Source organism: Kitasatospora sp. NPDC001547 (genome assembly GCF_042894165.1).
Classification (GTDB): Bacteria; Actinomycetota; Actinomycetes; order Streptomycetales; family Streptomycetaceae; genus Kitasatospora.
The window spans coordinates 1-56,843 of the sequence record NZ_JBIAVL010000017.1 but is presented as its reverse complement, the minus strand read 5'-3'; the positions used below and the strand labels follow the sequence as shown (position 1 = coordinate 56,843).

The window sequence follows — 56,843 nt, the reverse complement described above, 5'->3', positions numbered from 1 at the left end:
CTCCGCCGCCAGGGCCGTGCCCCGCACCCGGGCCGCGATCTTGGCGAAGGCGGTGTCGCGCGAGGTCGAGGCGTCGTCGGCGAACGGCGAGAACCCGCAGTCGTCGGTGGTGCCGAGCTGGTCGACCGGGATGTACCGGGCCGCGGCCAGCACCCGGTCGCGCACCTCCTCCGGGCTCTCCACCCGGGGGTCGATCGGGTCGGTCACGCCGACGAACACCCGGATCCCCGGGCGCAGTTGATCCGCGATGACGGCGAGGACGCGCTCGGGGTCGGCCTCGCTCGCCAGCTGCACGTAGAAGTTGCCGACCTTGAGCCGGAAGAGCCTGGGCAGCAGCTCCGCGTAGTCGACGTCCAGGCTGTGGGTGGAGTCCTGGTCCCCGCCCGGGCAGGTGTGCACGCCGAGACGGGCCCGCTCCTCCTCGGTGAACCGCTCCAGCACCTGGTTGTTGAGGGCCACGAAGTCCTCCAGCAGGCCACCCGACGGGTCCAGCTTGAGTGACAACCGCCCCTCGGTGAAGTCGAGTTGGACGACGTGGGCGCCCGCGTCCAGGCAGCCGCGGATGTCGGCCTCGGCCTCGGCGGTGAGGTCCCGCAGGAACTCCTCGCGCGAGTACCCGTCGATGCCGTCGGCCGGGTAGAGCAGGCTGAGCGCCGAGGGCGCGATCACGGCCTGCTTGACGGGCCGCGCGGTGTGGCGGCGGGCGTCGCGCAGATAGCTCTCGGCCCGGACCTGGTACCGGAAGGGGCCGGCGGTCAGCCGCGGCAGCTGCCGGGTGTGCCCGTCGGCGAAGGGGATGACGGCGCCGTCCCCGGCGAGGGAGGCCAGCCCGGCGAGGGGGTAGGTGACGAAGCTCGGCTTGGCCTGCTCGCCGTCCACCAGGACGGGGCACCCCAGCTCCTCCAGCTTGGCCAGCGTGTCGGCGGTGGCCTCGTCCTGCAGCTTCTTCAGATCGGTGTCGGAGAGCCGCCCTTCGGCGTGCTCGGCGAGGGCGTCCAGCAGGATGCGCGGCCGCGGGATGCTGCCGATGGGCTCCGTGATGATGGTCATGAGTGGACGTTAGAAAGGGTGGTGCCGGGTCCACAATGGGGCGCGCGGCGCACTCCCCCCGGCCCATCACACCTTGCGCGCCCCCACGCCCCCGGTTCACGCCCCCGTCGCAGCACTAGCGTTCGGCCCACTCCCGCAGCCTGGCGAAGTCCTTGGCCAGCAGCCCGATCCGGGGGTTGACGTGCAGGGCGAGCGCCGGCCCGGGGTGGTGGGCGGTGATCCACTCCTGGTCCCGCGGGCCGAGTTCGTCGTCCACCCAGACGAACGGGCGCCCGGCGGCCCAGGCGACCACGTCCCTGGTCTTCCAGTGCAGTCCGTCCGGGTTCACGCCGAACAGGTCGGTCCAGCGGATGTACGGCAGTTCGGGCAGGCCGATGTGCGGCCCTATCAGGGTGTTCGCCTCGCCCATCCACCCGGTGGCCCACACCAGTTCGTACGGCAGCGCCAGCAGCTCCTCGCCGTGCGACGGGTTCAGCCAGACCCGCAGCGGCTTGACCCGGACGGCGGGCGGCTTGGCGTGCCTGGCGCGCGTCGCCTGCCGCGCCTGGACCGCCGCCAGGTGCTCCTGCTTCGCCACCCACCAGGACGGGCGCAGCCGGTGGGTGGCGTAGCCCTCGGGCTTCCGCTTCGGCGCGGCGTAGGGGTTGAGCGGTCCGTCCACGTCGAGGAGGAGCAGGGGCTGCTGGGTCATGCCTTGAATTCTCGGCCCGGCGGAGACGCTTGACCAGCGGTTCGCGGGTCACGATCGGGCCCCGTACCGGGCACCGGGGAACGCCCGCAGGCCCCGTCCCGGGTCGGGAGGGGGCCTGCGGCGTGCTGCGGGTGCACCGCGGTGCGGTGCGGGTGCCGGGTGCGGCGGTGGATCAGACCTGGCCGGCCTTCTCCAGGGCCTCGCAGCAGGTGTTGATCAGGAGGCGGGTGACGACGTAGGGGTCGACGTTGGCGTTCGGGCGGCGGTCCTCGATGTAGCCCTTCTTCTCCACCTCGACCTGCCACGGGATGCGCACGGAGGCGCCGCGGTCCGAGACGCCGTAGCTGTAGACGTTCCACGGGGCGGTCTCGTGCTTGCCGGTCAGGCGGGACTGGATGTCGTCGCCGTACTGGCTGACGTGCTCCAGCACCTTCTCCTGGGAGGCGCCGAGCGACTCGCAGGCGGTGATGATGGCGTCGTAGCCCTCGCGCATCGCCTTGGTGGAGAAGTTGGTGTGGGCACCCGCGCCGTTCCAGTCGCCGCGGGCCGGCTTGGCGTCGAGGGTGGCGTCGATGCCGAACTCCTCGGCGGTGCGGTAGAGCAGGTACCGGGCGATCCACATGTCGTCCGAGACGCTCAGCGCGTCGACCGGGCCGATCTGGAACTCCCACTGGCCGGGCATGACCTCGGCGTTGATGCCGCAGATGGCCAGGCCGGCGTCGATGCAGCGGTCCAGGTGCAGCTCGACGATCTCGCGGCCGAAGACCTCCTCGGCGCCGACGCCGCAGTAGTAGCCGCCCTGCGGGGCCGGGAAGCCGCCCTCCGGGAAGCCGAGCGGGCGGGAGCCCTTGAAGAAGGTGTACTCCTGCTCGATGCCGAAGATCGCCTCCTGGGAGGCGTACTTCTCGGCGACCTCGCGCAGCAGGGCGCGGGTGTTGGAGACGTGCGGGGTGCCGTCCGTCTCCAGGACCTCGCAGAGCACCAGGATGTGGTCGCCGCCGCGGATCGGGTCCGGCACCACCTTCACCGGGTCCAGCACGCGGTCCGAGGCGTGGCCCTCGGCCTGGCTGGTCGAGGAACCGTCGAAGCCCCAGGTCGGGATCTTGTCGGCGTTGGGCAGGACGCGAGTCTTGGAACGGAGCTTCGCGGTCGGCTTCGTGCCGTCGATCCAGATGTACTCGGCCTTGATTGCCACGGCGTGTCCCTCGCATTGCTGGGTGGTGGGTGCCCGCGTAGCGTCGCAAGCCGCCGTTTCCCGGTTGTTCCTCTCATGTAACACGCAGGTGAACCAACCGTCCGCATTGGCACGGTCACGGTGCGGGAGTGCCGGGGGCGGCACTCCCGCCGCTCCGGGTGCCGCCGGTGACGGCACCGGCGTGGTCAGTGACGACGGGCGTGCGCGGCGCGACGGCGCCGGGTGGCCCACAGCGCGGCCGCTCCGCCCGCGACCAGGGCACCGGCCCCCGCGGCGAGCGGCCCGGTGGCGCTGCTGCCGCCGGTGGCGGCCAGCTTCTCCGCCTTCTCCACCGCGGCCTGCGGGACGGCGGTGCGCGAGGCGGTGGTGTCGGCGACGGGCTGGGCGGCGGCCGCGCTGGTGGGGGCGGCGCCCGGGGTGGCCGGGCCGGACGGGGCGGCCGCCGGCGCGGAGGGCTTCTCGCAGCTCACCGAGGCGACGGTGATCTTCCCGGTGACCTTGGCGACGTTCAGGTTGAGCGGGTTCACCTCCACCTGCACCTCCAGGGCCGAGGCGGCGGCGGTGGTCGTGGTGACGGTCTTCTTGGAGAACTCCACCGAGACGCTGCCGATCAGCGGCACGTCCACCTTGGTCGGCCCGTACAGCCCGACGGTGACCGGCTTGCCGAGCACGCTGAGCCTGACCGGCGCGAGGACGTCGGCGGTCGGCCGCCCGTCCACCGGGCAGGTCGCCTCGGCGCTCATCGCCTCCAGGCCGAGCAGCGCGGTGGCGGGCAGTCCGGGGGCGTGCACGTCGGCGTTGACCAGCTTGACGGAGGCGGTGGCGCCCTTGGCGTCGACGCGGGTCACCGACTTCCCGACGTCGGCCTTGACGAGCTCGACCGGACCGGTCTGGTCGACCCCGGCCACCGTGGCCGTCAGGACGGAACTGTCGCGTTGGGCCGGCGACTCCACCTTGTTCAGCGCGATGTTCACCGGGACGTCCACCGCCTTGTTCAACAAGCTGACGTCCAGGTCGAGTTCGGCGGTGACGGCGCGCGCCTTACCGGGCGACGGGGCGGGCTCGGCGGCGTGGACCGGAGCGGCGGTGAGCAGTGTGCTCGCCGCCACGGCGGTGGCCGCGGCGGCGGAAACGATTCGGCGAGAAGACATGGCGATACCCCCACACAGATGAAACGATGAGCCGCCAGTCTTCTCGAACAATCCGTCACATGAGTAACACAGAAAGTCATTTCACCCGTTGGAGTGAGATTGGCGTTCTGCGCTTACGCACCTCTGCTACGGCAGCCGCCAGTCCACCGGCTGCGCCCCCTGCCGCACCAGCAGCTCGTTGGCCCGGCTGAACGGCCGCGAGCCGAAGAAGCCGCGGTCGGCCGACATCGGGCTGGGGTGGACCGACTCCACCGACGGGACGCTGCCCAGCAGCGGGCGCAGGTTGCGGGCGTCGCTGCCCCACAGGATCGCCACCAGCGGCCCGCCGCGCGCCACCAGCGCCCGGATCGCCTGCTCGGTGACCGCCTCCCAGCCCTTGCCCCGGTGCCCGCCGCTCTTGCGCGGCTGGACGGTGAGCACCCGGTTGAGCAGCAGCACGCCCTGGTTCGTCCACGGGGTGAGGTCCCCGTTGGAGGGCTGCGGCAGGCCGAGGTCGGTACCGTACTCCCGGTAGATGTTGATCAGGCTCGCCGGGATCGGCCGCACCTCCGGCGCCACCGAGAAGCTGAGCCCGACGGCGTGGCCGGGGGTGGGGTACGGGTCCTGCCCGACGATCAGCACCCGCACGTCGGCGAAGGGCTGCTGGAAGGCGCGCAGCACGTTCGGGCCGGAGGGCAGGTAGGTACGGCCTGCGGCCAGTTCGTTGCGCAGGAAGTCGCCCATCGCGGCGACCCGTCCGGCGACGGGTTCCAGGGCGGCGGCCCAGCCGGGCTCGACGATCTCGTTCAGTGGACGCGGTGCCATGGTCGCCACCCTATCGGCCTACACCGACAGGGCTTTCAGCGGATGATCATGCGATCGACGCCGGTCGGGAGGGGTCCGCGGCCGTCCGGCCGGCCCCCGCGGCGACCCGGCCGGCCGCTCCCGCGACCCCCGGCGCGGCTACCCGACCGGCCGCCCCCGCAGCACCACCAGCCGCGGGTCCGCGAGCACCCGGACGTCCGCCCGGGGGTCCTGGGCGTACACCACGAAGTCGGCCGGCGCGCCCTCCTCCAGCCCCGGCCGCCCCAGCCACGCGCGCGCCCCCCAGCTCGCCGCCGACAGCGCCTCGGCCGGGCTCAGCCCCGCCCTGACCAGCTCCGCCACCTCGTCCGCGACCAGCCCGTGCGCCAGCGAGCCGCCCGCGTCGGTGCCGACGAACACCGGGATGCCGGCGTCGTGCGCGGCGCCCACGGTGTCGTACCGGCGCTCGTGCAGCCGCCGCATGTGCGCCGACCAGGCCGGGAACTTGGCCTCGCCGCCGGCCGCGAGGTCCGGGAAGGTGGCGATGTTGACCAGGGTCGGCACGATCGCCACCCCGCGCTCGGCGAAGGCCGGGATCAGCTCCTCGGTCAGCCCGGTGGCGTGCTCGACGCAGTCGATCCCGGCCGCCAGCAGGTCCGGCAGCGACTCGGCGGAGAAGCAGTGCGCGGTGACCCGGGCGCCCTCCTCGTGCGCGGCCGCGATCGCCTCGGCCAGCGCGTCCCCGGGCCAGCAGGCGGCGAGGTCGCCGCGCTCGCGGTCGATCCAGTCGCCGACCAGCTTCACCCAGCCGTCGCCGCGCCGGGCCTCGGCCCGGACGTAGGCGGCCAGGTCCCCGGGCTCGATCTCGTGCGCGTAGTTGCGGATGTAGCGGCGGGTGCGGGCGATGTGCCGCCCGGCCCGGATGATCCGGGGCAGGTCCTCGCGCTCGTCGATCCACCGGGTGTCGGCGGCCGAGCCGGCGTCGCGGATCAGCAGGGTGCCGGCGTCCCGGTCGGTGAGCGCCTGCTTCTCGCTGGTCTCGGCGTCCACCGCGCCGTGGGCGTCCAGGCCGACGTGGCAGTGCGCGTCCACCAGACCGGGCAGCACCCAGCCGGTCACCGTCCGCACGTCCCCGGCGGTCGGCGGGCGGGTGAAGCTCACCCGGCCGTCCACCACCCAGAGTTCGTCCCGGACGTCCTGCGGACCGACCAGCACCCGACCCCGCACGTGCAGCACCGCGCCATCGTTCATGGCCGCACTCTACCGACGGGCGGGTGCCGTGTAAGCAGTCACGATGCGGCAGACTCGTTTCCGCACCCCACCCCGCGAAAGGCGATCAAGACGTGAGTCCCTTCCTCGACCTGCCCCCGCTCAGCGCCGCCGAGTTCGCGGCGATCGAGGACCGGGTGGCCGCGCTGCTGCACACCGGGGCCGACGTGATCGTCACCCAGGGGGAGGCGCTCCTGCCCCTGGAGGCCGCCATCCGCGGCGCCGCGCACCCCGGCTCGACCGCCCTCAACATCGTCACCGGCCCGTACGGCCAGACCTTCGGCAACTGGCTGCGCTCCTGCGGGGCGGAGGTCGTCGAACTCGCCGTGCCCTTCGACGGCGCGGTGAGCGCCGAACAGGTGGCCGAGGCCCTGGACGCCCACCCGGAGATCGACTTCGTCTCCCTGGTGCACGCCGAGGCCGCCACCGGCAACACCAACCCGGTCGCCGGGATCGGTGCCGCGGTCCGCGAGCACGGCGCGCTGCTGATGCTCGACGCGGTGGCCTCCGTCGCCGCCGAGCCGCTGCTCACCGACGAGTGGGGCGTCGACCTGTGCGTCATCGGCGGCCAGAAGGCGATGGGCGGCCCGGCCGGGGTCTCCGCCGTCTCCGTCTCCGAGCGCGCCTGGGAGCGGATCGCCGCCAACCCGGCCGCCCCGCGCCGCTCCTACCTCTCGCTGCTGGACTGGAAGGAGCGCTGGACCGACGCCGGCCGCGCCGTCCTGCCGCACGCCCCGGCCCAGTTGGAGATGCTCGCGCTCGGCGCCTGCCTGGACCGGATCGCCGCCGACGGCCTGCCGGCCGTGATCGCCCGCCACCGCGCCGCCTCCGCCGCCACCCGGGCCGGCGTCCGCGCGCTCGGCACCCTGGCCCCGTACGTCGTCGAGGACGCCCACGCGGCGCCGGTCGCCACCACCGTGCGCACCCCGGACGGCGTGGACGCGACCGCCCTCGCCGCGCGCCTCGACCCGGCCCTGCCGGTCCAGCCGGGCGGCGGCGCGCTGGCCGGCTCGATGCTGCGGGTCAACCACTACGGGCGGGCGGCCGCGCTGGACACCGTCCGCGCCTGCCTCACCGGCCTCGCCGCCGCCACCTCGGCCGACCCGGCGCCCGCCCTGGCCGCCGCCGAGGCCGCCTGGAGCGCGACCGTCCGGGCCTGAGCCGGGGCACGGCGGTCCGGGCCGGGCCGGCGCGCGACCGTTCGGGCCCGGGCCGGAACGCGACCGTTCGGGCCCGGCGGCCCGGGGCAGCCGGCACCACGCGCGGCAGCGGCCCTCGGAGGACGTCCTCCGAGGGCCGCTGCCGTGTCCGGGTGTCAGTGCCCGTTGACGCCCACCACCTCGACGCCGCGGATGTTCCGCTCGATCTCCTCCGCCGGCAGCGCGATCGCCAGCGCCCAGTAGTAGACGACCAGCGAGAACACCACCACGACGACGATGTCCCACCAGAGCGGCAGGTTCCCGCGCGCGCCCACGCCGAAGGTGCCCTGCCAGGAGATCAGGCCCATCCCGATCAGGTAGACCGGCAGCCACTGCCCGGCCCGGAAGTCCATCCGGGGCGCGTTCGGCACCCCCTTGGAGCGCGCGTACCAGGAGTACCCGCCGAGCAGCAGGTAGCCGATCACGATCGCCAGGCCCAGCCGCCACAGGGTGTCCCAGCCGGACCAGTAGATGACCAGGCTGGCCACCGCGAAGGCCAGCGGCGAGATCACCGCGCCGCCGGGCAGGTGGTACGAGCGCTCCATCTTCGGCAGCCGCTTGCGCAGCACCCCGAAGGCCAGCGGGGCGCCCGCGTACATCAGCACCACCGCCGAGGTGATGAAGCCGACCAGCCGCTGCCAGCTCGGGAAGGGCAGGAAGCAGATCACCCCGGCCGCCCAGGCGATGAGCAGGCCGAGCCAGGGCACCGCGCGCCTGTCGGTGGACTGCAGCGCCTGCGGCGCGTAGCCGTTGCGGCTCAGGCCGTAGGTGACCCGCGAGCTGGAGGTGATGTAGACCAGCCCGGTGCCGGCCGGCGAGACGACCGCGTCGATGAACAGCACGGTGGCCAGCCAGCCCAGGCCGATCAGGGTCGCCAGGCCGGCGAACGGCCCGCTGATCCCGGGGTAGTCGAGCGCGCTCCAGCCCTGGGCGAAGGTCTCCGGCGGCAGCGCGCCGATGAACACCACCTGGAGCATCACGTAGACGATCGTGCCGATCACCACCGAGCCGAGCACCGCGCGCGGGATGTCCCGGCGCGGGTTGCGGCTCTCCCCCGCCCACTGGATGGCCTGCTCGAAGCCGAGCAGCGCGAAGATCACCCCGCTGCTGCTGATCGCGGTGAGCACGCCCTTGGCGCCGTCCGGCGCGAAGCCGTGCACGTCGAAGTTGGAGCCGTGGAACTCGGTGAGGCCGAGCGCGAAGATGGCCAGCACCGGGACGGCGACCTTCCACACGGTGGCCGCGCTGTTGGTGTGCGCGAGCAGCCGCACGCCGAGGAAGTTGATGGCGACGAACAGCCCGAGCAGCACGGCGGCGACCACGAAGCCGGTCCCGGTGAGGGTCAGGTCGTCGTGCAGCAGGCCGCGCGCCCAGGTCCAGTGCCGGGCGTAGTTGATCATCGCCTGCACCTCGATCGGCGCGATGGTCGCGGCCTGCAGCCAGGTGAACCAGCCGAAGGACATCCCGGCGAACCCGCCGAAGGCGTAGTGCGGGTAGCGGGCCGTGCCGCCGGCCACCGGGAACAGCCCGCCCAGCTCGGCGTGCACCAGCGCCAGCAGGATGATCGCCACCGCGCCGATGCCCCAGGACAACAGCGCGGCCGGCCCGGCCGCCACCGCCGCCTTCTGCGCCCCGAACAGCCAGCCGGAGCCGATGATCGCGCCGACCGAGGCCCAGAGCAGTCCGATGACACCGACCTCGCGCCGCAGCGCGGTGTGCCCCGAGCCGGGCGGATTGGATGAGGAATGGGCCATGGCCGATCGCCTCTCGAAGCAGGAGGAAGTCCTCCGACAGTGCCGCAGCGCCACCGCCGCCCCGCCCCGAAACGCCCCGCGTCCCGCGCCCCTCACTCGAACAGCCGGTCGCAGGCGCCCGCCGGCACAGTTCCCGAAGCGTTCACCCGTCCGGCACGTGGAACTCACCGGAGGCAGGCAGGCTCCCGGATAGAGCCCGAAGTTGGCTATACAACTTCAGGCCTTACGACAGCCGCAGTGCCGCCGAGGAGGAGACCGTGACCGAGCTGCCGCCGTACTGGCTGCGCGACAACTGCCCGTGCCCCGAGTGCCGGGACCCGCGCAACGGGCAGAAGCTGTTCCGGATCGGCGACCTGCCGGACGGCCTGGCGGTCGCCGGGAGCACGGAGGCCGACGGGCACCTGGAGGTGCGCTGGTCGGACGGGCACCGCTCCCGCTACCCGCTGGAGTGGCTCGACCGGGCGGACGGCGACGACGGACGCACCGAGCACGGCAAGCGGCTCTGGACGGCCGCGGACTTCGCGGCCGGCCTCCCCGGGGCGCGGTGGGAGGCCTACCTGGACGACCCGGCCGAGCGGGCCGCGGTGCTGGCCGCCGTACGGCGCGACGGCTTCGCCGTGCTGCGCGGGGTGCCGGCCGTGGAGCGGCAGGTGCTGCGGGTCGCGGAGAGCTTCGGGTACGTCCGGGTCACCAACTACGGGGAGCTGTTCGACGTCCGGGTCGAGCCGGACCCGAACAACCTCGCCTTCACCAGCGCCGCCATCGCCCCGCACACCGACAACCCGTACCGGGACCCGGTGCCGACCCTCCAGCTGCTGCACTGCCTGGAGAACTCGGCGACCGGCGGCGACTCCGGGCTGGTGGACGGGTTCCGGGCCGCGGCGGTCCTCCGGGAGGAGGCGCCGGACGCGTTCGAGGTCCTCACCCGCACGCCCGTCCCGTTCGTCTTCCGCGACCGCCGCACCGAGCTGCGCGCCGACCGGCCGCTGATCGAGGTGGACCCGCGGGGCCGGATCCGCGAGGTCAGGTTCAACGACCGCTCGATCGGCACCGTCCGGGGGATCGGCCCGGACGACCTGGACGCCTTCTACGCCGCCTACCGCCGCTTCGCCGCGATCACCCTGCGCCCCGGCCTCCGGCTCGCCTTCCGCCTCGGCCCCGGTGACTGCCTGGTCTTCGACAACACCCGTCTGCTGCACGCCCGCACGGCGTTCCAGCAGGACGGCCACCGGCACCTCCAGGGCTGCTACGCCGACCTCGACGCGCTGAACAGCACCCTCGCCGTGTTGCACCGCCGCGCCGCCGCCCTGGACACCATCGCCGAGCTGTTCGCCGGCGAGGGCGCCGGGGAGTACCTGGGCGAGGAGGTCACCATGGCCGAGCACATGCTCCAGGCCGCCGCTGCCGCCGAGGCCGCCGGGGCGCCGGCGCACCTGGTCGCCGCCGCACTGCTGCACGACGTCGGGCACTTCCACGGCGCCCTGCGCGGCCGGGACCTGATGGACGGCCGGGACAACCGCCACAGCGACTCGGGGGCCGACTGGCTGGCCCAGTGGTTCGGCCCGGAGGTCACCGAGCCGGTCCGGCTGCACGTGGCCGCCAAGCGCTACCTGTGCGCGGTCGAGCCCGGGTACCGGGAGCGGCTCTCCGCGGCCTCCGCGTACACGCTGGAGGTCCAGGGCGGCCCGATGGACGAGCGGCGGGCCGCCGCCTTCGCCGAACTCCCGGGCGCCCGGGACGCGGTGGCGGTACGGCGCTGGGACGAGCGGGCGAAGGTGGCCGGCGCCCCGGTGCCGGGCTTCGAGCACTACCGCCCGCTGCTCGCCGCGCTCATGCGGTGAGGACGCCGGCGCGGCGCGGGGGCCGGCTCAGTCCAGCTCCCGCGCGTGCCGCGAAAGGGCCGAAGTGGCAAGGGAGTTGTGCACGCTGAACGCCACCGTCCCGGGCAGGTAGCGGTCCTGGGACCACTCCACCGGCGTGCCCGTCGGGTCGGTCGTGCGGCGCCGCTCGCGCAGCAGCGGACCGCCCCGGCGGCAGCCGAGCAGCCGGGCGTCCTCGGCGTTGGCCGGGACGATGTCGATGGTGTGGTCGGCGTCGGTGAACAGGATGCCGTGCTCGCGCAGCACCTCGGTGTGCGAGACCACGTCCGGCGGCAGCTCGGCGACGATCTCGCCCACCCGCGGCGGGTAGACGGTGCGTTCGACCATCACCGGCGTGCCGGACAGCGTGCGCAGCCGGACGATGACGTACACCTCGGCGCCCGGTTCCAGGCGCAGTTGCTCGCGCTCGGCGGCGTCGGCCGGGCGGCGCACCAGCGAGTCCAGGATGCCGCCGGGCTCCTCGCCCATCGAGTACGCCCAGTGCGTGAAGCTGAGCAGTTCGGAGAAGCTCTGCACCCGGGCGCCGCCGAGCACCACCCGGCGGGTGCCGCGGCGGGAGGTGACCAGCCCGTCGGAGCGCAGCACGGCGAGCGCCTGGCGGACGGTGCCCCGGGAGACGCCGTACTGCTCGGCCAGCGCGCCCTCGGCGGGCAGCCGGCCGGCCTCGCCGAACGCGCCGGTGGTGATCGCCTCGCGCAGGTCGGCGGCCACCTTCCGGTACAGCGCGCCGGGGCGCTCGGCCGGGCTCTCCCCGGCGGCCGAGGGGCCCCCGGCTGCCGGGCGCCCCTCGGCCTCGGGGCGCTGGGGCTCAGTTGCCACGTCAGTCAATGTCCCTCCTGGGGCGGTGTCCTGCGCAGCCGTACCGGCGCGGACAGCCCGACCTTATCCCGCTGCGCCTTCGAAGCATCGCACCGAACGGATCGCGCTCCGATGGCCGGTTTCCACCGTTCCCGCAGCCGACCCCGGCTCTGGGCCGTCCGTTCACCTTCCCGTCACCGGGCTCCGGCGTACTTACTGCCGTCAGCGAAGTTGGCTAGTCAACTCGGACGACGTCGATCGATCGCTCACCCGGCCGGTCCGCCGCCCTTCGCGAGACGCAAGCCCGCGGGCCCCCCGCGAACGCCCCTCGCAGTACGCCCCCTCAACAGGAGACCTCCCCGTGACCGTGCACCGCGCCCGCGCCGCCGCCTTCGCGGCCGTCCTGACCGCCGCCGCGCTCTCCCTCACCGCCTGCGGCTCCGCCGGTTCGAGCGCCAAGTCCGGCGACACCGCCAAGGGCGGCGCCAAGGACGCCAGGACGGCCACCTCCGCCGCCGACTTCGGCGGCATGGACGGCCTGGTCGCCGCCGCCAAGAAGGAGGGCAAGCTGCACGTCATCACGCTGCCCCGGGACTGGGCGAACTACGGCAGGATCATCGACAGCTTCAAGGCGAAGTACGGCATCGAGGTCGAGGAGGAGAACCCGGACGGCTCCAGCCAGGACGAGATCAACGCGATCAACTCCCGCAAGGGCCAGGACCGCGCCCCCGACGTGGTCGACCTGGGCAGCGCCTTCGCCCTCCAGGCGGTCAAGGACGGCATCCTCGCCCCCTACAAGGTGGCCACCTTCGACAAGGTGCCGGACACCATGAAGGACGCGAACGGCGCCGCCGTCAACGACTACGGCGGCTACGTCTCCATCGGCTGCGACGCCAAGAAGATCGCCAACTGCCCGAAGACCTTCGCCGACCTGCTCAAGCCGGAGTACAAGGGCCAGGTCGCCCTCAACGGCAACCCGACCAAGTCCGGCTCGGCCTTCGGCGGCGTCTACGCGGCCGCACTCGCCAACGGCGGCTCGCTGGACGACATCCAGCCCGGCATCGACTTCTTCGGCAAGCTGAAGCAGTCCGGCAACTTCAACCCGGTCGAGTCGACCCCGGCCACCATCGAGAAGGGCGAGACCCCGATCTCGATCGACTGGTCCTACCTGAACGCCGGCTACACCGACGAGTTCAAGGACAAGGGCGTCGACTGGAAGGTCTCCATCCCGGTCGACGGCTCCTACGCCCAGTTCTACAACCAGGGCGTCAACAAGTGGGCCCCGCACCCGGCGGCCGCCCGCCTGTGGCAGGAGTACCTGTTCAGCACCGAGGGCCAGAACCTCTTCCTCGGCGGCTACGCCACCCCCTCCACCTTCGAGGCGCTGAAGAAGGACGGCACCCTGGACGCCCCCGCGGCCGCCAAGCTGCCCACCGTCGAGAAGCCGTTCACCACCTTCCCGACCGTCGACCAGATCAACGCGGCCAAGAAGGTCGTCACCGAGAACTGGACCAAGGCCATCGCGGGCTGACACCCGCGCCGCGCACCGCACTTCGGGCTGAGAAAAGGCACTCATGACCACGGCTCCCACCCCGGTGCCGACCACCCCCGCCGCCACCTCCCCCGGTGGCGGCGCGGGGGCGTCCGCCACCGCCACGACCTCCCCCGCCACCACCGCGCCCACCCCGCGGCGCCGCCCGCTCGCCCGCCTCGGCGGCGCGTCCTGGCTGGCCGCCGTACCGCTGCTGCTGTTCTTCCTGATCGGCTTCGGGCTGCCCACCGTCGCCATCGTGATCGGCGCGTTCACCACCTCCAGCGACGCGGAGACCGGCGCCGGGCAGTTCACCTTCGACAACCTGACGGCCTCCGTGCAGGGCGGTTACCGGACGGCCATGCTGAGCAGCCTCAAGCTCTCCGCGCTGACCGCGCTGCTCGCCACCGCGCTCGGCCTGCCGCTCGCCCAGGCCGTCGTCACCTCCCGGCACGGCTGGCTGCGCCAGGCGGTACTCACCGCCTCCGGCGTGCTCGCCAACTTCGGCGGCCTGCCGCTCGCCTTCGCGTTCGTCGCCACCCTCGGCAACGCCGGCGAGATCACCAAGCTGCTGCACCTCACCGACCACGGCTGGTCGCTGTACTCCTTCACCGGCCTGACGATCGTGTACCTGTACTTCCTCGTCCCGCTGATGGTGCTCACCATCACCCCGGCCCTGGACGGCCTGCGGACCCAGTGGCGCGAGGCGGCCCAGAACAACCGCGCCACCACCCTCCAGTACTGGCTGCACGTCGCGCTGCCGATCCTGCTGCCCTCCCTGCTCGGCGGCTTCGTGCTGCTCTTCGGCAGCGCCTTCGCCGCGTACGCGACGGCCGCCGCCATGGTCGGCGCGACCGTCCCGCTGGTCAGCCGCTCGATCGCGGACGCGCTCTCCGGCAACGTCCTGGTCGGCCAGGGCAACCTCGCCCTCGCCCTCAGTCTCAACATGATCGTCGTGGCCGTCCTGGTGATGGCCGTGTACCTCCCCCTCCAGCGCCGGAGCGCCCGATGGCTCAGCTGACCACCCCCGCCCGCCCCGGCCGCCGCACCGTGCGCTGGTGGCGCGGCGCCGTGCTGCTGCTCGCCGGCGTCTACTTCCTCGTCCCGCTCGCGGCCTCCTTCTGGTTCTCGATCGACGACCCCAAGGGCCTCAGCCTCGACGCCTACACCGGGCTGCTCTCCGCCCCCGGCTTCCTGGACAGCCTCTGGCTGACCCTCGGCCTCGCCGTGGTCACCGTGGTGGTGCTGCTGCTCCTGCTGGTCCCGGCGCTGATCGCCGTCCGGCTCGGCTCGCCGAAGCTGCGCCCGGTCATCGACGTGCTCTGCACCCTGCCGCTGGTCGTCCCGCCGGTCGCGCTGACCGCCGGCCTCATCGGCGTGCTCCGCTGGGGACCGGACTACCTGATGGACACCCCGTTCTTCCAGACCTTCGTGTTCGTCCAGGACCCGGACTTCCCGCTGGTGCTGGTCATCGCCTACGTGCTGATGGCCCTGCCGCTCGCGTACCGCGCCCTGGACGCCGGCCTGCGCTCGATGGACGTGCGCACCCTGGTCGAGGCCGCCCGCAACTGCGGCGCGAGCTGGCCGCGCGCGGTGTTCACCGTCGTCCTGCCGAACCTGCGCGGGGCCCTGCTGAACGCCTCCTTCCTCACCCTGGCCCTGGTGCTCGGCGAGTTCACCGCCGCGTCGATCCTCGGCTTCCAGCCCTTCCCGGTCTGGATCTACTCGGTCGGCAACAGCCAGGCCCACATGTCGGTCGCGGTCTCCATCCTGAGCCTGCTGCTCACCTGGCTGCTGCTGCTCCTGCTGGCCACCGCCGGGCGCGAGCGCCACGCCAAGACCGCCACCTCCTGAAACCCCCCGGAGTCACCAGTCATGACCACGGCCACCGCCATCGCCGACGGCGTCACGCTCTCCCCCGGCAGCGCCACCGTCGAATTCCGCTCCCTGCGCCGCGCGTTCGGCGCCACCACCGCCCTCGACGGCCTGGACCTGACCGTCCGCCCGGGCGAACTGCTCGCCCTGCTCGGCCCGTCCGGCTGCGGCAAGACCACCGCGCTGCGCATCCTGGCCGGCTTCGAGCAGCACGACTCGGGTGAGGTCCTGGTCGACGGCCGGGACATCACCGCGATCCCCGCGCACAAGCGCGACGCCGGCATGGTGTTCCAGTCCTACAGCCTCTTCCCGCACCTGACCGCGCTGGACAACGTCGCCTTCGGGCTGCGGATGCGCGGCACCGGCAAGGCCGAGCGCCGCAGGCGGGCCCAGGAGCTGCTGGAGCTGGTCGGCCTGCCGCACCGCGCCGAGCACTACCCGCACCAGATGTCCGGCGGCCAGCAGCAGCGCATCGCGCTCGCCCGCGCGCTCGCCCTCCAGCCGCGCGTCCTGCTGCTGGACGAGCCGCTGTCCGCGCTGGACGCCAAGGTCCGCCTCCAGCTGCGCGAGGAGATCCGCCGCCTCCAGCAGGAGCTGGGCATCACCACCCTGTTCGTCACCCACGACCAGGAGGAGGCGCTGTCGATGGCCGACCGGGTCGCGGTGCTGCGCGCCGGGAGGCTGGAGCAGTGCGCCGCCCCGTCCGAGCTGTACGGCCGGCCGGCCACCGCCTTCGTCGCCGAGTTCGTCGGCACCATGAGCCGCATCCCGTGCACCCGGACGTCGGACGGCGTCGAGGTGCTCGGCCGCCGGCACCCGGTGGACGGCGCGATCCCGGCCGACGGCGAGCTCCAGGTGCTGGTGCGCCCGGAGAACGTCCTCCTGGCGCCGGCCGAGGACGGCCCCGCGCTGGTGGTCACCGCGTCCTTCCTGGGCGCCGTCACCCGGCTCACCGTCCGGCTGGACGACGGCACCGAGGTCAAGGCCGACCTGCCCACCGAGGCCGCCGCCGCGCTGCCGGCCGGCGCGCGGGCCGCGCTCACCCTGCCGGACCGCCCGGTCCTGGTGGACCGCCGCGCCGCCTGAGAGCCTCGTACCTCCCCGCTCCGTCCGAAGAACCACCGGAAGAACCACCGAAGGTACCGCCATGCCTGACACCGCCGTGCCCGACTCCACCGGGCCCGATTCCTCCGGATCCGCGCACTCCGCCGGACCCGCGCACCCCGCCCGGCCCGCCGCCGCGCTGCCCGCCGCCGTCCTGTTCGACATGGACGGCACCCTGGTCGACACCGAGCAGCTGTGGTGGCGGACCGCCGCCGAACTCGCCGAGGAGCTGCGCCACCCGCTCACCGACCGGGACGCCCCCGAGGTGCTCGGCCAGGCCGTCGAGCACACCGCCGCCCACCTGCGCAGGGTCAGCGGCACCGCCCTCGGCGAGGCCGAACTCGCCGCCCGGCTGGGCGAGTCCTTCGCCGCCAAGGTCGCCGCCGAGACCGTGCCGCGCCCCGGCGCGCTCGCCCTGCTCGCCGCGCTGCGCGACGCCCGGGTGCCCACCGCGCTGGTCTCCGCCTCCCCGCGCCGGGTGGTGGACCTGGTGCTGTCCGCCATCGGCCGGGACTGGTTCGCCGTCACCCTGGCCGCCGAGGACACCGAGCGCACCAAGCCCGCGCCCGACCCGTACCTCGCCGCCGCCCAGCGGCTGGGCCTGGACCCGGCCGTCTGCCTCGCCGTCGAGGACACCCCGACCGGCGTCGCCTCCGCCACCGCGGCCGGCTGCGCCGTGCTCGCCGTGCCGTCCACCGCGGTGCCGATGCCGCGGGGCGAGCGGATCACCCTGCTCGCGAGCCTGGAGCTGGCCGACCTCGCCCTGCTCGGGAAGCTCGCCGCGGCCGGCGCGGTTCGACCCTGACATGCCCTATCTCCTGCTCGCCCTCGCCATCGTCAGCGAGGTCTGCGCCACCAGTTGCCTCAAGCTCACCGAGGGGTTCACCCGGCTCTGGCCGAGCCTCGGCGTCGGCGTCGGCTACGCGCTCTCCTTCGTGCTGCTCGGCCGCGCGCTCAAGCACATACCCGTCTCGATCGCCTACGCGGTCTGGTCCGGGGCCGGCACCGCGGCGGTCGCCGGGATCGGCGTGGTCGCCTTCGGCGAGTCGCTCGGGAGGCTCCAGTGGCTGGGCATCGCGCTGGTGATCGTCGGGGTGGTCGTGCTCAACCTCAAGGGCGGCCATTCCTGACGCATCGTCACCTCCGGTACCGGCCACCGGCGCCGCCGGCACCCCATCGTCCGTGTACGCCTCACACCGGGACCGTCGGCGTCAAGAGTGCGTCGACGGCCCGTAAAGGTCGCGCAAACATCCTGTCCCCGACCCCCGCAGCGGCGATCATCGACGCACTGGTCGGGGCTATGCTCGCCCGGTCCGACAAAAGACGCATCGGGGGGCGAAAGTGGCCGACTTCAGAGTCAGTACCGAATTCCTCACCAAGCTGGCCCAGGACCTCAGAGGCTGCGGCGACGAGCTCGAACAGGGGCTCAAGGCCTTCGAGGCGGCCGGCCACACCGGCACCGGCTTCGACTTCCTGGACGAGGCCTGCGGGCACTTCAAGGACAAGTGGCAGTTCGGCCTGAAGAAGGTCCGCGAGTGCGTCAAGGTCCTGGACCAGGGCCTCGAACAGGTGCGGAAGAACTACGACGGCACCGAGCAGAGCATCGTCAAGGTCCTGGCCCCGGCGGGGAAGTCGTGAGCGCCCCGACGCCGCCGGCGCCCGACTGGTCCGGCCTCGGCTTCAACCCCACCCCCGGCGACCCCGCCGCCGTCACCGCGCTCAGCAACGGCCTGCGCCGGGTGGGCCAGCACCTGAGCGGCGTGCACACCACGCTCGCCCAGCTCTCCGGCAACCAGGGCGAGTGGACGGGCGAGGCGGCCAAGCAGTTCGCCACGCAGTTCGGCAAGCTGCCCGGCTACCTCCAGGACGCCTCCGACTCGATCACCGCCGCCTACACGGCACTCGACGTCTGGTACCAGGCGCTGACCGAACACCAGCCCAAGGCCGCCGAGTTGGCCGCCTCCGCGGTCGCCGCCAAGAAGCGCAAGGAGGAGGCGGAGCACGCCCACAGCGCCGCGGCCGCCGCCCCCGACCTCCGACTGGCCGGGCAGCACTTCCCCGACGACGCCGGCCTCGCCGCCGCCGAACAGCGCTACAACAAGGCGAAGAGCCACCTGGACTCGGCCGCCAACCTGCTCACCAGCGCCACCAACGAGCTGGCCGGCCTCCAGCAGCAGGCCCACGAACTGGCCGGCACCCACGAGTCGGACGCCCGGAAGACGGCCGAAGCCGTCCGCAAGGCCGCCGACAGCAAGGCGCCGCCGGAGCCGGGCTGGCTCAGCAAGGTCGGCGACTGGTTCAAGAACCACGGCGCGGACCTCCTGACGGTGGCGGCCGGCGTCTGCGGCGTCGCGGCGATCTTCTTCCCCGCCTTCGCGCTGCCGGCTCTCCTGCTGAGCGCCGCCGCCGCGGGCGCGCACGCGACCCAGTACGCGGCCAAGGGGCAGCTGTGGCCGCCGCAGAAGTACATCGGCAACTGGCTGACCCTGGGCGGCGACGTCCTCGGGGCGATCCCCGGCGTCGGCGTCGCGGCCAAGGGCGTGACCGCCGTCCGGGAGGCCCGCGCCGCCGGCGCGGGCGTGCGCGGCGCGGTCTCCGCCGGATCCACCGAGGTCCGGACCGCCGCCCGGGCGATCGACCCGGCCAACCCGGTGTTCACCACGGCGATCGAGAAGCCGGCCGTCAAGCTCGGCGTCTCCAGGGCCGCGGCGATGAACATCTCCGACGGCGTGCAGGCCGCCACCACCGCCGGGCTCAACACCCCGACCGCGTACGCGCTCACGCAGGACAGCCCGAGCGACGACCTGGCCAGCGCGGTCAACTACACCACCGGCGGCAACAGCGTCGTCGGCTCGGCGGGCATGGTGGCCGGAGGCGGCAAGGCCAACGTCGTCATCGGCAGCGTGTCCACCGTCGGCAACCTGCTCGGCATGGGCGGATGGGCGGCCGGCTATGGCCGTTGAGACTCCGGGGGCCACCAACCCTCCGCTCTGGCTCGACCTGCCCGCGGGCTTCACGGCCGTCGACCTGGACGAGGACCCGGGCGACCGGATGGCCCGGCTCGCGGAGCGACTGGACGCGCTCTTCCCCGAGGCCGGGGCCGAGCAGAAGCTCGCCGCCGTGATCGCGTCCGAGACCGCGCTCCAGGCCCAGCTGCGGGAAGGCGCGGTCCACGTCTCCGGTTGTCTGGTCCGGGCCGAGGACGGCGGTCCGATCCACGGCGTGCTCTCCGTCTTCCTCCGCCCGCAGGACCTCGGCCCGTCGGGCAGCTACCCGGCGCGGGTCGCCGCGGAGCTGGCCGAGGCCTGGCCGGACGCCGACGTCGGCGTGGTGGAGCTGCCGATCGGCCGCGCCGCCCTGGCCGCCCGCGAACTGACCGTCCCGGTGCCCGGCGCGGTCTGGGGCGTGCCGGAGCCGGCCGTCAGCACGGTCCGCCAGCTCGAACTGCTGGTCCCGCACCCGTGGAGCCGGCACGTGGTCGCCGCCGTCTTCACCACCGAGGACGTCGACCACTGGGACGAGTGGCTGCCGCTGGTCGCCGCCGCGTACCGGGGCATCTCCTTCCACCCGCCCCGGGACGAGAGCCGCGACGCCCTGCCGCCCGAGCAGTGGGACAACATCCGGAAGGCCTTCGGGTGACCCTCGACCAGTCCGAGCAGGGCACTCGGAGCGGGCCGCGCCGAGTCGGGGGTGCGCTGGTCCTCGTCGCCCTCTCCACCGCCATGCTCGTCGCCGTCATCGCGCTGGACGTCTACGTCAACTCGTTCCTCGCCACCGTGGTGGGGTTCGGCTACCCCCTGGTGATGCTGATCGCGTTCGCCCTGCGCCGCGACGCCGACACCAACCCCGCGTTCCAGAAGAGGATGTTCGTCTACGGCACGGCCGTCTGCGCGGTCGCCTTCGTCGCGTACCTCTCGGGTTCCGTAGCCTGGACCAACCTGATCCTGGGCTCGGGCCGGACGGTGGATGCCGTGGTCCTCGACGAGAAGGTCACCGACTCGCTCCACGGCACCGGACGGGCGTACACCCTCGCCGCCACGGAGCTGAACGACGAGGTCCCCGGTGGCCCGCTCGAGGAGCCCGACGCCCGGTTCAAGCGCGGTGACGTGGTCGCCGTCCGGATGGACCCGGCCGGGCGGGTCGCCCCCAAGCTGCCCGGCGAGGTCGATTCCCCTGCCTACCCGCTGCTGTTCATCGGCTGCAACGTGCTGATCGCCGGCACCGTGCTCTGGTCCGTACGCAGGCCCGGTCCGTCGCCCGCCTGAGCGCATTCGCCCCGGCGACGGGCGGGCACCGCGTGGTGCCCGCCCGTCGCCGGTGTGCCGGGTCAGCCCAGCAGGGCGGGCAGGTCGGCGATCGAGGCGAGGACGTGGGTCGCGCCGTCGGCCCGCAGGCGGGCCTCGTCGTGGGCGCCGGTGAGGACGCCGGCGACGACCGTGGCGCCGGCCCGGGTGCCGGTCAGCATGTCGTAGCCGGTGTCGCCGGCGACCGCGACCCGGCGCACCGAGTCGGTGCCGGTGCGCAGCAGGGCGGTGAGCACCAGGTCGGGGTACGGGCGGCCGCGGCCGGCCTCGGCCGGGCAGAGGGTGAGGTCGGCGACGGACTGCCAGCCGAGGGCGTCCAGGATGCGGTCCTGGGTGGTCCGGGAGAAGCCGGTGGTGAGCACCACCTTGCGGCCTCGGCCGCGCAGTTCGGCGATGGCCTCGGCGGCGCCGGGCAGCGGGGTGCAGTGGCCGGCGTCGACCAGCTCGTCGTAGGCGGCCTCGAAGGCGGCGTTGGCCAGCTGGGCCTTCTCCTCCTCGCCGAACAGGTGGCGGAAGACGGAGATCTTGGACTCGCCCATGGTGGCGCGGACGTGGGCCAGCATCGGGTCGAACTCCGGGCTGCCGGCCTCGACGCCGAGCTTCGCGGCGGCCGCGGTGAAGGCCTGCTCGACCAGGCCGTCGTCGGCCACGGTGGTGCCGGCCATGTCGAGCACGACCAGGCGGATGTCGGTAGTCACAACAGTGGTCCTCACAGGTTGGCGAGTTCGGCGGTGGTCTCGGCGATGGCGGGCGAGCAGGTCATGCCGCGGCCGCCCGGGCCGGTGACCAGCCAGACGCCGTCGCGCACCCGCTCGCGGTGGACGACCCGGGTGGAGTCGACGCACTGCGCGTACACCCCGGCCCAGCGGCGGCGGATCCGCGGCATCGGGCGGCCGAGCAGGTCCTCGACGACGCCGGCCAGGTGGTCGTACGGGTCCTCGACGACGTCGAAGCCGAACGGCTGGTCGTACTCGTGGGTGTCGCCGATGGTCAGTCCGCCGTCGCGGCGCTGGACCATCAGCAGCTGCATCCGGTGCTCGGCGGCGACCGGCGGCTGCGGCTGGGTCGCGCGCAGCCGGTCCAGGGCGGTGCCGGCGAAGGCGGGGTAGTAGCGGAAGCTGTCGCCGTCGGCGACGGAGGTCGTCAGGGTCTCGCCGAGCGGGTCGGTCTGCATCATCTGGAGCCGGACCCGGCGGACCGGCAGGGCGGGGGCGAGCTCGCGGACCAGGCCGCCGAGCCAGGCGCCGGTGCAGAGGACCACCAGGTCGCCGGTGTGGACGTCGCCGTGGTCGTCGCGGACGGCGTTCTCGCCGACCACGTCGCGCACCTCGCGTCCGGACAGGAAGGTGTACCGGCCGGTGGACTCCAGGTACCGGCGCAGCGCGGGCTGGGCGGTGCGGGGCTCGACGGCGGCGTCACGCCCGCACCACAGGGCGCCCAGCAGCTCGCCGCGCAGGGCCGGGTTGGCGGCGCGGGTCTCGTCGGCGTCGAGCAGCCGGTAGCCGCGGGCGGCGGCGTCCGGCAGGGCCAGGGCCTGCTCCGCGACGGCGAGCTCGGCCTCGGTGCGGATCGCGGTGAGCGAGCCGTTGGCCCGGAAGCCGAGGTCCGGGACGCGGGCGCCGATGGACTCCCACAGTTCGCGGGCCCGCAGCGCGGTGTCCAGTTCCTCGCCCCGCGCCCGGCCGCTGACCCAGACCAGGCCGAAGTTGCGCACCGAGGCGCCGCGCGCCTCGGTCTCGCGCTCCAGGTGGACGACCTCGTGGCCGCGCTCGACTGCCTGCCAGGCGTGCATGGTGCCCAGCACGCCCGCTCCTACGACGATGACTCTCATGCGGCCAGGCTGGTGCGCCCAGGTGTCCAGGGGGCGTCGGCGCGCCGTCCCGCAGATGAACCACCTGAAAAGTTGTACAGACAACCCGCCGGTCATCCTCCGGCGGCGCCGGGGGTCAGTACTGCTGCGCCCGGTAGGCGGAGTGGCCGTGGCCGACCAGCGGCAGCTCCCCCGCCCCGAGCAGCGGCCGCAGCGCGCCCGCCCGCATCCGGTCCACCAGCGGTCCGCAGCGTCCGGCGAGCGGCGTCAGCACCACCGCGACCAGCAACCCGACCAGCGCGCCCGCCGCCACGTCGTGCGGGTAGTGCACGCCGACCCAGACCCGGGAGGCGGCCATCAGCGCCGCGAACAGGCCGGCCACCCAGCCGAGCCGCCGGTCGACGAACCAGAGCGAGGCCGCGGCGGCGAAGGCGATCACCGAGTGGTTGCTCGGGAAGGACCAGTCCCCGGTGCCCGGGCAGGTCTCCAGCGCGACGCTGCCGTGGATCTGCGCGCACGGCCGGATCTCCTCGACCGCGCCCTTGAAGACCGAGTTGACGCCGTAGGCGACGACCACGACCACCGGCGAGGCCAGCACCCTGGCCATCACGGCCGAGTCCGCGCCGCGCGCCCGCCACCAGGCGAGGACCATGAAGACCGCGAACAGCCCGAGGCCGAACGCCGACCAGACCTTGATCAGCTCGTCCAGCCAGTGCGGGGCCGACTGCGCCCAGCGGTTGACCCGGGTGTACAGGTCGCCGTCGATACCGCTGCCGTCGTACACGGCGAGCACCCGGGAGGGCATCACGCGTCACCTCCGTGACGTCGCACCCGACGGGCGCGAAACAGTTCGAGAACAATGGGGAACAGGAGACAACTACTACCAGACCGATGATCCGCAGCAGATATCCGTCGTTTCCGGGTACGGACGAACCCAGCGCGTCACCGGTGCGCACTGCCGCGGGCACCCGGCGCGCACCGCGGCGACGCGGACCTCCCGTACGGTGGGGACGGGCAGCGCGCGGACCCCTCCGACCGCCCCCAGCCGACCTCTCCGACCCGGCCGACGGCCACCGTACGGACCGGCCCGGCGCCCACCGGCCGGGCCGCGCCCCCTCGCCTGCCCAGCATCCGGACACGCGCCCCCCACGCGCCTCCGTGCGCCGGTCACGCCCCGGGCACGGCCGACCGCCCAGCACCGGACCCACGACGCCGGCCCCCGTTTCGTACCGCCCGGTATGCGGACTTGCCGGACCCCGTCCCCAGCGGCCCACCGCACCCGTACGCTTTCGTCAGCGCGTCGGCCCCGACGCGTCCTCGAACGGCGGCGAGGAGCGGAACGAGTGCGGCAGACCGGACGGCAGTCCCGACGACCAGAGCGCCGCACCCCGCCGACCGCGGCGGAGCTGGCCAAGGTCCACGACCGCACCCTCGCCGACGCCGCCGCCCGGGAACTGGCCGCTCCCGCCCGCGCCGAGGAGGCCGACGGCCCCGGCCGGCTCGACCCCCGCCCCGAGATCGGCGACTCCTGGGCCCGGCTGCGCCGCCTCGGCCTCGACCCCGACACCGGCGCCGCCACCGTCCTGCTGGGCCCCGGCGAAATAGAACAGCGCCGCCGCACCAGCGGGCTCGACGCCGTCCTGCCGGTGCTGCGCGAGACCCTGCTGGAGGTGGGCGGCGCGGCCCCGTTGCTGCTGGCCGTCGCCGACGCCGAGGGCCACGTGCTCTGGCAGGAGGGTGAGCGCGGCCTGCGCCGCAGCGCCGACCGGATCGGCTTCATCACCGGCGCCCGCTGGGTCGAGGAGAGCGTCGGCACCAACGGCATCGCGGTCGCGCTGCGCACCCAGCGCCCGATGCACGTCCACTCCGCCGAGCACTACCTGCGCAGCCACCACTCCTGGACCTGCGTGGCCGCGCCGGTGCGCGACCCCGGCACCGGCCAGCTGGTCGGCGCCGTCAACCTGAGCGGCCCGGCGCACACCGTCCGCCCGTACCTGCTCCAGCTCACCGCCACCGCCGCCCGGCTCGCCGAGACCGAGCTGCGCGCCCACCGGCTGGAGGCGCTGCACCAGCTGCGCGCCCTGGCCGCCCCGCTGCTCGCCCGGGTCGGCGGCCCGGCCCTGGTGGTGGACGCGGCCGGGTGGACGGCCGCCGCGGCCGGGCTGCCGCCGCCCAGCCGGCTGCGGGTGCCCAGCGAGGGCTGGACCCCGGCCACCGTGCACTGGGTGCCCGGCCTCGGCGAGTGCGTGCTGGAGCCGCTCGCCGACGGCTGGCTGGTGCGCCCGGTCCGGCCGGCCGAGGAGGACGGCGCCGGGACGGTGACCGCCGAACAGGCCGAGGGCGCCCACCTCCGGCTCGACCTGCGCCGCCCGGACCGCCCCGAGGTGTCCGTCCGGGGCGCGTCCGACAGCTGGTCGCACCCGCTCAGCCCGCGCCACGCCGAGCTGCTGCTCCTGCTCGCCACCGGGCGGGAGGGCAGCACCGCCGCCCAGCTCGCCGAGGCGCTGTTCGGCGACGCGGGCCGGACGGTGACGGTCCGCGCCGAGCTGTCCCGGCTGCGCCGCTACCTGGGCGGACTGCTGGCCCACCGGCCGTACCGGATCGCCGAGTCGGTGCTGGTCACCGTGGACGGGCCGGACGACCCGTACGACCTGCTGCCCGTCTCCTCGGCCCCGGCCGTCCGGCGGCTGCGGGCCGCGCTGGCCGCCGGGACGGCCCGGCTGCCCGGCGCTCCGCCGCCCCTCCCGCCGCCGCGCGTCGCCGAGTCGCCGGAGCGCCGCTGACGCGCCGCCCCCTGCCGTCCGGTCGCCCGACGCCGCCCCCGGCGCGTCGCGGGGCGCGTCAGCCGTCGGCGAGCAGCGCGGCCAGATCGGCGTCGGTGGGGCCGCAGCGGCGCTCCTGGTGCTCGGAGACCAGCGCGTAGGTGCGGTCCAGCCAGGCCTGCACCCGGGGCTTGGAGGCCTCCAGCAGCGCGCTGCCGTGCGGGGACTCCAGCGCCAGGTGCAGCGTCGCGCCGTGGCACGGGCAGTACGCCGGCCACAGCTTGACGTCGCCCTGGCCGCTCAGCGTGCGCAGGCCGTCGCGCAGCAGCTCGCGCGAGAACACCCAGTCGGCCTCGTCCGGCCGCCCCAGGTGGAAGGTCAGCAGCACCTCGTACGGGCGCGCGGCGTCGAACCGGAACCGGGTGCGCACCTCGCCGACCACCTCCTCGCCCAGCGAGATCCGCAGGATCAGGACCTCCTCCTCCACCGCCGCCGGAGCGGCGGTGGAGCCGACCCCATCGCCGCCCGTGGGGGTGGCGGCGAGGGGTGCACTGGAGGCTGCGGACAGCGGGTCGGGCGGCATGACGGTCTCTCCGGGACGGCGTGGGATGTCCTCAGCCTGCGTCACGCCCGGTAGGGCGGGCAAGGGTTGCAAGGGGGTTGCAACGACCCCCCGGCCGGGGCGGCCGCCGCCCCTCGCCCCCGTCGGACGGAGCGTCAACTTCCGTGTGGGGAAGGGCCGTCCACGAAGTGACGCGGGTGATCGGCATGCGGTCGCCCCGCTGGTACGCTCTCCCCCTCCCCGCGCGGGCCCGCGCGGAACACCGGCCCCGTGCGGCCGGAGCCGGGCCCGGCGGCGGCGCGTGGGAGAATACGGCGACGCGACGGCGGCTTCGGGGAGGGAGGGGTCCGTTGGCTGTGCGCGAGGACACCGCGCGGGACGTACGGCACGAGCCCGCACGGCAGGGCCGGCACGGTCGGCCGCGCCCGTTCGGCGGCCTGTTCCGGCTGCCCACCGTGCGCTTCTCCGGCGCCGCGATGGCGATGTCCACCGTGGTCGGCATCAGCATCGCCACCACGCTGCTGCTCAACGAACAGCAGGGGATCGGCCGCCGGGCCGGTGTCGCCCGGGTCGGCAGCACCCCGCCGCCCACGCCGGGCGCCGACGACCAGGCCGAGACGGTCTCGGCGCAGACCCCGACCGACGGCCCGTCGTCCGCCGCCTCCGGCCGCCCCGCCACGGGCCGGCCCTCGACGCACGCCTCCGCCCACGTCCCGGCCCGCCCCTCGGGGGCGGCCGCGCCGGTCGCCGTCACCCCGCCCGCGCCCCGCACCGCGGGCCCGGGCACGCCCCAGACCGGCGGCCAGGCCTCGGCCGGGCAGGACGCGCCGGCCCCCGGCACCCAGCTCACCGGCACCGAGGCCGGCGTCCCGGCCCCGACCGGCGCCTCGCCCTCGCCCTCCCCCTCCCCTTCGGTGCCGCCCCCGGGCTCCGGGCAGCCCGGCTACGCGCCGGCCGGCTCCGGCCTGGCGCCGAACGTCCCCGGACCGCGGCCGGCCGCGCCCGCGTACCCGGCGCCGCCCGCCGCGCCCCTCCCGGACACCGTCGGCGCCGCCGGCGCCCCGGACGCGGGCGGTCCGGCCGGCCCCGGCACCGCCCCGGACGCGGACCACGCGCTGTCCGGCGCCGCCCTGCTCTCCCCGCTCGGCCGCGACGGGCTGCGCCACCAGCTGGCCCTCGCGGTGGCCGAGCCGGTCACCGCCTTCCAGGCCGAGTTCCGGCTCGCCCCGGGCGAGTCGGCCCCCGGCCCCGGCGCCGCCTGGACCGACCTGCCGGGCGCCGTGGTGACCGCCCAGCAGGAGCGCGGCACCCTGGTCTACCGCTTCACCACCCCGCCCGGCACCGACGTCCGGCCCGGCCACTACACCTTCGTGGTCCGCGGCGCTCGTCCGGCCGCCGAACCGTCCGTCACGGCGCGCAAGGCGGCCCCGGCGGAGAGCTGGAGCGTCTCCGCCTTCGCCCTCGACCACCCCCGCGCGGTCGCCGCGCTCGGCGGGTTCGGGCCGGTGCCGGCGTCGGCCGCCGAACCGTCCGCGCCCGGTGTCCCGCCCGCCGCTCCGGCCCCCGAGCCGGACGCCGTCCCGGGCACCGCCCCGACCACCGCCCGGCCCACCGCCCCGGCCACCGTGGCGCGCTGACCTGCCGACGGCCGGGTGTAACAGTCCTCCGACGATCCGTCGGCAGGCCGTTCCCGACGGGCGCATCCCCGCACCCTCGTTCGTTACTGTGAGCAGCACCCGGCCCGGCGCCTCCGACGGCCCCGGCCGGGCCGCCGTTCCGCACCCGAGGAGGAGTCCGTGTCCACCGTCCTGACCCAAGGCGGCAACGCACCGCTGACCGCCGCGCGAGTGACCGTGGAGGTCGCCGCGCCCAAGGCGCTGGACGTCTCCGGCCTGCTGCTGACCGACGCCGGAAAGGTCCGCTCGGACGACGACTTCGTCTTCTTCAACGCCCCGGACGGCCCCGGCGTCAGCCACCGCCCGGCCACCGCCGGCACCCCGGACGCGATCACCGTCGACACCCGGGCCGTCCCGGCCGGCATCACCAAGATCGTGGTCACCGCGAGCCCCGCCGACCAGGTCTCCACCTTCGCCGGGATGGAGCCCACCGCCACCGTCCGCGACGCCGACACCGGCGAGGTGCTGGTCACCTTCACCCCGCCGCGGCTGGGCGTGGAGACCGCGCTCATCGTGGTCGAGGTCTACCAGCGGGGCGGCGCCTGGAAGGTGCGCGCGGTCGGCCAGGGCTACGCCGACGGCCTGGCGGGCATCGCCACCGACTTCGGCGTCTCCGTCGAGGACTCCCCGGCCCCGGCGTCCACCCCGGCCCCCGCCGCGCCGGCCGCGCCGCCGGCTCCCGAGGCCGCGGTCGCCCCGCCCCGCCCGCTGGACCGGACCGTCCAGCTTCCGACCCCGCCGGCCGCACCGCCCGTGTCCCCGGCGCCTCCGGTGCCTCCGGTGCCTCCCGTACCTCCCGCGCCGACGACCGCCCCGGTCGACCCGCGGATCGCCCTCGCCACCGGCCAGACCGCCGTCCCGGCCGCCCCGCCCGCGGCACCCCCGGCGTACGCCGAGCCCCCCGCCCCGGCCGCCCCCGCCAAGATCACCCTGGACAAGGGCCGGGTCAACCTCGCCAAGGGCAGCTCGGTCTCCCTGGTCAAGAACGGCCGCCCGTTCCTCTCCTCCGTCCGGATGGCCCTCGGCTGGAAGTCCGCCGCCCGCGGCCGCGACGTCGACCTGGACGCCTCCTGCCTGGCCTTCGACGCCCGGCACAAGCGGCTGGAGACGGCCTGGTTCATGAAGCTGAGCATCTTCGACGGCGCGATCTCCCACTCCGGCGACAACCTGGTCGGCGGCCGGGGCGGCGACGACGAGGTGATCACCGTCCACCTGGAGGGCCTGCCGGCCGAGGTGCACGGGCTGGTCTTCGTCGTGAACTCCTTCTCCGGCCAGAAGTTCACCGACGTGCGCGACGCCTACTGCCGCCTGCTGGACGCCCGGACGGAGGAGGAGCTGGTCCGCTTCGACCTCACCAACTCCGAGCCCCACACCGGTGTGATGATGTGCAAGCTGGTCCGCCGCCCGGGCGGCGAGTGGGAGATGACGGCGCTCGGCGAGTACGTCGACGGCAAGACCGCGCGGGCGATGATCGAGCCCGCCGCCGCCGCGCTGTAGCCCACCCGCGTCACCTCAGCACCCGCGGATTCACCCCCCAGGGGCATCAAGTCGTCTCCGCGACGACTCGATTGACTCTCCGGGGGGTGAATCGCACTCTCCCCCGCACCCCGAGGAGGAGAGCCGTGCCACGTTTCCTGTCCCGCCTCGCCGTCGCCGGCGCCGCCACCGTGCTCGCCGCCGGGCTGGTCACACCCACCACCGCCCAGGCCGCCGCCCGGCCCGGCGACCGCGCCACCGCACTGCGGTGGACGGCCCTCGGCGACTCCTACACCGCCGGGGTCATCGAGGCCACCGGCGCCGAGACCGAGCCGCGCGACGGCTGCGCTCGCACCGTCAAGTCCTATCCCGAGATCCTCCGCCGCGACCTCGGCTCCCTGGTCGAGCTGCGAAACGTCAGCTGCAGCGGCGCCACCACCGACAGCGTCCGCGCCAGCGCGCAGTCCCCGCTCGGCCGTCCGCTCCCGCCGCTCGGCACCGACCCCAACGGCCCCTACCCGGCCGTCCCGCCGCAGATCGACGCCGTCGACCCGGCCACCGACCTGGTCACCGTCGGGATCGGCGGCAACGACCTCGGCTTCGCCGAGATCCTCAAGAGCTGCATCGAACTCGGCGCCGTCCAGCTCGGCCGGGGCACGCCCTGCAAGGACAAGTTCGACGCGAGCCTGCCCGACCGCCTCGACCGGCTGCGCGACGACTACGACCGGATGCTGACCGCGCTGCACGCCACGGCCCCGTCCGCCAGGGTGCTCACCGTCGGCTACCCGCACCTCGTCCCCGAGGACGCCGCCCGCTGCCAGTACGGCAACCCCCTGCAGTTCGGCACCTTCACCACCGGCGACCTCGCCTGGGCCCGCACCGCGCTGCTGGAGCCGCTCAACGCGGTCGTCGCCCGGAGCACCGCCGCCCACGGCGACACCTTCGTGGACCTCTACCCCGCCAGCGCCGGCCACAGCGTCTGCGACGCCGACCACTGGCTGGACGGCGTGCTGACCAGCGTCCTGCCCCTCAAGTACGCCGTGGTGCACCCCAACGCGACCGGCCAGGCGCACACCGCCGCCCTGATCGAGGACGCCGTCCTCGGCGGCTGACCGCCGGCCTGCCTGCCCGGCCGGGCAGGCGGGCCGCGGAAAACCGCTGGCCGGCCCGCCCGCCGGGCCCCATCCTGGTCCGATGCCCATCGACATCCGCGAGGCCGTCCCCGAGGACTGGCCCGCCATCTGGCCCTTCTTCCGCACCATCGTCGCCGCCGGCGAGACCTTCCCCTACCCCCTGGACATGCCGTCCGAGCTGGGCCGGGAGTGGTGGATGCTCTCCGCCCCGAACCGCACGGTGGTCGCGGTGGACGAGGACGGACGGGTCCTCGGCACCGCCAACATGAACCGCAACCGCCCCGGCAACGGCTCGCACGTGGCCAGCGCCAGCTACATGGTCGACCCGGCCCACCACGGCCGGGGGATCGGACGGGCCCTGGTCGAGTACACCCTCGACTGGGCCCGCCGGTCCGGCTTCCGCGCCATGCAGTACAACGCGGTGGTCGCCGCCAACCACCACGCCGTGAAGCTCTACGAGTCGCTCGGCTTCGAGATCGTCGGCACCGTCCCCGAGGCCTTCCACCACCCCGTCGAGGGCTACGTCGGCCTGCACGTCATGTACCGGCCGCTGTAACCCCCTACTCCTCGATCGCCCCGCCGACCCGCCGCAGGTGCTGCCGGAAGCTGTACGCCGGGTCGGCGGCGCGCCGCTCCAGGTACTCGTCGAAGGCGGTCTGCCGGCGCAGGGTGTCCCCGGCGGCGATCCGCGCGGCCTGCGCGCGCTCGGTCCGGGCGATCGCACCGGCCGTCTCCAGCACCTCGGCGGCCCGGTCGGCGGGCACGAACAGCACCCCGTCCGCGTCGGCGAACACCACGTCCCCGGTGCTCACCAGGTGCGGCCCGAACCTCGCCGTGACCAGCGCCTCCGGCTCCCGGTCGTCCAGTCGCAGCGGTCCGAGCGGCAGCGCCCCGTAGCTGAACACCGGCAGCCCGATCTCCCGCAGCTCGGGGGTGTCCCGGTGCAGCCCCCACACCACGATCCCGGCCACCCCGGCGGCCCGCGCCTCCAGCACCGCGAGGTCCCCGATGCAGGCCTCGTCGGTCCGCCCGCCGTTGTCGACCACCAGCACGTCCCCGTCCCGGGCCGCCCCGTACGCTTCCAGGAACACGTCCACGCTCCCGTAGTGCCGCACCGGCAGCACCCGCCCCGCCACCCGGGCCCCGGACACCACCGCCCCCACCCCCGCCGGCGCCACCCGCAACCCCACCCCGAGCCGCACGCAGGCATCCGCCACCAACGGCGTCGACAGCTCCGAGAATTCCTTCAGCATCCCCAACTCCTCTCACCGACAGCCAAGTTCACCAGCCCGGATCCTATGCCGGGCTTCAAACTCACACCATCGAGTGAAACTCCGCCGCATACGGCACAACCCCGCCGAGCAGCGAATAGCGTGACGACCACCTGAAGGAGGGGCATCATGAGTGCTGTGGCGCATGAGCAACCGATCACGGGCTCCCCATCGCAGGCCGACATCCTGCTGGAGAGCTTCCTGAGCCTGCACTCCCCCGAAGGCTTCCGGGCCGAGCTCATCGAGGGAGAGATCATCGTGGCACCACCGCCGGACGGCGATCACGAGGACTACATCGACCTTCTCATCGACCAGGTGAAGGCCAAATCAGCGGTCCACATGCAAGTGTCCGGCGGCAAGGGCCTCCGCCTGATCAGCGGCGGCCTCTGTCCGAAGAACCACGTCATCCCCGATGCGACGTTCGCGCCGCGAGAACTCCGCCTCTTCCGCGGCGCCCCGCCCTGGATGGAACCGGACGGCGTGGCCATGGTCGCCGAGGTCACATCGAGCAAGCCCGACCAGGACCGCATCGCCAAGCGCCACTGCTACGCGCGAGCCGGCATCCCGCTCTATCTCCTCATCGATCGGGAGAAGTCCCAGGTCAGCCTCTTCAGCCAGCCGCACCGTGAGGAGTACACGGAGGTACACCTGGCGGCCTTCGGCGAACCGCTCGCCCTTCCCACCCCGTTCGAATTCGAGCTGGACACCAAGGACTTCCTCTAGGAACGCGAACGGCCCGCACCCCCCGTCAGGGGTGCGGGCCGTGGCCTGTTGGCGCCGGGTCAGCCGCGGGTGGCCATGGCGCGCAGGAAGAAGGTCAGGTTGGCCGGGCGCTCGGCGAGGCGGCGCATGAAGTAGCCGTACCACTCCTGGCCGTACGGGAGGTACACGCGCATCGTGTTGCCCTCGCCGGCGAGGCGCAGCTGCTCCTCGGGGCGGATGCCGAACAGCATCTGGTACTCGAAGGAGTCCCGCTTGCGGCCGTTCCACTGGGCCAGCTGGCCGGCGATCTTGATCATGTTGGGGTCGTGCGAGGCGATCATCGGGTAGCCCTCGCCCGCCATCAGGATCTTCAGGGCGCGGACGTACGCGAGGTCGACCTCGTGCTTGCCCTGGAAGGCGACCGACTCGGGCTCCTTGTAGGCGCCCTTGCACAGGCGCACGCGGGAGCCGGCGCCGGAGAACTCCCGGCAGTCGGCCTCGGTGCGGCGCAGGTAGGCCTGCAGCACGACGCCCAGCCAGGGGAAGTCCGCCCGCAGCTCACGCGCGATGGCCAGGGTGGAGTCGGTGGTGGTGTGGTCCTCCATGTCGAGGGTCACGGTGGTGCCCGCGTCGGCGGCGGCCGCGCAGATGCGGCGGGCATTCTCCAGCGCGATCTTCTCGCCGTCCACCGGGAGGAACTGGCCGACGGCCGACAGCTTGACCGACACCTCGGCGCCGGCCGCGAGGCCGGTCTCCTTGAGGGCCTTGAGCAGGTGCTCGTACGCCTCGGCGGTGCCGGCGGCCTGGGCGGCGTCCTGGGTGTCCTCGCCGAGGTGGTCCAGGGTGACCTTGCGGCCGGTCGCGATCAGGTCGTCGGTGGCGGTGACGGCGTCGTCGAGGACGTCGCCGGCGACGAAGCGCTCGACTATCGCGTGGGTCGGGGGGAACTTCTCGACCACGGTGCGGACCTGCGGGGACCGGGAGGCCGCGAGAAGGGCGGAACGGAGCATCGTGACTCCTGGAGCTGGTGTTTCCAAGGGTGGCAGAAAGGCCGGGGCGGCGGGCGGCGGGGGGTGTGCCCGCCGCCCCGGAGGGGCGACGCCCGGCTGCGGGACCGGGCGTCGCGGGTGACCGGTGGCTACTGGACGAGCCGTGCGGTCGGTGGGGCTGGTCAGCCCATGTGCGGGTAGCGGTAGTCCGTCGGCGGGACGAACGTCTCCTTGACCGAGCGGGTCGAGGTCCAGCGCGCCAGGTTCTGCTTGGCGCCGGCCTTGTCGTTGGTGCCCGAGGCCCGGCCGCCGCCGAAGGGCTGCTGGCCGACGACGGCGCCGGTCGGCTTGTCGTTGATGTAGAAGTTGCCGGCGGCGAAGCGCAGCTTGTGCATCGCGTCCTGGGCCGCGGCGCGGTCCTGGGAGATGATCGAGCCGGTCAGGCCGTACGCGGACACCGACTCCATCTGGGCCAGCATCTCCTCGTACTTCTCGTCCTCGTAGACGTACACGGCCAGGATCGGGCCGAAGTACTCGTCCTTGAAGTACTCGCTCGCCGGGTCCTGGCAGACCAGGACGGTCGGGCGGACGAAGTAGCCCACCGAGTCGTCGTAGGTGCCGCCGGCCAGGACCTCGACCTGCGGGTCGGCCTGGGCGCGGTCGATCGCGGCCTTGTTCTTGGCGAAGGAGCGCTCGTCGATGACGGCCGACATGAAGTTGGACAGGTCGCTGACGTCGCCCATGGTGAGGCCGTCGACCTCGGCGGCGAACTCGTCCTTGAGGCCGGCCCAGATCGACGCCGGGACGTAGGCCCGCGACAGCGCCGAGCACTTCTGGCCCTGGAACTCGAAGGCGCCGCGGGTCATCGCGGTCTTCAGGACCTTCGGGTCGGCGGACGGGTGGGCGACCAGGAAGTCCTTGCCGCCGGTCTCGCCGACGATCCGCGGGTAGGTGCGGTAGCCGGCGATGTTGTTGCCGACCTCGCGCCACAGGTGCTGGAAGGTGGCGGTGGAGCCGGTGAAGTGGATGCCGGCCAGCGCCGGGTGCTTCAGCGCGACCTCGGAGACGGCCAGGCCGTCGCCGGTCACCATGTTGATGACGCCCTTGGGCAGGCCGGCCTCCTCCAGCAGCTGCATCAGCAGGTGCGCGGAGAACTGCTGGGTCGGGGACGGCTTCCACAGCACCACGTTGCCCATCAGCGCGGGCGCGGTCGGCAGGTTGCCGGCGATCGCGGTGAAGTTGAACGGGGTGATCGCGTAGACGAAGCCCTCGAGCGGGCGGTGGTCGCTGCGGTTCCAGACGCCGTCCGAGGAGATCGGCTGCTCGGCCATGATCTGGCGGGCGAAGTGCACGTTGAAGCGCAGGAAGTCGACCAGCTCGCAGGGGGTGTCGATCTCGGCCTGCTGGGCCGTCTTCGACTGGCCGAGCATGGTGGCGGCGGCCAGGGTCTCGCGCCAGGGGCCGGCCAGCAGGTCGGCGGCCTTGAGGAAGATCGCGGCGCGGGAGTCGAAGGAGAGCGCCTGCCAGGCCGGGGCAGCGGCCAGGGCAGCGTCGATGGCGTCCTGCGCGTCGGCCTGGGTGGCGTTGCGCAGGGTGCCGAGCCGAGCCGCGTGGTTGTGCGGCTGGACGACGTGGATCTCGGTGCCGCCGCCCATCCGGCGCTCACCGTTGATCGTCATGGTCAGCTGGACCGGCTCCTGGCCGCCCAGCTCCTTCAGCTTGGCCTCCAGACGAGCCCGTTCCGGGCTCCCGGGGGCGTAGCTGTGGACCGGCTCGTTCACCGGCGCGGGGACCTGGGTCACAGCGTCCATAGAGCGCACGCTCTCCTTCGTTCAGTGCGGGGGGACTGCCGGCGCGGGTCGCACGCCGGCCACAGCACGAACGCTATTCCTGGCCACCGGGCCACATGATTGGCCGAGCGGCTAAATTCCCCCGTACGGCGTTGTCCGGCCCGACGAATCGGGTCACGCGGCGGTCACGAACCGCCCTCACCGGCCGCACCGGTCACACCACCGGCTCACACGCCCCGGCTCGGACCGGGGGTCCGAGCTCCGGCTCGAACCCCGGCTCGGAGCCCAGCGCGCACCACCGGCTCACACGCCGGCGCTCGCCTTCCGGCCGTTCACCACCGCCGCCCTGGCGGCGACCTCCTCCACCACCGGCCGCCGGGCCGCCTCGTACGCCGCGAGGGCGCTCGGCAGGTCGGGCCGCCCGCTCAGGCAGCGGGCCAGTTCGACGGCGCTCTCGACGGCCAGGGAGACCCCTTGGCCGGAGCTGTTGGACGGGGCGTGCACCGAGTCGCCGACCAGCACCATCCGGTCGCGGTACCAGTGCGGGACGGACGGCATGATCTCCAGCCGCGGGAAGACCTCGACGCTCGCGGTGTCCGCCGCCGCCAGGACCTCCCGGGCGGGCAGGTCGTCGGCGTGCAGGTCGCGGGCCAGCGCCAGCCAGTCCTCCCGCGACGCCTCGCGGGCCTGCTCCGGCGTCAGCTGCTCGGGCCTCGGGATGTTGCTGAACCAGGCGGTCCCGGCGCCGTCCCGCAGCGCCCAGTAGCCGAAGAACGCCCGCGCGCCCTGCGCGAAGTGGATGGACTCCCCGGCCGCGCGCGGGCCGGTGAGCCGGTGCGCGCTGTACCCGCCGACCCCGATCAGGCCGGTGTACCGCGGGCCGGGCGCGGCCGGGTCGATCAGCCCGCGGACGACGGAGCGGGTGCCGTCGGTGCCGATCAGCAGGTCGCCGGCGGCGGTGGTGCCGTCGGCGAACCGGGCGGTGACGCCGGTCGCGTGCTCCTCGACGCCGACCAGCCGCTTGTCGTACCGGACGGGGACGCCCTCCTCCCGCAGCCGCTGCTGCAGCACCGCGTAGAGCTCGGCGCGCCGCATCACCCGGCCGCGGACGTCGGGCAGCTCGGCGAGGACGCCGCCCCGGGCGTCCTCGATGACCGTCCGTCCGACGGGCTGGCCGACCGCGCCGACCTCCGCCTCGAGCCCGACGGCGGCCAGCGCGGCCAGTCCGTTGGGCGCGATCATGAAGGTCCCGCCGATGCCCTCGGCGGAGGTCCGGTAGGCCTCGAAGACCTCCGCCTCGACGCCGGCCCGGCGCAGCGCCAGCGCCGTCACAGGTCCGGCGATCCCGCCACCGATGACCAGGGCCCTGTCCACGGTTCGCGTCTCGTTCATTGCAGCCTCCCGAAGGTCTCGTGCCAGGTCCGGACGAATTCCGGCTCCCGGAGCTGTTCGACCAGGCGCTCGACGAAGGCGGTCTCGGCCCGCAGTACGCCGACCCGGTACTCCTCCTCGATCAGGAAGAGCCAGCCGACGCCCTCGGCCGCCGCCTTGCGCAGCTCCGCCGTGATGCCCGCCACCTCGGCGGTCAGCGCGGCCTTCCGCCGCTCCAGCAGCTCCACGGCCTCGGCCGGCGGGAGCACCATGAGCAGCGACAGCGAGACCCCGAACGCGGGGTACTCGTGCTGCGGTTCGGCGACGAGTTCGCGCATCCAGTCGCGGAGCTCCGTCCTGCCGTCGGGGGTGATGGCGTAGACGGTGCGCTCCGGCCGCTGGGTGTCGCGGACGGTCTCCTGCTCGGCCACGAACCCGGCCTTCCGCAGCTGCTCCACGACCATGTACAGCGAGCCGCGGTTGTACTTGATGTTGCGGTCCTTCGCGTGCTCCTGGAGCCGGCGCCCCATCTCGTACGGGTGCAACGGCTCGGCCAGGAGTTCGGCCAGGACCGCGAGGGCCAACGGGTTCGACACCTTGCGTCGCTTCGCCATGAGACGTGCCTCATCTCTTGGTCAGTACTGACTATCCAGTCCCGAATAGTCAGAGTCAACTATTCTGAAATGACGGGTCCGGACTCTGTCCGCCCGGCTAAAATCAACCACACGCCGTTGTCCGAGCGGATGAAGGAGGCCCGGATTGACCACGCCCGGCCTGCCGCTCCGTCAACTGCTGATGTCGCTGGGCGAACCGCTGGTCGAGCTGCAGGCCGCCCCGCAGGGCCTGGACGTCCCGGTGCGCGACGTCGCCATCCTCGACCCGGAGGACCCGCCGACCGCCGCCCCCGGCGAACTCGTGCTCGCGATCGGCGCCCGCGGCCGCGCCGCGCTGCCGGCCCTGCGCGCGGCCGGCCGGGCCGGCGCCGCCGCCGTCGCGGTCAAGCTGGACGGCCCCGGCCAGGCCGACGCGCTGCGCGAGGCCGCCACCGACGCCGGCGTCGCCCTGCTCTCGGTGCGCCGCGAGACCCGCTGGGAGCACCTCGACTCGCTGGCCCGGGCGATCATCGCCGGCCCGGACGCCCCGGCCGCCCCCGGCCCCCCCGAGCCCAACGCGGGCGACCTCTTCTCCCTCGCCCAGACCGTCGCCGTGCTCACCAACGGCATCGTCTCGATCGAGGACACCTCCAGCCGGGTGCTGGCCTACTCCCGCTCCTCCGACTCCGACGAGGTCGACGACCTGCGCCGGCTGTCCATCCTCGGCTGGCAGGGCCCGGAGCCGTACCTGTCCAAGCTCCGGGAGTGGGGCATCTTCCAGCACCTGCGCAGCTCGGACGCCCCGATCGCGGTCGAGCCGCACCCCGAGCTGGGCCTGCGTCGCCGCCTGGCGGTCGGCATCCGGGCCGGGGCGCAGCCGCTCGGCACCATCTGGGTGCAGGAGGGCGCCCAGCCGCTGGCCCCGCTGGCCGAACAGGCCCTGGTCGGCGCCGCCCGGGTCGCGGCCGCCCAGCTGGTGCGCCGCCGCCGGGAGCTGTCCGCCGACGTCCGGCTCACCCAGACCCTGCTCACCGGCCTGCTGGAGGGCTCCACCGGCCCCCAGTCGCTCGCCACCCACCTCGGCCTGGACCTGCGCCGCCCGGCCACCGTGCTGGCCTACAGCGCGCGCACCACCGACGCGCTGCACCGCTCCGACGTCACCGGCCTGATCTCGGTGCACACCGCCGCCCGGCACCGCACCGCGCTGCTCGCCCCGATCGACTCCCGGGTGTACGTGCTGCTGCCGGAGCTGCCGCCCGGCCTGCCGATGACCACCGTGCGCGACTGGGCCTCCGAGGTGGTGACGGCCGCCCGCGAGCACCTGGGCGTCCCGCTGCGTGCCGCGATCGGCTCGACCGTCGACGCCCTGGCCCGGGTCCCCGAGTCCCGCGCGCAGGCGGACCGCATCCTGGACGCGATGGGCCGCGGCGGGGTGGACCTCGACGTCGCGGCGCTGATCGACGTCCAGGCGGAGGTGCTGGTCAGCGAGATGGTCGCGCTGCTCCAGGAGCGCACCGGCCTGCGCGACCCGCGGCTGACCGCGCTCACCGAGTACGACCGCCGGCACGGCACCCGGCTCGCCGAGTCGGTGCTGGCCTGGCTGGACGCGCTGGGCGAGGTCCGGGTGGCCGCGGACGCCCTGCACATCCACCCCAACACCCTGCGCTACCGGGTGCGCCGCGCCGAGCAGTTGACCGGCATCGACCTCGCCCAGCCGCAGCAGCGCCTGCTGGCGATGCTGCAACTGCGGCTGCCCGCGGACGAGTGGTCCGCGGGCAGCCGGTCACACTCCGAGGGTCACTCGCCGTAACCCTGGCCGCGCTTGTGCTCGTTCAGCCGGCGCCACGGGCCGCTGATGGCCAGCTGGACGCCCGGGGTCTGGATGTTGGCGAACAGGGTCTTGCCGTCGTCCGAGAAGGTCACCCCGGTGAACTCGCTGAACTCGGGCTTCTCGGCGGTGCCGATGTTCAGCTCGTTGCGGGCGATCGGGAAGACCAGGCCGTCCTCGGTGGCGCCGAACAGGTGCGAGACGCCCTCGCCGTCCTCGGCGATCACGATGCCGCCGTACGGCGAGACGGTGATGTTGTCCGGGCCGTCGAAGTTGTCGTGGTCGCCCCAGACGTCGTTGTTGACGCCCAGCAGCACCTTGAGGGTGATGGTGCGGCGGCTCGGGTTGTAGAACCAGACCTGGCCGTCGTGCTGGAGCGGGCTCTCCGAACGGGCGTAGCTGGAGACGAAGTAGAAGCCGCCGTCACCCCACCACATGCCCTCCAGCTTGCGGGCGCGGGTGACCTCGCCGTCCTTGAACTGCTTGCGCACCGAGACGGTCCTGGCGTCGCGGTCCTGGACCTTCACCCAGTCCACGCCGTAGGTGGTGCCGACCTTGGTGGCGCGGGAGAGGTCGTCGACGAACTTGCCCTGCGCGTCGAAGACCTTGAAGGCCTCCAGCACGCCGGCGTCGGCGGCCAGCTGGCGCAGCTTGTAGCGGCCGTGCTTGAAGCCGGCCGGCGGGGTCCAGCGGAACAGCAGGCCGTTGGGGTTCGAGGCGTCCTCGGTCAGGTAGACGTGGCCGCGCTTCGGGTCCACCACGACGGCCTCGTGCGCGTAGCGGCCGAAGGCCTTCACCGGCTGCGGGTCGCGGTTGTAGTCGTCGTCGAAGGGGTCGACCTCGAAGATGTAGCCGTGGTCCTTGGTGAAGCCGTTCTTGCCGGCCTTGTCCTCGGTCTCCTCGCCGGACAGCCAGGTGCCCCACGGGGTCACGCCGCCGGCGCAGTTGGTGGAGGTGCCGGCGATGCCGACCCACTGCTCGACCGAGCCGTCCCGCTTGGCGTGCACGATGGTGCAGCCGCCCGCCGCGCCCGGGTCGTAGACGTGGCCCTCGGTCAGCGGCACCGGGTGCGGCCACTTGTCGCGGGAGCCGGACAGCTCGTGGTTGACGACCATCAGGTTGCCGCCGCGCTCGTCCTCGAAGGCGGAGGTGCCGTCGTGGTTGCTCGGGGTGAACTCGCCGGTGCGCAGCTTGGTGACGCCGGCCCGGTTGAGGACCTTGTACGAGAAGCCCTTCGGCAGCGACAGCAGGCCGGCCGGGTCCTGGACCAGCTGGCCGTAGCCGACGGCGGTGCCGGCGGCCGAGTTGGTCCCGGCGGCCGCGGCGGCCGGGACCTCGCCACCGACCGGGGCGGCGATCGCGCCCGGGGCGCTGGCCAGCGCCTCGGCGCTGCCGGCGATCAGCACGCCGGCCCCGACGAGGGTGGAACGGTTGACGAAGTCCCGGCGGGACAGCGACATGGCAGCAACTCCTGAGGATGAGCGGGGGCGTCGGTGCGGGATGCCGACGCCCAGCAGGCTCCGCCGGACGGGTGAACCCGACATGACGTCCACCTCACACCCAGGCGGCCATTTGCCGACCGATGACCGTCGCATGACCGCCGCTTTACGCGTGTCCCCGTCAGAACCGCCGAGGCCGGAGCCCCTGCGGCCGTCCCGGACGGCCCCGTCAGCGCCGCGCCGACCGCCACTGCTCCCAGGCCGACAGCCACAGCTGCTCGGCCAGCCGCTGCTCCTCCCAGACCCCCGCCCCGCCGCCGCCCGGCCGCTCCCGCCACAGCTGCTCCCAGGCCCGCTGGGCCGGCAGGCTCGCCACCTCGCTCGCGAACACCGTGTACCGGACGACCTCCTCGACGGCCGCCTCGCCCTCCGCCGTGCCGACCAGCCAATGCGTCTGCTGGGAAAGCCGGTTGACGTGGTTCACCATCGAGGTGACCGCCGCCACGGCCTCCTGCCGGCTCTCGGTGGCCAGCCGCATCTGCTGGCGCACCGCCGCCTCCCAGCGCACCGCGCCGACCTCCCCGCGCAGCCCGCGCGGCAACCGCGGGGTACGCCCGACCCGCACCTGCGCCTCGATCGCGGCGGACTCGGCGACGGTCTGCGCGATCAGCGCCCGGTGCGCCTCCATCCCGACGGCGGGCGGCAGTTCGCGCTCCTCGACCGGCACGTGGCGGGCCCGCCGGGCGGCCAGGTCGCGCAGCAGCTCGGTGCGCCCGCGCAGGCAGCGCTCGAAGTCGCCGATCGAGCCCAGCTCCACGGCGCCGGGGTCCACCCCGCGTCCGCACACCGTCACGGTCAGCCCGCCGACCCGCAGCCGCCCGGCCCACACCGGCGCCGGCCCGTCCGCCGCCGGGGCGCCGGGCTCCGGCACCGGCCGGTCCTCGTGCACCTCCACCGCGCAGGGCTCGCCGTCCACCGTGATCCAGGCGCGCAACGCCCGTACCCGGCCCGGCCCGTCGCCCTCGTCGATGCCCAACTGCTCGTAGACGCGGTCCCGTTCGTCCTCGACCAGGTCCTCCAGCTCGGGCAGCTGCTCGACCCGGTCGGCGCCCGGCCGGTAGGTGCGCACGGTCACGTACGGGCCGGCCGCCGAGCGCCAGTCGCCGCACTGCACCTCGACCCAGCGCAGCTCGCCGCCGGAGGTCTCGAAGGCGGCCAGCGCCTCACCGGCCCGGGCCTCGGCGGCGGGCGTCGCGTCGGCGGGCGCACCGTCGGCGGAGGCGGGGCCGGAGGCGGGGGCGGGGCCGGGGGCGGAGGCGGGGGCGGGGCCGGAGGCGGGGGCGGGGCCGGAGGCGGGGGCCGTCCCGGCGGTCACGCCGTACACCGGGAAGTCGGCCGCCGCCAGGGTCCGGCGGGAGAACTCCTCCTGGTCGGCGAACCGGTCGGCGGGCCGCTCCGCGGACCGGTCGGCGGATCCGACGGGCTGGTCGGCCGCCCGGTCCAGCGGCCGGTCGACGGGCTGATCGGCGGGCTGATCGACGGGCGGACCGGCGAAACGGTCCTCCCGGACCGGCCCGCCCGGAGCCGGGGCGGACCCCGGAAACCCGGTGTCCCGCTTCTGGTGCCTGCCGCCGCTCTCCCGCATCATCCTGTGCCGCACCCCCGGTTCCTCGCACCCGCACCGCTGACGCCACCTTACGTGCCCGCAGCTGCCGGGTCATCAGCTCCGCCCCCCGGACGGGGGCGCCGGCCGTGTCAGGAGGCCCGGTTGTCAGCCGCCCTCCCTACCCTGGGCGGCATGACAGCACAGAACGACGCAGCACAGGACCGGGCCGCCGAGGGCGCCTTCCCCGCCCGGATCAGCATCGTCACCCTCGGGGTGACCGACCTCGACCGCAGTGCCCGCTTCTACGAGGCGCTCGGCTGGAAGCGCTCCGCCGCCTCCAGCCCGGAGATCGTCTGGTTCCGCACCGCCGACTCGGCGCTCGGCCTCTTCCCCACCGAGGAGCTGGCCGCCGACGCGGGCGTGCCCGCCACCGGCGAGCCCTCCTTCCGCGGCGTCACCCTCGCGGTGAACCTGGAGTCCCCCGCGCTGGTGGACGCCGCGCTGCGGACGGCGGTCGAGGCCGGCGCCGTGGTGGTCAAGCCGCCGGTGCCGACCGACTGGGGCGGCTACTCCGGCTACTTCGAGGACCCGGACGGCCACCTCTGGGAGCTGGCCCACAACCCGTTCTTCCCCTTCACCGAGGACGGCTCGCTGGACCTGCCCTGACCACCCGCACCCGCACCCGCACCCGCACCCGCACCCGCACCCGCCCGGGAGCCTGCCCGCTCAGTTCCTGGAGCGCGCCTTGAAGGCCGCCTTGCGCGCCTCCTTGGCCAGCGTCCGGTCCGGGTGCAGCTCCCCGATCGCCTCCAAGACGTCCGCCGTGTACGGGTGGTCGACCCGCCACAGCTCGCCGAACCACCCGGCCGGATCGCCGTTCACCGGCAGGTCGGTGATCAGTTCGCGCAGCAGCTCGGCGTCCCCGCCGTTGTCCAGCAGCTGGGCGGCGAAGGTGTCGACCACCGTCCACAGCGCCATCGCCCGGTCCGGCACCGGCACGTCCGTCGCCCCCTGCGCGGTCAGCCAGGCCCGCGCCGCGCCACCCAGCTCCGGGTCGTCCATGACGTCCCGGACGGCCGGCGCCGCGTCCGGCCCGAGCAGGTTGAGCGCCGAGACGCAGAGCATCCGGCGCAGCGGGCCGTAGCCGTCCGCGCCGCGCGCCGCCGCGAGCAGCTCGCGCGCCGCCGCCACCGGCTCCCGGCCCGCGGTCCACACCCGCAGCTCCTCCTCCGGCAGCACGTTGGCCGACTCGCAGACCCCGCGCAGCAGCTCGGCCGCGTCCCCCCGGGCCAGGTCGCCGACCAGCGGCGCGTCGTAGCCGTCCTCCAGCAGCCACTGCCGGATGCCGTACTGGCCGAGCGGGGTGAGCCGGACCAGTCCGAAGCGGGCCGACTCCTCCTCGTCCAGCGGCTCCTCGCCGACCACGGCGGGCTCCTCGCCGTCCTCCTCGTCGAACAGCTCCGGGTCGATCGGGCGGTACTCCAGCAGGCCGAGCTCGGCGAGGTCGCCCAGCATCGGGTCCAGCGCGACCATCACGTCCGTGATGTCGCCGAGCAGCTCCTCGCTCGGCTCCTCGCCCTCCGGGACCACCAGCAGCGCGGCCAGCACGCCCAGCGGCACGGTCTCGTTGCCCGGCTCGGCGAAGGCGGTGGTCTCGTAGAGCACCTGCAGGGCCTCGTCCAACAGCTCGGCGGCCTCGTCGCGGGCCTCCTCGACCTCGTTCAGGCCGTCCTCGTCCTCCTCGGCCTCCCCGGCCGGCGTCTCCCCGGCCTCGCCGTCCTCCTCCGGCAGCGAGTCGGCCTCCACCGCCAGCTCCCGGACGATCCCGGCGGCGGTCAGCCACAGCTCCAGGACGGTCTCCGGGTCGCCCTGCTCGGCGGGCTCCAGGTCCGGGCCCGGGACGGCGACGTGCTCGCCCTCCGTCGTCGTGCCCAGCTCCACCAGGTCCAGGTCGCAGGCCAGCGACCAGGCCCGCAGCGCCTCGACCTCGGCCTCCTCGGGCACCTCGCCCTCGGCCGGGGCCAGGCCCAGCAGCCGGGCCGCGGGGGCCCGGTCCTCCTCGACGAGGTCGCCGAACTCGTCCACCGTCCGGTGCGGGGCGGCCCAGCGGGCCAGCGCCAGCGCGTACCCGAACATCGGTACGGCCTTCGCCTGCTCGGCCAGCTCGCGGTCGGCGGGCAGCTTCACCGGCGGGACCAGGACGGCCGCGTCGTCCAGGTCCTCGTCGTCCAGCCCGTGCGCGGCGAACGCCCCGTAGAGGTCCTGGAGCTCCAGGTCGGCGGGCAGCACCGCCTCGGCCGCGCCCTCCCCCGCGGGGGCCCCCGTGTTCTTGCGACGTCGTCCGGCCATCGTCGTGCGCTCTCCCTCAGCCAGCGGTCAGCCCAACAGCGCCGCGTACCGATCCACCACCTCAGCGTATAGGCCGGGCACCCCCGACGCCCGGCCGTACGGGGCGCACCCAGGGGCGCGCGCCGTGGGCGTGCGCCCACCCCTTATCCTTCGGTCTGGTAGCGCGCACACCCCGCGCGCACCACCAGGGCAACGAAGCCCACCGCCCTCCGCCCGCCCCGGGCCGGAGGGGCCCTCTTCAGCTCACCTCGCCCCACCAGGGAGCCCGTACCCGCGGCCACCACCACAGCGCCTCCGGACGGGCGCGCCGGCACACCCCGCCGACCCCGGTGGTGCCCGGCCACAGGAGACCCCTGCCATGGCGGACCTCTCCCCCGCCGGCTCCGGCCTGCGCACCGCGCAGCTCGACGGACGCCGACTGTCGGAGGCCCTGCTTCCCCTGGAGCTCGCGCCGCGCGCCCAGCTCCAGCTCGCCGCGATCAGCCGCTGGAACGCGCTGCGCGGCATCCGCGTCGGCCTGGTGGCCGCCGCCCTGCTGCTGATGCTGATCGGCGCCAACCTCGCGACGCCGATCTACTCGCTCCTCCAGCAGCAGCTCCACCTCACCGCGCTGGACACCACCGTCCTGTTCGCGGTCTACGTCTTCGCGCTCGTCCCGGTACTGGCCGTGGTCGGCCACTGGTCCGACCACCTCGGCCGGCGCGCCCTGATCCTGCCCGCCGTCGCACTGGCCGCCGCCGGCGACCTCGTCTTCGCCACCTCCGGCAGCTTCTGGCAGCTCGCGCTCGGCCGCGCCGTCCAGGGCATCGCCGTCGGCCTGTCCACCGGCGCCGCCGGGGCCGCCCTCGGCGACCTGCTGCCCGACCAGCCGACCCTCGCCGCCAAGATCACCCTGGCCTGCTCGGCCGGTGGCGTCGCCCTCGGCCCGGTGGTCGGCGCCCTGCTGGCCGGCGGCTCCGACCCGCTGCTGACCCCGTTCCTGCTGCACGCCGTCGCCCTGGTCGCGCTCTGCGTGCCGCTGGCCCTGGTCCACCCGCGGATGCCCGGCCGCAACCGCCCGCCCGCATCGCCGCCGCGCATCACCACCCCGGCCCACCTGCGCCCCCAGCGCCTGCGGCTGCCGCGCACCGGCCGCCGCGAGTTCAAGCTCGCCGCCTCGGCGGGCTTCGTCTCCTACGCGGTGTTCGGCGTCTACCTCAGCCTGGCCCCGGCCTTCGCCGCCAAGCTGCTGCACACCGACTCCAAGCTGGTCGGCGCGATCGTGGCCGCCCTGCTGCTCGGCTCCTCGGCCGCCACCCAGCTGATCGTGCCGCCGACCTCCGACCGCGTGGTGACCGCCCTCGGCATGACCGGCCTGGCCACCGGCCTCGGCCTGGTCGTCGCCGCCGGCTACACCGGCACCCCCGCGCTGCTCTTCATCGGCAGCGTCCTCGGCGGCATCTCCCAGGGGGTGGCCTTCCGCTCCCTGTTCACCAGCGCCGTCGGCGCGATGGACCCGGAACGCCGCGGCTCCGAGCTCAGCTCCCTGTGGGTCATCGTCTACCTCGGCAGCTCCGCCCCCATCATCGCCGTCGGCGCCCTCGTCCAGCGCTACGGCCTCCTCCCCTCCGTCAGCGGCTTCGCCGCCCTCGCCGCCCTCGCCTGCGCCGCCCTCGCCCTCACCGTCGCCCGCAAGCCCAAGGCAGCCTGACCCACCCGCCGAACGCCGCTGCCCGGGACGTCTTCGGAAGTCCCGGGCAGCGGCGTTTCCACACTCCCGCTTCGCCCGTCGCGAGGTGAACACCCGCGCATCGTCTGCTTCGGTGAGCGGGTTTCCCGCCGTTGCCCCCCCAACCCCCCCCCCCCCCCCCCCCCCGGGGGGCCCCCCCCCCCCCCCCCCCCCCGCGCCCCCGGGCGGGGCGGCCCGCGGCGCTCATGAAGCAGGCCCTCCGTCGTGGATCCGGCGGGCGGCACCCGTGCCACACCAACGGGTCCGGACGCCGATGTCCTTGACGGCCGGAGCCGGGGCTTCGGTGCAGCCGTCCGGAAGGGCCTCGGTCATGCGCTTCCAGTAGCGGTCACCAACCTCAATCGTCCCCTGGCCCCCACACCGAAAGCCGCTGCCCGGGACGTCTTCGGAAGTCCCGGACAGCGGCGTCTCACCTGCACCTATGCGTTCCAGGGCTTCCAGGCAACGGTGTCGATCTTGACGTCGAACGGCTTCGGCAGCCGGACGGACTCGCCGAACTTCCACTCGCCCAGCACCTCGTACGTCCCCTCGCGCCTGTTCGGCTCCCCGAACAGGGTGATGCCAGGCTGCCTCGGGTCACGGTCCACCAGCAGGTAGAACGGCACCCCGGTCCGCGCGTACCCGCTCCACTTCGTGGGCTTGCCTGACACGGGACGCCGGTCGTTGTGCGCGCTGGGACACGCGGTGACCTCGGCCACCAAACTGATCTCGTTCGGGCTGAGGCATCGGTCCTCCGCCCTTGCCAACAGGTCCACTTCGGCGGTCACCACAATGAGGTCAGGGCTGTAACCGTCCCCGATCTCCGCAAGATCGACGCCGACATGCTGCACCACCCGCCACGGGAAGCCCCCGTCTCTGGACTCGCCACGGAACAGCCACTCGTGGATGTCCCGAAGCATCAAGGCGTGATTCACGGGCGGATACGGCGTCACAACGAACTCTCCGCCGACCACCTCAACCCGCAGCACCTCAGGTAGCCCCAGCTGCTCATCGAGCGCGCCCCGAGCCCAGAGCACGTATGGCGATTCGGGCAAGACCCACTGCCCGAGCGCAACAACAGACGACATGAGCCCCACCTACACCGCCCGCGAGCAGCCCTACCAGTGGCACACAGTTCTTTCCGCCAAAGGAGAGGTTTGCGCAGTAGGAGGTTGACGACTTATCTCCGGAGTGCGCTGCTGCCAGGATCAACGCATGAGGATTCTCGTGCTGGGTGGCGGCTGGTTCCTGGGCCGCGCGGTCGTGAGTGGCGCGCTGGAACGAGGCTGGGAGGTGACCACGTTCACGCGGGGACTGTCCGGTGTCCCGGTGCCCGGGGCGGCCTCCGTGCACGGCGACCGGGAACGCCCCGAAGACCTGGCGCGCCTGGCCAGTGAAGGCCCATGGGACGCCGTGATCGACACCTCGGCCTCGGAGTTGTCGCCGCATGTTGTCCGGTCGGGCGCACACGTCTTGGAGCCGGTCGTCGGCCGCTACGTGTACGTTTCCACGGTCGCGGTGTACGAAGGCTGGCCCGCTGAACCCCTGAACATCTGTTCCCCGGTCTGGGTGGCTTCGGCCGGTGCCGGGCCGGACGCTGTTCGGCCGTCGGACAGCGCCTCGGGCATCAACCCCGACTACGGGCAACGGAAGGCGGGTACCGAGCATATGGTGACCGAGACGTTCGGTCTCGCCCGAACGAGCCTCCTCAGGCCGGGCGTGATCCTCGGCCCCGGGGAGTACGTCGGCCGACTGCCGTGGTGGCTGCGCCGAGCCGAGCGGGGCGGAGTCATTCTCGCGCCTGGGGACCCCACACGACGGGTCCAAGCGGTCGATGTTCGGGACGTCGCCACCTTCGCGCTCGACCAAGCTCTATCTGTCGGTCATCAGGTCCACAACCTCGGTAGTCCGATCGGCCGGGAGACGATGGGCGGCTTCCTCCAGGCGTGTATGGACGTGACCGGCAGTACCGGAGAGCTGCTCTGGGTGGAGGACGAGATCTTGCTTCGCCACGGCCTGCGACAGTGGACCGAACTGCCACTGTGGTGGAAGCACCCTGGCGTGTCCGTCATCGACTCGTCCTCGGCGATCGCGGCCGGCTTCCACAGCCGGCCGCTCGCAGAGACCGTGGCCGACACCTGGCAATGGCTGAGGCAAGGCAACATGCCTGTTCCGCACAGGCGTTGGGCCAAGCACGGAATCGAGCCCGCCAAGGAGCAGGCCGTCCTGAACAGCGTGCGCTAGTGACCGCCTCCACCGAGGGCGATCCGCGTCGTGCCAGGTCCCAGAACCTGAGGCGCAGCTACCAAGGTGAAGTCGTCGATCTGGTCCGCAAGATCCCGCGCTAGCTGAGCACTACGAAAGGCCGGCAACGCCAACTCGGTTCGGACCGCGTTGACCCTGCCCGTAAGGCCCGCACCGCGCCACTCTCGGGGGAGGGTGAGCACCGGGGCGAGCGCATCAGCGGCGCCGTCCAGATCATGGCGCATCAGGAGGGCGGAAGCCAGATCGGCCCGGGCCTGGGGAACAATGACAAGAGGGTTGGAGTTCGCGGAGCGGGCAGCGATCAATTCCAGTGACCGCCGGGCAGAGGCCTCGGCGCCAGCGCTGTCCCGCAGGAGCAACAAGCTGGCGCTGTTACTCATCTCGACCCGCTCCAGGTCGAAGTCGAACTCGCCACCCACGCCGTCGTGCAAGTCATCCTCGACACGCCCGCGCTCGGCCACACTCTCCACTATCGCCCGGTGAGCTTCGTCAGCTCGGCCTCGATGCGCGTATGCACGGGCCGCGATCGCAGCCAGCCGCGCCCTGCCCGTGGCACCGATGCCGGAGAACGACCGAGCCTCCTCGATCTTGCGGACGGCTTGGGCGGGGTTACCGCTCCAGTAGTACAGGACAGCCAGGTAGCCGTGGGCGTATGCCTGCAGGGGCTGGTGCTCGGCAACCTGGCCGTACAGGGCTGCTGCCCGCGTCAGTTCGAACGCGTAGGGCATGGCGCCGAGGTCGAAGGCGCAAGCGGCCAGGAGCGCTGAGGCCTGGCCGGCCACGCGGTACAGACGTCCTCGTTGCGACAACGCCTGGGTGCGATCCAGCTGAACCCTTGCGACGCCGAGCAGTTCCTTCGCTGACATGAAGATCAGATGCGGCGGTTTGGCCCCGGTGTCCCGGGCCAGGCGTACCAGGTCGTCTTCGAGCTGGTCGAGGCTGAGATCCGGCAGGAGTCGAGCAGCCGCGTCGGCGGCGTGGACGCGGGCATCTCGTGCGGTCATGGCCATCTCTCCTTCATCGAGCACAGGGTCCACCACTGCGAGCAGCGATCGGACTTGCTCGTCACTCCGAGGAGCCAAGAGCTCGTTCACCGACCTACCGAAGATGTGCTTGAGGATCGCGGGCGCTGGGTGATGGGGTCGCGCGACCTGGCCGGAGCGCCACCGCATGAAGCTCTTGTCCGTCAGGTCGACGTTCCTGAAGGCGAGATCGCCGGTCCTCTCGTGGAGCAGTGCGGCGGCCCGCCTGTACTCGGCCAGGAAACCGCGGAAGTCCATGCCGGACTCGGTGACCAAGGCATCGAACAGGTTCATCGCCGTTCCCTTCGCCGCAGCCCGGTGCGAACTGCGTCTGTTCCCTGCCTACCACCGCCGGGCTTCAGCTCACACGACTCGCGCGGAAGTGTCTCCGAACTGTCCGCGGACTGTCTCCACCGGTCACCCCAAAGAGCGGCAAGTGTCCAGGGTCTGCCAGTAGTTCTGTCCCGGCTACCAGTCCAAGGTTGATCCCCGCAGGCAACCAAGAACGGGGGCGTTCAAGCGCTCCTGCCGATCGGAGCGATGCACATGGTGGCCATCGGATGTGAGAGGTTTCTCCATCGCTGGAAGGGCGCTTTCCCTGCGGAGGTGGCCTCGGTTCCCACGGCACGTCGCATCGTGCGTTCCAAGCTCCGGGAGTGGGGCTGGGAATCGGACGGCGAAAGGGCTCGCGACGTCCTGCTCGTCCTCGTCGAGTTGACGACGAACGCGATCCGGCACGCCAGCAAGCCGGGCGACGTCGTCAGGGTGCTGGTTGACGAGACCGACGGCTACTGCCGCATCGAGGTCCTGGACTCCCGCCCCGACCTGCCTCTGCTCGCGGTTCAGGCCGACGGCGACGACGAACATGGTCGCGGGCTGCTCCTCGTTCGGAGCCTGGCGCACGCCATGGGAGAGGAGCTGGCGGCCACCACCAAGAAGGTCTGGGTGAGCGTTCGAATCGCCGACGTCCTGGCTCGCCCCCGCTGCCTGTAGCGCGTACCAACACCAAGGAGACATCGTGACCACCGAACCCGCACCGAACGCCCCGGAGACCCTGCGCGCCGCCATGGTCGCGGCGCTGCGCGAGGACGGGACGATCCGTACCGCGCGCATCGCCGAGGTCATGGGCCGTGTCCCGCGCGAGCGTTTCACCCCCGAGGCGCAGCCCGCCGACGCCTACGACCCGGAGCGCGCCGTGGTGACCAAGCGCGACAAGGGCGGGCTCGCCATCAGTTCCGTCTCCGCCGCGCGTATCCAGGCGTTCATGCTGGAGCAGGCGGGCCCCCGGCCCGGGGAGAACGTTCTGGAGATCGGCTCCGGCGGCATGTTCGCCGCCTACCTGGCCGAACTCGTCGCTCCCGACGGTGCGGTCACCACCATGGACATCGACCCGGAGATCACCGGCCGTGCCCGCCGACTGCTCAATTTCGCCGGCTACGAGCACGTCAGGGTTATCACCGCAGACGGCGCTTTCGGCGTTCCGGAGCGTGCTCCGTTCGATCTGGTCGTGGTCACGGTCGGGGCCCCGGACGTTCCACCGGCCTGGGTGGAGCAACTGGCTCCTGGTGGGCGGATCGTCGTGCCGCTGCGCCTTCGAGGCCTGATGCGGTCGGTCGTGCTCGTCCGCGAGGACGACCACCTGGTGAGCACCGGGTACGAGCTCTGTGGGTTCGTGCCGATGCAGGGCCTGGAGGAGAACCGCGAACGCCTGGTACTGCTGCACGAGGTGCCGGGCGAGGAGGTCGGGCTGCGGCTGGACGACGGCGATCAGGTGGACGTCGAAGCCCTGCGCGCGGCTCTGGCGTCGCCTCGGCAGGAGGTGTGGTCGGGTGTGACGGTCGGCGGTGAGGAGCCGATCGACGACCTGGACCTGTGGCTGGCCACCGCGCTGGTCGGTCACACGCGGCTGACGGCCACACCGGCCGCACGGGACAAGGGGATTGTCGCGTCCGCCTCCCCGCTCGGCGTGGCCACGGTCGTGGTGGGCGGCACTCTCGCGTACCGCACCGTCCGGCCCACCGACGAGACCCGCGCCCGCTTCGAACTCGGCGCGTACGGGCACGGCCCGGCCGCCGCCGCTATCGCCGCCCACCTCGTCCGCGAGATCCGCGTCTGGGACCAGGAGCACCGGAGCGGCCCCGGTGCCCGCTTCGAGGTCCACCCGGCCGGCACTCCGGACGACCGGCTGCCCGCGGGCCGTGTGGTCGACAAGACCCACACCCGCATCGCCATCTCCTGGCCCGGAAAGCCGTGACCGGCCCCGATGCCAGGTGAAGCACCACCTCACCCTTCCCCAACTCCTCCAGGAGGTACGAGCCATGGCTCAGGACCAGGACGACGGCTTCGAGCTGGACGTCACGATCATCGAGCAGGGCCCCGTGATCGGCGAGCTGATGAGCAGCACCGATGACGGCTGTGGCAAGACCTGCCAGTCGGCCTGCTCCAACAGCGGCTGCATCGCCTGATCCACACCCGCACCTGGTGCCGGGGCCAGCACGGCCCCGGCACCAGGTGCGGGCAACGACCTCACCGACCCCGAGCTGGAGGCGCACATGTACCGGGCTCTGGACGTGGCGCTGTTACGCGCCGTCGTACACACCGGCACACCCGAGGTCCGCCCATGGCCGGACCTCGATGCCGGTCCGACCGCGACAACGGCGTGGCGGTCCTGGATGTCCCACACCTGGGCGGACCCGCAACTCGCCGAGGCCGTCCTCCTGGCCAATCCCGCCTACGCCGCGCGCGTCGAGGACATCATCGACGGCCGGGTGGATGCTCCTCGTGCCGTTCGCAAGGCCGGTGGGACGCTCGTCCGCTACTTGCTGCGCCAGCGCCACCGCGCCACTCCCTTCGGTCTGTTCGCCGGCGTCGTCCCGGTACGGGCCGGCCACGCGCTGGAAGGCACCTGGAACATGGACCACCGCGCGATCGTCCGGCCCGACGCCCGGTGGCTCGCAGGTGTGGCCGACCTGCTTGAGCGCGACCCCGAGCTGCTGCCGCGCCTGCCGGTAACGGCCGATCAGACCTGCAAGGTGCGTGGCGACCACCTGGTGGTACCGCTCCGCCGGCCTGACCACCACCAGCCCGTCGGAGCACCCACCGAGGTCGCCCTGCGCTGCACCGAGCCTGTCCGTATCGCGATCGACTCGGCCCGGCAACCGATCCGCCTCGGCCACCTGGCCGAACTCGTGCTAGACGCCCACCCCGGCGCCGGCCCCGAGCAGACCCACCGAATGCTCGCGCAACTGGTCCACCACGGCGTTCTGGCCACCGCCCTGCGGCCACCGATGACCTGCAACCCGCTGGAACACGTCTTGGACCGGCTCACCGAGGCCGAGGCCGAGTCGATCCCCGCGGTCGTAGGCATCGTCCGACTGCTGGGCGACATCGCCCGCAGGACTACCGCACACAACGTGGCTCCGAGCCGAGCACAGCGGGAGGAGCGCGCCCGCCTGCGGGAGCTGACCGGCGGAGCGGATCGTCCCGCTCTCGCCGTCGACCTCCAGCTCGGCGCCGACCTGGTCATCCCGCACACGGTGGCCCGCGAAGCGGAGACTGCCGCCGCCCTGCTCGCCCAGGCCAGCCCCCACCCGAACGGCTCTCCGGCATGGCGCGACTACCAGCTGCGGTTCCTGGAGCGGTACGGCATCGGAGCGTTGGTGCCGCTGCTGGACCTGGTGAATCCCGATACCGGGCTGGGCTTCCCGGCCGGGTACCGCACCAGTGTCCTGGATCTTCCGATCGCCCCGGTGACGGCCCGCGACAAGCAACTGGTCAAGGCCGCGCAGCTCGCCGCCCTCGACGCGACGGACGCCATCGAACTTTCCGAGCTGCTGCCCGGTCTCGGGGAGCAGGCCGATCACCTACCGCCCCACCTCGACCTTTGCGTCCGGATCCACGCCGCCAGCCGACAGCATCTCAACGACCGCGACTTCCGCCTCGTGGTCACCGGCCTGTCACAGGGTGCGGGCACGACCATCGGCAGATTCCTGCACCTGCCCCATGCCGATCTGCGCCGCCTCTCGGCCCAGCTGCGCGACGTCCCTACCTTGAGCACCGATGCCCGGCGGGTCCAGGTATCCTGCCCGCCACTGTGGGCCGACACCGACAACGTCGCCCGCACACCGCGGGTCCTGGACGACGTGATCGCCGTCGCCGAGCACGCCCAGGGGACTCTGCCGCTGCGGGACCTGCTGGTGACCTCCGACGCCCGGCGGATGCGCCTGCTCTCCCGGGCCTCCGGGCAGGTGATCGAGCCGGCGGTGTTCAACGCCGTCGAGGCGGTCAACTTCGCCCACCCGCTCGCCCGGTTCCTCACCGAGCTGCCCCGCGCCCGCGCGGCCGTTCTCGTCCCCTTCTCCTGGGGGACGTTGGCCGAGGCCCTGCCGGTGCTGCCCGCCGTCCGGCACGGACGCATCATCCTGGCCACCGCCCGATGGCGACTCAACGCCGCCGATCTCCCCGCCCGAGGCCAGAACCCGGCGGAATGGGAGCGGGCCTTCGACGGCGTACGCCACCGCCTGCGGATCCCCACGTACGTCGACCTCGGCAACGGCGACCAGCGCCTGCGGCTCGACCTCGACCAGCGCTCGCACCGGCAACTGCTTCGCGCCCAGCTGGAGCGCAGCGGCAGGACCGTCTTGCGGCAGGCCCCCGGCCCGAACGACCTCGGCTGGGCGGACGGCCGAGCTACGGAGATCGTCCTACCGCTCGTCTGTCTCCAGAAGCCGCACCGGCCGGCGGCAGTGGACTTGGGGGCCGTCGCCACGGCGTTGTCCGGCGAGCAACCGGCCGATCCTCGGAGTCGCTGGGCGTACGCCAAGGTCTATGCCCAGCCGGTGCGGCACAGCGCGATTCTGGCCCGCCTACCCGAGCTGCTCGCGACCCTCGCAGGTCCGGACTGTTGGTTCGTCCCCTACCGCGACCCGGAGCCTCACCTGCGCCTCCGCATCCGTCAGAGCGGCCCGTTCGACTGCCTCGCCCGACGAACCGCCGCTTGGACCAGCGCCCTGCGTGCCGCGGGCCTGGTCACCGGCCGCCTCCAGTGGGACACCTATCAGCCCGAGACCGGACGCTACGGAACCGGCCTCCTGCTGGAGCTGGCCGAAGCCGTCTTCGTCGCCGACTCCACCGCCGCCCTCGCCCAGCAACGCCACACCGGGCCTGGCCGCCTGAGCCGACAGGCCCTCACCGCCGCCAGCTTCATCGACCTCGCTGCCGCCTTCACCGGCGACACCGGGACCGGGGCGGCCTGGCTGGCCGAACGCATCACCCGCACCGACGGTGCTCCGTGCCTCGACCGAGCCGTACTCGCGCAGACGCTGCACCTCGCCGATCCGGACGACGCCCGGGCCGGGCTACGCGCCGAGACCGGAACCGAGATCATCCGTGCCTGGGAGATACGCCGCACCGCCGTGCACGCCTACCGTGCCGCCCTACGCACCCACACCGGGCCCGACCCGGATTCCGTCCTCGCCTCGCTCCTGCACATGCACCACATCCGTGCCGCCGGGATCGACCAGGACAGCGAGCGCGACTGCCACCGCCTCTCCCGCGCCACCGCGCTCGCCCTCACCCACCGACACCAGGGAAGCCGCCCCCGATGAATCCCGCCACCGCCCGCAGCACCGCGTCGTGCGGCCCCGCCGACGCAGACGCCGCCCAGTCTTTGGCCACCGGCGCCGTGGGCATCACCCTGCTCCACATCGAACGCGCCGCACTCGGACACACCTCCTGGAGCACCGTCCAGGACTGGCTGACCGGCATGACCGGCCAGGCCCTCATCGGCTCTGACAACGCCGCCCTGTTCATCGGCGCGCCGGCCCTGGCCTTCGCCCTCCACACCGCCGCCGCAGGCAGCGAGCGCTACGCGAAGACGCTGCTCACCCTGGACAAGGCCATCCACCAGCTCGTCCATCGCCGCCTCGACCAGGCCCACGCCCGCATCAACTCCGGCGAGTTCGCCCGTGCTGCCGAGTACGACCTGCTGTACGGGCTCACCGGCTTCGGCGCCTACCTGCTCAGGCGCGACCCGCACGGCGACACCCTGCACGACGTCCTCACCTACCTCGTCCGCCTCACCGAGCCGCTGCCCGGAACCGACCTGCCCGGCTGGTGGGTTCGCTACGACCCCGCCGGACGAACCTCCGCCGCTTTCCCCGACGGCCACGGCAACCTCGGTCTCGCCCACGGCATCACCGGCCCCCTTGCCCTCCTCGCCCTGGCCAAGCTCGCAGGAGCCACCGTCGAAGGCCACACCGCCGCCATTCTGCGCATCCTCGACTGGCTCGACTCCCTCCGTCAGCCCGGTCTCTCCGGAGAACCCTGGTGGCCCCAGTGGGTCACAGCGGACGAACATCGCCTCGGTGTAGTCCTCCAGCAAGGCCCGCCCCGGCCCAGCTGGTGCTACGGCACCCCCGGCCAAGCCCGCGCCCAGCAACTCGCCGCCATCGCCCTCGGGGACCCCCACCGCAAGCGCTCCGCCGAACACGTCCTGCTGCGCTGCATCACCGACCCCGCCCAACTCGACCTGGTCACCGACGCCGGCCTGTGTCACGGAGCCGCCGGGCTCCTGCACAGCGTCCACCGCGTCGCCCACGACGCCACCAGTCCGGACCAGTTCACCGCCCACCTGCCCGCCCTGCGCACCCTCCTCCACGCCCGACTCCCCGCCCGAGAACCGGGGTTCCTCGACGGAACCACCGGAGCGCGCCTGGCCCTGCACGCGGCCGACCGCAGCGGCGCCCCCGCCACCGGCTGGGACGCCTGCCTACTCCTCGCCTGAAGCGCTCATGGCCCGCCACAGCGAACCGCCGTGTCTGGAACAGGCGATCCTCGCCGTCCTCACCGGAGCCGACACCACCCGAGAGGCCGCCCGCCTCGGCATCGACGCCGCCGACCTGGCCACCGCCGCCGAGACCTACCGCACCGCCGGCCGCTCCGCCATCTCCACCCCGCCCGACACCTGGGTGCAAGTCAACATCCGGCCCACCGAATGGCACACCGCCGAGGCCGCCATGGCCGCCCACCTCGCGCCCACGCTGCGCGACGCCGAAATCCGAGGCGCCGTCACCTCCTGGTGGTACGTCCGCAAGCACCCGTACTGGCGGCTTCGCCTGCACACCGGCCACCCCGCACTTCGCACCCATCTGGCCGAGCAGTTGGACCGGCTCCAGCACCAGGGCACGATCGCCTCCTGGTCACCCGGCATCTACGAGCCCGAAACCGAAGCCCTCGGCGGCCCGTTGGGCATCGAAGCGGCGCACGCCCTCTTCCACGCCGACAGCCGTGCCGTCCTGGCCGAAGGCCATCGGCCGGACACCCGGCGCGTCGGGCGGCGAGAACTGTCCGTCCTGCTGTGCAGCACCATGCTCCGTGCCGCCGGCCAGGAGTGGACGGAGCAGGGTGATGTCTGGGCCCGGGTCGCCGCCATGCGCCCGGCACCCGCAGAACCACCGCAACCGGGCGCTGACAAGATCGGAGCGCTACTGTCCGCCGACACCCTCGCCATGACCGCCCCTGGCCAAGCCCTCCACGCAGAAGCCGATCGCGTCCACGCCTTCGCCCGCGCGGGCCGTGAACTGGCCGACCTCGCGCTGTGCGGAAGCCTCACCCGTGGCCTGCGCGACGTCCTCGCGCACATGATTGCCTTCCACTGGAACCGCGCCGCGATCCCCACCCCGCATCAGGCCACCCTCGCCCGTGCCGCACGCAACCACATCCTCGGAGTCCCCACACTGAGGCGATGAACTCATCGAGGGACGGACGATGCGGAACATCCATACTCGAATCGTGAGAACGCTCCTGTGGCGTTAGGCCGTGTCTCATAATTGATCTTGTGGTGGGTCGAGGAGAGATAACGGATGCCGCGTGGGCTCGGATAGAGCCGTTGTTGCCGCAGCGGGACG

General features: G+C 73.5%; 50 protein-coding genes (1 of these 50 running past the window's edge). 28 read left to right on the top strand and 22 right to left on the bottom strand.

The genetic code is table 11. The annotated features are described in order from the left end of the window. From ACFY0X_RS27355 to ACFY0X_RS27330, 6 genes are all read right to left on the bottom strand, one after another. Positions 1-1,050: the 5' portion of a cobalamin-independent methionine synthase II family protein gene (locus ACFY0X_RS27355; protein ID WP_387758400.1), read on the bottom strand. The gene continues 18 nt to the left of window position 1, outside the view; 1,050 of the gene's 1,068 nt are visible here — the first part of the coding sequence; it begins with the start codon at positions 1,048-1,050; its stop codon lies off the left edge, out of view. A gap of 115 nt (positions 1,051-1,165) precedes the next feature. Continuing rightward, positions 1,166-1,741, bottom strand: a complete 576-nt coding sequence (locus ACFY0X_RS27350) for a hypothetical protein (RefSeq protein ID WP_387758399.1) — start codon at positions 1,739-1,741, stop codon at positions 1,166-1,168. Between the two features lie 172 nt (positions 1,742-1,913). Beyond that, positions 1,914-2,936, bottom strand: a complete 1,023-nt coding sequence (gene glnII / locus ACFY0X_RS27345) for a glutamine synthetase (RefSeq protein WP_387758397.1) — start codon at positions 2,934-2,936, stop codon at positions 1,914-1,916. 185 nt (positions 2,937-3,121) lie between these two features. Continuing rightward, on the bottom strand, positions 3,122-4,087 hold the full coding sequence (locus ACFY0X_RS27340; RefSeq protein ID WP_387758396.1) for an SCO1860 family LAETG-anchored protein: 966 nt from the start codon (positions 4,085-4,087) through the stop codon (positions 3,122-3,124). Between the two features lie 126 nt (positions 4,088-4,213). Next, positions 4,214-4,891, bottom strand: coding sequence for a uracil-DNA glycosylase (locus ACFY0X_RS27335; protein ID WP_387758394.1), 678 nt, complete (start codon positions 4,889-4,891; stop codon positions 4,214-4,216). 138 nt (positions 4,892-5,029) lie between these two features. Beyond that, complete coding sequence (locus ACFY0X_RS27330; protein WP_387758393.1) at positions 5,030-6,121, bottom strand: amidohydrolase family protein; 1,092 nt, start codon at positions 6,119-6,121, stop codon at positions 5,030-5,032. 92 nt (positions 6,122-6,213) lie between these two features. Here ACFY0X_RS27330 and ACFY0X_RS27325 point away from each other — a divergent pair, with 92 nt between their 5' ends. Further along, complete coding sequence (locus ACFY0X_RS27325; RefSeq protein ID WP_387758391.1) at positions 6,214-7,299, top strand: pyridoxal-phosphate-dependent aminotransferase family protein; 1,086 nt, start codon at positions 6,214-6,216, stop codon at positions 7,297-7,299. A gap of 155 nt (positions 7,300-7,454) precedes the next feature. Here ACFY0X_RS27325 and ACFY0X_RS27320 read toward each other — a convergent pair whose 3' ends face one another. Then, positions 7,455-9,092: an APC family permease gene (locus ACFY0X_RS27320; RefSeq protein ID WP_387758390.1), complete on the bottom strand. Its 1,638-nt coding sequence runs from the start codon at positions 9,090-9,092 to the stop codon at positions 7,455-7,457. A 257-nt stretch (positions 9,093-9,349) separates the two neighbouring features. Here ACFY0X_RS27320 and ACFY0X_RS27315 point away from each other — a divergent pair, with 257 nt between their 5' ends. Next, the gene (locus ACFY0X_RS27315; RefSeq protein WP_387758388.1) at positions 9,350-10,933 is read left to right on the top strand and encodes a TauD/TfdA family dioxygenase; all 1,584 of its coding nucleotides are present in this window, start codon (positions 9,350-9,352) and stop codon (positions 10,931-10,933) included. Between the two features lie 27 nt (positions 10,934-10,960). Here the strand turns inward: ACFY0X_RS27315 and ACFY0X_RS27310 are convergent, their stop codons facing one another. Further along, positions 10,961-11,791 (bottom strand): GntR family transcriptional regulator, encoded by an 831-nt coding sequence (locus ACFY0X_RS27310; RefSeq protein WP_387758387.1) that lies wholly within the window; start codon positions 11,789-11,791, stop codon positions 10,961-10,963. A gap of 340 nt (positions 11,792-12,131) precedes the next feature. Here ACFY0X_RS27310 and ACFY0X_RS27305 point away from each other — a divergent pair, with 340 nt between their 5' ends. The 10 genes from ACFY0X_RS27305 to ACFY0X_RS27260 all read left to right on the top strand — a co-directional run bounded on the left by ACFY0X_RS27305 (position 12,132) and on the right by ACFY0X_RS27260 (position 20,545). Next, positions 12,132-13,301: an ABC transporter substrate-binding protein gene (locus ACFY0X_RS27305; protein ID WP_387758386.1), complete on the top strand. Its 1,170-nt coding sequence runs from the start codon at positions 12,132-12,134 to the stop codon at positions 13,299-13,301. 43 nt (positions 13,302-13,344) lie between these two features. After that, a complete protein-coding gene (locus ACFY0X_RS27300) occupies positions 13,345-14,322 on the top strand; it encodes an ABC transporter permease (protein ID WP_387758385.1) in 978 nt (325 codons plus the stop codon). Then, positions 14,310-15,155: an ABC transporter permease gene (locus ACFY0X_RS27295; protein WP_387758383.1), complete on the top strand. Its 846-nt coding sequence runs from the start codon at positions 14,310-14,312 to the stop codon at positions 15,153-15,155. Before ACFY0X_RS27300 ends, ACFY0X_RS27295 begins: the two co-directional genes overlap by 13 nt. Before the next feature lie 21 nt (positions 15,156-15,176). Beyond that, complete coding sequence (locus ACFY0X_RS27290) at positions 15,177-16,262, top strand: ABC transporter ATP-binding protein (protein WP_387758382.1); 1,086 nt, start codon at positions 15,177-15,179, stop codon at positions 16,260-16,262. A 61-nt stretch (positions 16,263-16,323) separates the two neighbouring features. After that, the gene (locus tag ACFY0X_RS27285) at positions 16,324-17,085 is read left to right on the top strand and encodes an HAD family hydrolase (protein ID WP_387758381.1); all 762 of its coding nucleotides are present in this window, start codon (positions 16,324-16,326) and stop codon (positions 17,083-17,085) included. Between the two features lies 1 nt (position 17,086). After that, positions 17,087-17,410, top strand: coding sequence for a DMT family transporter (locus ACFY0X_RS27280; protein ID WP_387758379.1), 324 nt, complete (start codon positions 17,087-17,089; stop codon positions 17,408-17,410). Positions 17,411-17,621: 211 nt separating this feature from the next. Then, positions 17,622-17,918 carry a hypothetical protein gene (locus tag ACFY0X_RS27275; RefSeq protein WP_387758378.1) on the top strand — a complete coding sequence of 99 codons (297 nt, stop codon included), beginning with the start codon at positions 17,622-17,624 and terminating at the stop codon, positions 17,916-17,918. Then, on the top strand, positions 17,915-19,243 hold the full coding sequence (locus tag ACFY0X_RS27270; protein ID WP_387758376.1) for a putative T7SS-secreted protein: 1,329 nt from the start codon (positions 17,915-17,917) through the stop codon (positions 19,241-19,243). The genes ACFY0X_RS27275 and ACFY0X_RS27270 overlap by 4 nt, the downstream gene beginning before the upstream one ends. Next, complete coding sequence (locus ACFY0X_RS27265) at positions 19,233-19,919, top strand: hypothetical protein (RefSeq protein WP_387758374.1); 687 nt, start codon at positions 19,233-19,235, stop codon at positions 19,917-19,919. The genes ACFY0X_RS27270 and ACFY0X_RS27265 overlap by 11 nt, the downstream gene beginning before the upstream one ends. Beyond that, complete coding sequence (locus ACFY0X_RS27260; RefSeq protein WP_387758372.1) at positions 19,916-20,545, top strand: hypothetical protein; 630 nt, start codon at positions 19,916-19,918, stop codon at positions 20,543-20,545. The genes ACFY0X_RS27265 and ACFY0X_RS27260 overlap by 4 nt, the downstream gene beginning before the upstream one ends. 62 nt (positions 20,546-20,607) lie before the next feature. On the opposite strand, the gene ACFY0X_RS27255 is transcribed toward ACFY0X_RS27260, so the two are convergent. The 3 genes from ACFY0X_RS27255 to ACFY0X_RS27245 all read right to left on the bottom strand — a co-directional run bounded on the left by ACFY0X_RS27255 (position 20,608) and on the right by ACFY0X_RS27245 (position 23,199). Further along, the gene (locus ACFY0X_RS27255; protein ID WP_387758370.1) at positions 20,608-21,282 is read right to left on the bottom strand and encodes a phosphonatase-like hydrolase; all 675 of its coding nucleotides are present in this window, start codon (positions 21,280-21,282) and stop codon (positions 20,608-20,610) included. An 11-nt stretch (positions 21,283-21,293) separates the two neighbouring features. Next, positions 21,294-22,415 (bottom strand): TIGR03364 family FAD-dependent oxidoreductase, encoded by a 1,122-nt coding sequence (locus ACFY0X_RS27250; protein ID WP_387758369.1) that lies wholly within the window; start codon positions 22,413-22,415, stop codon positions 21,294-21,296. Between the two features lie 115 nt (positions 22,416-22,530). Next, complete coding sequence (locus ACFY0X_RS27245; RefSeq protein WP_387758367.1) at positions 22,531-23,199, bottom strand: phosphatase PAP2 family protein; 669 nt, start codon at positions 23,197-23,199, stop codon at positions 22,531-22,533. A gap of 538 nt (positions 23,200-23,737) precedes the next feature. Between ACFY0X_RS27245 and ACFY0X_RS27240 the strand changes: the two genes are divergently transcribed. Then, positions 23,738-25,177: a GAF domain-containing protein gene (locus ACFY0X_RS27240; RefSeq protein WP_387758365.1), complete on the top strand. Its 1,440-nt coding sequence runs from the start codon at positions 23,738-23,740 to the stop codon at positions 25,175-25,177. A 58-nt stretch (positions 25,178-25,235) separates the two neighbouring features. On the opposite strand, the gene ACFY0X_RS27235 is transcribed toward ACFY0X_RS27240, so the two are convergent. Continuing rightward, positions 25,236-25,739 carry an SsgA family sporulation/cell division regulator gene (locus tag ACFY0X_RS27235; RefSeq protein ID WP_387758363.1) on the bottom strand — a complete coding sequence of 168 codons (504 nt, stop codon included), beginning with the start codon at positions 25,737-25,739 and terminating at the stop codon, positions 25,236-25,238. Positions 25,740-26,068: 329 nt separating this feature from the next. On the opposite strand from ACFY0X_RS27235, the gene ACFY0X_RS27230 reads away from it, so the two are divergent. The 4 genes from ACFY0X_RS27230 to ACFY0X_RS27215 all read left to right on the top strand — a co-directional run bounded on the left by ACFY0X_RS27230 (position 26,069) and on the right by ACFY0X_RS27215 (position 30,559). Then, complete coding sequence (locus tag ACFY0X_RS27230; protein WP_387758362.1) at positions 26,069-27,355, top strand: hypothetical protein; 1,287 nt, start codon at positions 26,069-26,071, stop codon at positions 27,353-27,355. 171 nt (positions 27,356-27,526) lie between these two features. Next, a complete protein-coding gene (locus tag ACFY0X_RS27225; protein ID WP_387758528.1) occupies positions 27,527-28,891 on the top strand; it encodes a TerD family protein in 1,365 nt (454 codons plus the stop codon). A 125-nt stretch (positions 28,892-29,016) separates the two neighbouring features. Beyond that, positions 29,017-29,982 (top strand): SGNH/GDSL hydrolase family protein, encoded by a 966-nt coding sequence (locus tag ACFY0X_RS27220; protein ID WP_387758361.1) that lies wholly within the window; start codon positions 29,017-29,019, stop codon positions 29,980-29,982. Between the two features lie 88 nt (positions 29,983-30,070). Further along, a complete protein-coding gene (locus tag ACFY0X_RS27215; RefSeq protein WP_387758527.1) occupies positions 30,071-30,559 on the top strand; it encodes a GNAT family N-acetyltransferase in 489 nt (162 codons plus the stop codon). A gap of 4 nt (positions 30,560-30,563) precedes the next feature. Here ACFY0X_RS27215 and ACFY0X_RS27210 read toward each other — a convergent pair whose 3' ends face one another. Continuing rightward, positions 30,564-31,256 carry an RraA family protein gene (locus ACFY0X_RS27210; RefSeq protein ID WP_387758360.1) on the bottom strand — a complete coding sequence of 231 codons (693 nt, stop codon included), beginning with the start codon at positions 31,254-31,256 and terminating at the stop codon, positions 30,564-30,566. Between the two features lie 147 nt (positions 31,257-31,403). On the opposite strand from ACFY0X_RS27210, the gene ACFY0X_RS27205 reads away from it, so the two are divergent. Continuing rightward, positions 31,404-31,997 carry a Uma2 family endonuclease gene (locus ACFY0X_RS27205; protein ID WP_387758358.1) on the top strand — a complete coding sequence of 198 codons (594 nt, stop codon included), beginning with the start codon at positions 31,404-31,406 and terminating at the stop codon, positions 31,995-31,997. Positions 31,998-32,056: 59 nt separating this feature from the next. On the opposite strand, the gene ACFY0X_RS27200 is transcribed toward ACFY0X_RS27205, so the two are convergent. From ACFY0X_RS27200 to ACFY0X_RS27185, 4 genes are all read right to left on the bottom strand, one after another. Continuing rightward, the gene (locus ACFY0X_RS27200; RefSeq protein WP_387758356.1) at positions 32,057-32,986 is read right to left on the bottom strand and encodes a proline dehydrogenase family protein; all 930 of its coding nucleotides are present in this window, start codon (positions 32,984-32,986) and stop codon (positions 32,057-32,059) included. A gap of 161 nt (positions 32,987-33,147) precedes the next feature. After that, positions 33,148-34,776 (bottom strand): L-glutamate gamma-semialdehyde dehydrogenase, encoded by a 1,629-nt coding sequence (gene pruA, locus ACFY0X_RS27195; protein ID WP_387758354.1) that lies wholly within the window; start codon positions 34,774-34,776, stop codon positions 33,148-33,150. 282 nt (positions 34,777-35,058) lie between these two features. After that, the gene (locus ACFY0X_RS27190) at positions 35,059-36,147 is read right to left on the bottom strand and encodes an FAD-dependent monooxygenase (RefSeq protein ID WP_387758352.1); all 1,089 of its coding nucleotides are present in this window, start codon (positions 36,145-36,147) and stop codon (positions 35,059-35,061) included. After that, positions 36,144-36,740, bottom strand: a complete 597-nt coding sequence (locus tag ACFY0X_RS27185; protein WP_387758350.1) for a PadR family transcriptional regulator — start codon at positions 36,738-36,740, stop codon at positions 36,144-36,146. Before ACFY0X_RS27185 ends, ACFY0X_RS27190 begins: the two co-directional genes overlap by 4 nt. A gap of 145 nt (positions 36,741-36,885) precedes the next feature. On the opposite strand from ACFY0X_RS27185, the gene ACFY0X_RS27180 reads away from it, so the two are divergent. Then, positions 36,886-38,529, top strand: coding sequence for a PucR family transcriptional regulator (locus tag ACFY0X_RS27180; protein WP_387758348.1), 1,644 nt, complete (start codon positions 36,886-36,888; stop codon positions 38,527-38,529). Here the strand turns inward: ACFY0X_RS27180 and ACFY0X_RS27175 are convergent. Next, entirely contained in the window at positions 38,517-40,007 is a 1,491-nt protein-coding gene (locus ACFY0X_RS27175) for an alkaline phosphatase PhoX (RefSeq protein WP_387758346.1), read from the bottom strand. The two genes, ACFY0X_RS27180 and ACFY0X_RS27175, sit on opposite strands and share 13 nt — an antisense overlap. 208 nt (positions 40,008-40,215) lie before the next feature. After that, the gene (locus ACFY0X_RS27170) at positions 40,216-41,646 is read right to left on the bottom strand and encodes a hypothetical protein (protein ID WP_387758345.1); all 1,431 of its coding nucleotides are present in this window, start codon (positions 41,644-41,646) and stop codon (positions 40,216-40,218) included. A 138-nt stretch (positions 41,647-41,784) separates the two neighbouring features. Here ACFY0X_RS27170 and ACFY0X_RS27165 point away from each other — a divergent pair, with 138 nt between their 5' ends. Beyond that, positions 41,785-42,258 carry a VOC family protein gene (locus tag ACFY0X_RS27165; RefSeq protein ID WP_387758344.1) on the top strand — a complete coding sequence of 158 codons (474 nt, stop codon included), beginning with the start codon at positions 41,785-41,787 and terminating at the stop codon, positions 42,256-42,258. A gap of 60 nt (positions 42,259-42,318) precedes the next feature. Here the strand turns inward: ACFY0X_RS27165 and ACFY0X_RS27160 are convergent, their stop codons facing one another. Beyond that, complete coding sequence (locus tag ACFY0X_RS27160) at positions 42,319-43,941, bottom strand: hypothetical protein (RefSeq protein WP_387758342.1); 1,623 nt, start codon at positions 43,939-43,941, stop codon at positions 42,319-42,321. A gap of 358 nt (positions 43,942-44,299) precedes the next feature. On the opposite strand from ACFY0X_RS27160, the gene ACFY0X_RS27155 reads away from it, so the two are divergent. Then, positions 44,300-45,631: an MFS transporter gene (locus ACFY0X_RS27155; RefSeq protein ID WP_387758340.1), complete on the top strand. Its 1,332-nt coding sequence runs from the start codon at positions 44,300-44,302 to the stop codon at positions 45,629-45,631. Positions 45,632-46,089: 458 nt separating this feature from the next. On the opposite strand, the gene ACFY0X_RS27150 is transcribed toward ACFY0X_RS27155, so the two are convergent. Then, the gene (locus tag ACFY0X_RS27150; RefSeq protein ID WP_387758338.1) at positions 46,090-46,737 is read right to left on the bottom strand and encodes a Uma2 family endonuclease; all 648 of its coding nucleotides are present in this window, start codon (positions 46,735-46,737) and stop codon (positions 46,090-46,092) included. Between the two features lie 127 nt (positions 46,738-46,864). On the opposite strand from ACFY0X_RS27150, the gene ACFY0X_RS27145 reads away from it, so the two are divergent. After that, on the top strand, positions 46,865-47,893 hold the full coding sequence (locus ACFY0X_RS27145) for an NAD-dependent epimerase/dehydratase family protein (protein ID WP_387758337.1): 1,029 nt from the start codon (positions 46,865-46,867) through the stop codon (positions 47,891-47,893). Here ACFY0X_RS27145 and ACFY0X_RS27140 read toward each other — a convergent pair. Continuing rightward, on the bottom strand, positions 47,890-49,230 hold the full coding sequence (locus ACFY0X_RS27140) for a hypothetical protein (RefSeq protein ID WP_387758335.1): 1,341 nt from the start codon (positions 49,228-49,230) through the stop codon (positions 47,890-47,892). The two genes, ACFY0X_RS27145 and ACFY0X_RS27140, sit on opposite strands and share 4 nt — an antisense overlap. Positions 49,231-49,542: 312 nt before the next feature. Here ACFY0X_RS27140 and ACFY0X_RS27135 point away from each other — a divergent pair, with 312 nt between their 5' ends. The 6 genes from ACFY0X_RS27135 to ACFY0X_RS27110 all read left to right on the top strand — a co-directional run bounded on the left by ACFY0X_RS27135 (position 49,543) and on the right by ACFY0X_RS27110 (position 56,684). Continuing rightward, complete coding sequence (locus ACFY0X_RS27135; RefSeq protein ID WP_387758333.1) at positions 49,543-49,929, top strand: ATP-binding protein; 387 nt, start codon at positions 49,543-49,545, stop codon at positions 49,927-49,929. Between the two features lie 25 nt (positions 49,930-49,954). Continuing rightward, positions 49,955-51,190: a methyltransferase, FxLD system gene (gene fxlM, locus ACFY0X_RS27130; RefSeq protein ID WP_387758331.1), complete on the top strand. Its 1,236-nt coding sequence runs from the start codon at positions 49,955-49,957 to the stop codon at positions 51,188-51,190. 64 nt (positions 51,191-51,254) lie between these two features. Next, a complete protein-coding gene (locus ACFY0X_RS27125) occupies positions 51,255-51,401 on the top strand; it encodes an FxLD family lanthipeptide (RefSeq protein WP_387758329.1) in 147 nt (48 codons plus the stop codon). Positions 51,402-51,488: 87 nt separating this feature from the next. Next, positions 51,489-54,542, top strand: a complete 3,054-nt coding sequence (locus ACFY0X_RS27120) for a lantibiotic dehydratase (protein WP_387758328.1) — start codon at positions 51,489-51,491, stop codon at positions 54,540-54,542. Then, positions 54,539-55,720: a lanthionine synthetase C family protein gene (locus ACFY0X_RS27115; protein ID WP_387758327.1), complete on the top strand. Its 1,182-nt coding sequence runs from the start codon at positions 54,539-54,541 to the stop codon at positions 55,718-55,720. Before ACFY0X_RS27120 ends, ACFY0X_RS27115 begins: the two co-directional genes overlap by 4 nt. A 7-nt stretch (positions 55,721-55,727) precedes the next feature. Continuing rightward, complete coding sequence (locus ACFY0X_RS27110) at positions 55,728-56,684, top strand: thiopeptide-type bacteriocin biosynthesis protein (RefSeq protein WP_387758326.1); 957 nt, start codon at positions 55,728-55,730, stop codon at positions 56,682-56,684. Positions 56,685-56,843: the final 159 nt, after the last annotated feature.

Coding starts and splice junctions, on each gene's coding strand:
- ACFY0X_RS27265 (WP_387758374.1), top strand. CDS start 19,233: ATGGCCGTTGAGACTCCGGGGGCCACCAACCCTCCGCTCTGGCTCGAC.
- ACFY0X_RS27285 (WP_387758381.1), top strand. CDS start 16,324: ATGCCTGACACCGCCGTGCCCGACTCCACCGGGCCCGATTCCTCCGGA.
- ACFY0X_RS27190 (WP_387758352.1), bottom strand. CDS start 36,147: ATGAACGAGACGCGAACCGTGGACAGGGCCCTGGTCATCGGTGGCGGG.
- ACFY0X_RS27300 (WP_387758385.1), top strand. CDS start 13,345: ATGACCACGGCTCCCACCCCGGTGCCGACCACCCCCGCCGCCACCTCC.
- ACFY0X_RS27340 (WP_387758396.1), bottom strand. CDS start 4,087: ATGTCTTCTCGCCGAATCGTTTCCGCCGCCGCGGCCACCGCCGTGGCG.
- ACFY0X_RS27330 (WP_387758393.1), bottom strand. CDS start 6,121: ATGAACGATGGCGCGGTGCTGCACGTGCGGGGTCGGGTGCTGGTCGGT.
- ACFY0X_RS27245 (WP_387758367.1), bottom strand. CDS start 23,199: ATGCCCTCCCGGGTGCTCGCCGTGTACGACGGCAGCGGTATCGACGGC.
- ACFY0X_RS27160 (WP_387758342.1), bottom strand. CDS start 43,941: ATGGCCGGACGACGTCGCAAGAACACGGGGGCCCCCGCGGGGGAGGGC.
- ACFY0X_RS27280 (WP_387758379.1), top strand. CDS start 17,087: ATGCCCTATCTCCTGCTCGCCCTCGCCATCGTCAGCGAGGTCTGCGCC.
- ACFY0X_RS27175 (WP_387758346.1), bottom strand. CDS start 40,007: ATGTCGCTGTCCCGCCGGGACTTCGTCAACCGTTCCACCCTCGTCGGG.
- ACFY0X_RS27320 (WP_387758390.1), bottom strand. CDS start 9,092: ATGGCCCATTCCTCATCCAATCCGCCCGGCTCGGGGCACACCGCGCTG.
- ACFY0X_RS27155 (WP_387758340.1), top strand. CDS start 44,300: ATGGCGGACCTCTCCCCCGCCGGCTCCGGCCTGCGCACCGCGCAGCTC.
- ACFY0X_RS27150 (WP_387758338.1), bottom strand. CDS start 46,737: ATGTCGTCTGTTGTTGCGCTCGGGCAGTGGGTCTTGCCCGAATCGCCA.
- pruA (WP_387758354.1), bottom strand. CDS start 34,776: ATGGACGCTGTGACCCAGGTCCCCGCGCCGGTGAACGAGCCGGTCCAC.
- ACFY0X_RS27165 (WP_387758344.1), top strand. CDS start 41,785: ATGACAGCACAGAACGACGCAGCACAGGACCGGGCCGCCGAGGGCGCC.
- ACFY0X_RS27120 (WP_387758328.1), top strand. CDS start 51,489: ATGTACCGGGCTCTGGACGTGGCGCTGTTACGCGCCGTCGTACACACC.
- ACFY0X_RS27140 (WP_387758335.1), bottom strand. CDS start 49,230: ATGAACCTGTTCGATGCCTTGGTCACCGAGTCCGGCATGGACTTCCGC.
- ACFY0X_RS27350 (WP_387758399.1), bottom strand. CDS start 1,741: ATGACCCAGCAGCCCCTGCTCCTCCTCGACGTGGACGGACCGCTCAAC.
- ACFY0X_RS27125 (WP_387758329.1), top strand. CDS start 51,255: ATGGCTCAGGACCAGGACGACGGCTTCGAGCTGGACGTCACGATCATC.
- ACFY0X_RS27200 (WP_387758356.1), bottom strand. CDS start 32,986: ATGCTCCGTTCCGCCCTTCTCGCGGCCTCCCGGTCCCCGCAGGTCCGC.
- ACFY0X_RS27250 (WP_387758369.1), bottom strand. CDS start 22,415: ATGAGAGTCATCGTCGTAGGAGCGGGCGTGCTGGGCACCATGCACGCC.
- ACFY0X_RS27145 (WP_387758337.1), top strand. CDS start 46,865: ATGAGGATTCTCGTGCTGGGTGGCGGCTGGTTCCTGGGCCGCGCGGTC.
- ACFY0X_RS27335 (WP_387758394.1), bottom strand. CDS start 4,891: ATGGCACCGCGTCCACTGAACGAGATCGTCGAGCCCGGCTGGGCCGCC.
- ACFY0X_RS27295 (WP_387758383.1), top strand. CDS start 14,310: ATGGCTCAGCTGACCACCCCCGCCCGCCCCGGCCGCCGCACCGTGCGC.
- ACFY0X_RS27115 (WP_387758327.1), top strand. CDS start 54,539: ATGAATCCCGCCACCGCCCGCAGCACCGCGTCGTGCGGCCCCGCCGAC.
- ACFY0X_RS27210 (WP_387758360.1), bottom strand. CDS start 31,256: ATGCTGAAGGAATTCTCGGAGCTGTCGACGCCGTTGGTGGCGGATGCC.
- ACFY0X_RS27185 (WP_387758350.1), bottom strand. CDS start 36,740: ATGGCGAAGCGACGCAAGGTGTCGAACCCGTTGGCCCTCGCGGTCCTG.
- ACFY0X_RS27205 (WP_387758358.1), top strand. CDS start 31,404: ATGAGTGCTGTGGCGCATGAGCAACCGATCACGGGCTCCCCATCGCAG.
- ACFY0X_RS27235 (WP_387758363.1), bottom strand. CDS start 25,739: ATGCCGCCCGACCCGCTGTCCGCAGCCTCCAGTGCACCCCTCGCCGCC.
- ACFY0X_RS27110 (WP_387758326.1), top strand. CDS start 55,728: ATGGCCCGCCACAGCGAACCGCCGTGTCTGGAACAGGCGATCCTCGCC.
- ACFY0X_RS27290 (WP_387758382.1), top strand. CDS start 15,177: ATGACCACGGCCACCGCCATCGCCGACGGCGTCACGCTCTCCCCCGGC.